The 55,736-nt window shown below is 64.3% G+C and carries 55 protein-coding genes (1 of these 55 running past the window's edge); 34 read left to right on the plus strand and 21 right to left on the minus strand.

Annotated elements, in window-relative coordinates:
• Positions 1-191: 191 nt before the first annotated feature.
• The 5 genes from ABMA46_RS18530 to ABMA46_RS18550 form a co-directional block, all read right to left on the minus strand.
• Positions 192-545, minus strand: a complete 354-nt coding sequence (locus ABMA46_RS18530; RefSeq protein ID WP_349001487.1) for a DUF1428 domain-containing protein — start codon at positions 543-545, stop codon at positions 192-194.
• Between the two features lie 134 nt (positions 546-679).
• Positions 680-1,108, minus strand: coding sequence for a VOC family protein (locus tag ABMA46_RS18535; RefSeq protein WP_349001488.1), 429 nt, complete (start codon positions 1,106-1,108; stop codon positions 680-682).
• 77 nt (positions 1,109-1,185) lie between these two features.
• A complete protein-coding gene (locus ABMA46_RS18540; RefSeq protein WP_349001489.1) occupies positions 1,186-1,839 on the minus strand; it encodes a uracil-DNA glycosylase family protein in 654 nt (217 codons plus the stop codon).
• A 2-nt stretch (positions 1,840-1,841) separates the two neighbouring features.
• Positions 1,842-5,003: an excinuclease ABC subunit UvrB gene (uvrB, locus tag ABMA46_RS18545; protein WP_349001490.1), complete on the minus strand. Its 3,162-nt coding sequence runs from the start codon at positions 5,001-5,003 to the stop codon at positions 1,842-1,844.
• A gap of 297 nt (positions 5,004-5,300) precedes the next feature.
• A complete protein-coding gene (locus ABMA46_RS18550) occupies positions 5,301-6,623 on the minus strand; it encodes a coiled-coil domain-containing protein (protein ID WP_349001491.1) in 1,323 nt (440 codons plus the stop codon).
• Positions 6,624-7,523: 900 nt separating this feature from the next.
• Between ABMA46_RS18550 and ABMA46_RS18555 the strand changes: the two genes are divergently transcribed.
• On the plus strand, positions 7,524-8,462 hold the full coding sequence (locus ABMA46_RS18555) for a diacylglycerol/lipid kinase family protein (protein ID WP_349001492.1): 939 nt from the start codon (positions 7,524-7,526) through the stop codon (positions 8,460-8,462).
• Positions 8,463-8,615: 153 nt separating this feature from the next.
• On the opposite strand, the gene ABMA46_RS18560 is transcribed toward ABMA46_RS18555, so the two are convergent.
• The 3 genes from ABMA46_RS18560 to ABMA46_RS18570 all read right to left on the minus strand — a co-directional run bounded on the left by ABMA46_RS18560 (position 8,616) and on the right by ABMA46_RS18570 (position 12,043).
• A complete protein-coding gene (locus tag ABMA46_RS18560) occupies positions 8,616-9,830 on the minus strand; it encodes a mandelate racemase/muconate lactonizing enzyme family protein (protein WP_349001493.1) in 1,215 nt (404 codons plus the stop codon).
• A 100-nt stretch (positions 9,831-9,930) separates the two neighbouring features.
• A complete protein-coding gene (locus tag ABMA46_RS18565) occupies positions 9,931-10,341 on the minus strand; it encodes an endonuclease domain-containing protein (RefSeq protein ID WP_349001494.1) in 411 nt (136 codons plus the stop codon).
• A gap of 85 nt (positions 10,342-10,426) precedes the next feature.
• Positions 10,427-12,043: a GMC family oxidoreductase gene (locus tag ABMA46_RS18570; protein ID WP_349001495.1), complete on the minus strand. Its 1,617-nt coding sequence runs from the start codon at positions 12,041-12,043 to the stop codon at positions 10,427-10,429.
• 184 nt (positions 12,044-12,227) lie between these two features.
• On the opposite strand from ABMA46_RS18570, the gene ABMA46_RS18575 reads away from it, so the two are divergent.
• Positions 12,228-12,644, plus strand: a complete 417-nt coding sequence (locus ABMA46_RS18575; protein ID WP_349001496.1) for a GFA family protein — start codon at positions 12,228-12,230, stop codon at positions 12,642-12,644.
• Positions 12,645-12,726: 82 nt separating this feature from the next.
• Positions 12,727-13,125: an acyl-CoA thioesterase gene (locus ABMA46_RS18580; protein WP_349001497.1), complete on the plus strand. Its 399-nt coding sequence runs from the start codon at positions 12,727-12,729 to the stop codon at positions 13,123-13,125.
• Between the two features lie 6 nt (positions 13,126-13,131).
• Here the strand turns inward: ABMA46_RS18580 and ABMA46_RS18585 are convergent, their stop codons facing one another.
• Positions 13,132-13,503, minus strand: a complete 372-nt coding sequence (locus tag ABMA46_RS18585; protein WP_349001498.1) for a winged helix-turn-helix transcriptional regulator — start codon at positions 13,501-13,503, stop codon at positions 13,132-13,134.
• Between the two features lie 86 nt (positions 13,504-13,589).
• On the opposite strand from ABMA46_RS18585, the gene ABMA46_RS18590 reads away from it, so the two are divergent.
• Positions 13,590-14,189: an NADPH-dependent FMN reductase gene (locus tag ABMA46_RS18590; protein ID WP_349001499.1), complete on the plus strand. Its 600-nt coding sequence runs from the start codon at positions 13,590-13,592 to the stop codon at positions 14,187-14,189.
• 89 nt (positions 14,190-14,278) lie between these two features.
• Here ABMA46_RS18590 and greA read toward each other — a convergent pair whose 3' ends face one another.
• Positions 14,279-14,752: a transcription elongation factor GreA gene (gene greA / locus ABMA46_RS18595; RefSeq protein ID WP_349001500.1), complete on the minus strand. Its 474-nt coding sequence runs from the start codon at positions 14,750-14,752 to the stop codon at positions 14,279-14,281.
• 279 nt (positions 14,753-15,031) lie between these two features.
• Here greA and ABMA46_RS18600 point away from each other — a divergent pair, with 279 nt between their 5' ends.
• From ABMA46_RS18600 to ABMA46_RS18625, 6 genes are all read left to right on the plus strand, one after another.
• Complete coding sequence (locus ABMA46_RS18600; RefSeq protein WP_349001501.1) at positions 15,032-15,457, plus strand: DUF3775 domain-containing protein; 426 nt, start codon at positions 15,032-15,034, stop codon at positions 15,455-15,457.
• 152 nt (positions 15,458-15,609) lie between these two features.
• Complete coding sequence (locus tag ABMA46_RS18605; protein WP_349001502.1) at positions 15,610-16,512, plus strand: extensin-like domain-containing protein; 903 nt, start codon at positions 15,610-15,612, stop codon at positions 16,510-16,512.
• A gap of 114 nt (positions 16,513-16,626) precedes the next feature.
• Positions 16,627-17,571, plus strand: a complete 945-nt coding sequence (locus tag ABMA46_RS18610) for an extensin-like domain-containing protein (RefSeq protein ID WP_349001503.1) — start codon at positions 16,627-16,629, stop codon at positions 17,569-17,571.
• 39 nt (positions 17,572-17,610) lie between these two features.
• The gene (locus ABMA46_RS18615) at positions 17,611-18,315 is read left to right on the plus strand and encodes an LssY C-terminal domain-containing protein (RefSeq protein WP_349001504.1); all 705 of its coding nucleotides are present in this window, start codon (positions 17,611-17,613) and stop codon (positions 18,313-18,315) included.
• A 170-nt stretch (positions 18,316-18,485) separates the two neighbouring features.
• Positions 18,486-19,793 (plus strand): hemolysin family protein, encoded by a 1,308-nt coding sequence (locus tag ABMA46_RS18620; RefSeq protein ID WP_349001505.1) that lies wholly within the window; start codon positions 18,486-18,488, stop codon positions 19,791-19,793.
• A gap of 19 nt (positions 19,794-19,812) precedes the next feature.
• A complete protein-coding gene (locus ABMA46_RS18625) occupies positions 19,813-20,880 on the plus strand; it encodes a glycosyltransferase family 4 protein (protein ID WP_349001506.1) in 1,068 nt (355 codons plus the stop codon).
• Here ABMA46_RS18625 and ABMA46_RS18630 read toward each other — a convergent pair.
• Positions 20,801-21,694, minus strand: a complete 894-nt coding sequence (locus ABMA46_RS18630; protein WP_349001507.1) for an FkbM family methyltransferase — start codon at positions 21,692-21,694, stop codon at positions 20,801-20,803. The two genes, ABMA46_RS18625 and ABMA46_RS18630, sit on opposite strands and share 80 nt — an antisense overlap.
• Positions 21,695-21,862: 168 nt before the next feature.
• Between ABMA46_RS18630 and ABMA46_RS18635 the strand changes: the two genes are divergently transcribed.
• The 3 genes from ABMA46_RS18635 to ABMA46_RS18645 all read left to right on the plus strand — a co-directional run bounded on the left by ABMA46_RS18635 (position 21,863) and on the right by ABMA46_RS18645 (position 24,857).
• The gene (locus tag ABMA46_RS18635; protein ID WP_349001508.1) at positions 21,863-22,750 is read left to right on the plus strand and encodes a glycosyltransferase family 2 protein; all 888 of its coding nucleotides are present in this window, start codon (positions 21,863-21,865) and stop codon (positions 22,748-22,750) included.
• Positions 22,750-23,769, plus strand: a complete 1,020-nt coding sequence (locus ABMA46_RS18640; RefSeq protein WP_349001509.1) for a glycosyltransferase — start codon at positions 22,750-22,752, stop codon at positions 23,767-23,769. Before ABMA46_RS18635 ends, ABMA46_RS18640 begins: the two co-directional genes overlap by 1 nt.
• Positions 23,770-23,954: 185 nt before the next feature.
• Complete coding sequence (locus ABMA46_RS18645) at positions 23,955-24,857, plus strand: O-fucosyltransferase family protein (RefSeq protein ID WP_349001510.1); 903 nt, start codon at positions 23,955-23,957, stop codon at positions 24,855-24,857.
• Positions 24,858-24,870: 13 nt separating this feature from the next.
• On the opposite strand, the gene ABMA46_RS18650 is transcribed toward ABMA46_RS18645, so the two are convergent.
• Positions 24,871-25,341 carry an Lrp/AsnC family transcriptional regulator gene (locus ABMA46_RS18650; RefSeq protein ID WP_349001511.1) on the minus strand — a complete coding sequence of 157 codons (471 nt, stop codon included), beginning with the start codon at positions 25,339-25,341 and terminating at the stop codon, positions 24,871-24,873.
• Between the two features lie 246 nt (positions 25,342-25,587).
• Here ABMA46_RS18650 and trxB point away from each other — a divergent pair, with 246 nt between their 5' ends.
• Both trxB and ABMA46_RS18660 read left to right on the plus strand, forming a co-directional pair.
• On the plus strand, positions 25,588-26,562 hold the full coding sequence (gene trxB / locus ABMA46_RS18655; RefSeq protein WP_349001512.1) for a thioredoxin-disulfide reductase: 975 nt from the start codon (positions 25,588-25,590) through the stop codon (positions 26,560-26,562).
• An 83-nt stretch (positions 26,563-26,645) separates the two neighbouring features.
• Positions 26,646-27,542, plus strand: a complete 897-nt coding sequence (locus ABMA46_RS18660) for a LysR family transcriptional regulator (RefSeq protein WP_349001513.1) — start codon at positions 26,646-26,648, stop codon at positions 27,540-27,542.
• 992 nt (positions 27,543-28,534) lie between these two features.
• Here ABMA46_RS18660 and ABMA46_RS18665 read toward each other — a convergent pair.
• Positions 28,535-30,595, minus strand: coding sequence for an elongation factor G (locus ABMA46_RS18665; RefSeq protein ID WP_349001514.1), 2,061 nt, complete (start codon positions 30,593-30,595; stop codon positions 28,535-28,537).
• 428 nt (positions 30,596-31,023) lie between these two features.
• Between ABMA46_RS18665 and ABMA46_RS18670 the strand changes: the two genes are divergently transcribed.
• Together ABMA46_RS18670 and ABMA46_RS18675 are read left to right on the plus strand one after the other, a co-directional pair.
• Positions 31,024-32,619: an ABC transporter substrate-binding protein gene (locus ABMA46_RS18670; RefSeq protein ID WP_349001515.1), complete on the plus strand. Its 1,596-nt coding sequence runs from the start codon at positions 31,024-31,026 to the stop codon at positions 32,617-32,619.
• A 101-nt stretch (positions 32,620-32,720) separates the two neighbouring features.
• Complete coding sequence (locus ABMA46_RS18675) at positions 32,721-33,116, plus strand: (R)-mandelonitrile lyase (RefSeq protein WP_349001516.1); 396 nt, start codon at positions 32,721-32,723, stop codon at positions 33,114-33,116.
• A gap of 311 nt (positions 33,117-33,427) precedes the next feature.
• Here ABMA46_RS18675 and ABMA46_RS18680 read toward each other — a convergent pair whose 3' ends face one another.
• Positions 33,428-34,630, minus strand: coding sequence for a pyridoxal phosphate-dependent aminotransferase (locus tag ABMA46_RS18680; protein ID WP_349001517.1), 1,203 nt, complete (start codon positions 34,628-34,630; stop codon positions 33,428-33,430).
• A gap of 196 nt (positions 34,631-34,826) precedes the next feature.
• Between ABMA46_RS18680 and ABMA46_RS18685 the strand changes: the two genes are divergently transcribed.
• The 4 genes from ABMA46_RS18685 to ABMA46_RS18700 all read left to right on the plus strand — a co-directional run bounded on the left by ABMA46_RS18685 (position 34,827) and on the right by ABMA46_RS18700 (position 37,950).
• Positions 34,827-35,729, plus strand: a complete 903-nt coding sequence (locus ABMA46_RS18685; protein ID WP_349001518.1) for an EAL domain-containing protein — start codon at positions 34,827-34,829, stop codon at positions 35,727-35,729.
• Positions 35,726-36,586, plus strand: a complete 861-nt coding sequence (locus tag ABMA46_RS18690) for an EAL domain-containing protein (protein WP_349001519.1) — start codon at positions 35,726-35,728, stop codon at positions 36,584-36,586. Before ABMA46_RS18685 ends, ABMA46_RS18690 begins: the two co-directional genes overlap by 4 nt.
• 92 nt (positions 36,587-36,678) lie before the next feature.
• Complete coding sequence (locus tag ABMA46_RS18695; protein ID WP_349001520.1) at positions 36,679-37,293, plus strand: glutathione S-transferase family protein; 615 nt, start codon at positions 36,679-36,681, stop codon at positions 37,291-37,293.
• A 30-nt stretch (positions 37,294-37,323) separates the two neighbouring features.
• The gene (locus ABMA46_RS18700) at positions 37,324-37,950 is read left to right on the plus strand and encodes a glutathione S-transferase family protein (protein ID WP_349001521.1); all 627 of its coding nucleotides are present in this window, start codon (positions 37,324-37,326) and stop codon (positions 37,948-37,950) included.
• Between the two features lie 227 nt (positions 37,951-38,177).
• Here the strand turns inward: ABMA46_RS18700 and ABMA46_RS18705 are convergent, their stop codons facing one another.
• Positions 38,178-38,390, minus strand: coding sequence for a cold-shock protein (locus ABMA46_RS18705; protein ID WP_349001522.1), 213 nt, complete (start codon positions 38,388-38,390; stop codon positions 38,178-38,180).
• 294 nt (positions 38,391-38,684) lie between these two features.
• Between ABMA46_RS18705 and ABMA46_RS18710 the strand changes: the two genes are divergently transcribed.
• Positions 38,685-39,014 carry a hypothetical protein gene (locus tag ABMA46_RS18710; RefSeq protein ID WP_349001523.1) on the plus strand — a complete coding sequence of 110 codons (330 nt, stop codon included), beginning with the start codon at positions 38,685-38,687 and terminating at the stop codon, positions 39,012-39,014.
• Positions 39,015-39,061: 47 nt separating this feature from the next.
• On the opposite strand, the gene ABMA46_RS18715 is transcribed toward ABMA46_RS18710, so the two are convergent.
• A complete protein-coding gene (locus ABMA46_RS18715; protein ID WP_349001524.1) occupies positions 39,062-39,643 on the minus strand; it encodes a methylated-DNA--[protein]-cysteine S-methyltransferase in 582 nt (193 codons plus the stop codon).
• Between the two features lie 176 nt (positions 39,644-39,819).
• On the opposite strand from ABMA46_RS18715, the gene ABMA46_RS18720 reads away from it, so the two are divergent.
• Positions 39,820-40,830: a transglycosylase SLT domain-containing protein gene (locus ABMA46_RS18720; protein WP_349001525.1), complete on the plus strand. Its 1,011-nt coding sequence runs from the start codon at positions 39,820-39,822 to the stop codon at positions 40,828-40,830.
• Between the two features lie 62 nt (positions 40,831-40,892).
• Here the strand turns inward: ABMA46_RS18720 and ABMA46_RS18725 are convergent, their stop codons facing one another.
• Positions 40,893-41,228: a hypothetical protein gene (locus ABMA46_RS18725; RefSeq protein ID WP_349001526.1), complete on the minus strand. Its 336-nt coding sequence runs from the start codon at positions 41,226-41,228 to the stop codon at positions 40,893-40,895.
• Positions 41,229-41,443: 215 nt separating this feature from the next.
• Here ABMA46_RS18725 and ABMA46_RS18730 point away from each other — a divergent pair, with 215 nt between their 5' ends.
• The 3 genes from ABMA46_RS18730 to ABMA46_RS18740 all read left to right on the plus strand — a co-directional run bounded on the left by ABMA46_RS18730 (position 41,444) and on the right by ABMA46_RS18740 (position 43,265).
• The gene (locus ABMA46_RS18730; RefSeq protein WP_349001527.1) at positions 41,444-41,905 is read left to right on the plus strand and encodes a hypothetical protein; all 462 of its coding nucleotides are present in this window, start codon (positions 41,444-41,446) and stop codon (positions 41,903-41,905) included.
• 116 nt (positions 41,906-42,021) lie between these two features.
• Positions 42,022-42,495, plus strand: a complete 474-nt coding sequence (locus ABMA46_RS18735; protein WP_349001528.1) for a GFA family protein — start codon at positions 42,022-42,024, stop codon at positions 42,493-42,495.
• A gap of 167 nt (positions 42,496-42,662) precedes the next feature.
• Entirely contained in the window at positions 42,663-43,265 is a 603-nt protein-coding gene (locus ABMA46_RS18740) for a DUF4142 domain-containing protein (RefSeq protein ID WP_349001529.1), read from the plus strand.
• Between the two features lie 297 nt (positions 43,266-43,562).
• Here the strand turns inward: ABMA46_RS18740 and ABMA46_RS18745 are convergent, their stop codons facing one another.
• The gene (locus tag ABMA46_RS18745; RefSeq protein ID WP_349001530.1) at positions 43,563-43,946 is read right to left on the minus strand and encodes a hypothetical protein; all 384 of its coding nucleotides are present in this window, start codon (positions 43,944-43,946) and stop codon (positions 43,563-43,565) included.
• 360 nt (positions 43,947-44,306) lie between these two features.
• Here ABMA46_RS18745 and ABMA46_RS18750 point away from each other — a divergent pair, with 360 nt between their 5' ends.
• Positions 44,307-44,594: a GIY-YIG nuclease family protein gene (locus ABMA46_RS18750; RefSeq protein ID WP_349001531.1), complete on the plus strand. Its 288-nt coding sequence runs from the start codon at positions 44,307-44,309 to the stop codon at positions 44,592-44,594.
• 109 nt (positions 44,595-44,703) lie between these two features.
• Here the strand turns inward: ABMA46_RS18750 and carB are convergent, their stop codons facing one another.
• Positions 44,704-48,198, minus strand: a complete 3,495-nt coding sequence (carB, locus tag ABMA46_RS18755; RefSeq protein ID WP_349001532.1) for a carbamoyl-phosphate synthase large subunit — start codon at positions 48,196-48,198, stop codon at positions 44,704-44,706.
• Between the two features lie 307 nt (positions 48,199-48,505).
• On the opposite strand from carB, the gene ABMA46_RS18760 reads away from it, so the two are divergent.
• The 6 genes from ABMA46_RS18760 to ABMA46_RS18785 all read left to right on the plus strand — a co-directional run bounded on the left by ABMA46_RS18760 (position 48,506) and on the right by ABMA46_RS18785 (position 52,585).
• Positions 48,506-48,673: a hypothetical protein gene (locus ABMA46_RS18760; RefSeq protein ID WP_349001533.1), complete on the plus strand. Its 168-nt coding sequence runs from the start codon at positions 48,506-48,508 to the stop codon at positions 48,671-48,673.
• A gap of 98 nt (positions 48,674-48,771) precedes the next feature.
• The gene (locus ABMA46_RS18765) at positions 48,772-50,163 is read left to right on the plus strand and encodes an RNB domain-containing ribonuclease (RefSeq protein WP_349001534.1); all 1,392 of its coding nucleotides are present in this window, start codon (positions 48,772-48,774) and stop codon (positions 50,161-50,163) included.
• Positions 50,164-50,369: 206 nt separating this feature from the next.
• Entirely contained in the window at positions 50,370-51,125 is a 756-nt protein-coding gene (gene minC, locus ABMA46_RS18770) for a septum site-determining protein MinC (protein ID WP_349001583.1), read from the plus strand.
• Positions 51,126-51,172: 47 nt separating this feature from the next.
• The gene (gene minD, locus ABMA46_RS18775) at positions 51,173-51,988 is read left to right on the plus strand and encodes a septum site-determining protein MinD (RefSeq protein WP_349001535.1); all 816 of its coding nucleotides are present in this window, start codon (positions 51,173-51,175) and stop codon (positions 51,986-51,988) included.
• Complete coding sequence (gene minE / locus ABMA46_RS18780; RefSeq protein WP_349001536.1) at positions 51,985-52,266, plus strand: cell division topological specificity factor MinE; 282 nt, start codon at positions 51,985-51,987, stop codon at positions 52,264-52,266. The genes minD and minE overlap by 4 nt, the downstream gene beginning before the upstream one ends.
• 136 nt (positions 52,267-52,402) lie before the next feature.
• Positions 52,403-52,585: a hypothetical protein gene (locus ABMA46_RS18785; protein ID WP_349001537.1), complete on the plus strand. Its 183-nt coding sequence runs from the start codon at positions 52,403-52,405 to the stop codon at positions 52,583-52,585.
• A 53-nt stretch (positions 52,586-52,638) separates the two neighbouring features.
• Here the strand turns inward: ABMA46_RS18785 and ABMA46_RS18790 are convergent, their stop codons facing one another.
• Together ABMA46_RS18790 and ABMA46_RS18795 are read right to left on the minus strand one after the other, a co-directional pair.
• A complete protein-coding gene (locus ABMA46_RS18790; protein ID WP_349001538.1) occupies positions 52,639-53,826 on the minus strand; it encodes an SH3 domain-containing protein in 1,188 nt (395 codons plus the stop codon).
• A 260-nt stretch (positions 53,827-54,086) separates the two neighbouring features.
• Complete coding sequence (locus ABMA46_RS18795) at positions 54,087-54,443, minus strand: ArsR/SmtB family transcription factor (protein WP_349001539.1); 357 nt, start codon at positions 54,441-54,443, stop codon at positions 54,087-54,089.
• Between the two features lie 196 nt (positions 54,444-54,639).
• Here ABMA46_RS18795 and ABMA46_RS18800 point away from each other — a divergent pair, with 196 nt between their 5' ends.
• Positions 54,640-55,736 carry the 5' portion of an MFS transporter gene (locus ABMA46_RS18800; protein WP_349001540.1) on the plus strand. It continues 76 nt past the right edge of the window, so the window shows 1,097 of its 1,173 coding nt (coding positions 1-1,097); it begins with the start codon at positions 54,640-54,642; its stop codon lies off the right edge, out of view.

The following is a 55,736-nucleotide window of genomic DNA, read 5'->3' on the forward strand; positions in this document are numbered from 1 at the left end:
AGCAAGGTTATCACCCCCAGAACGGCCCGGATCGCTGGGCTTGCCGGGCAGCAAATCCCCGATCCGCCGCCATTGCTCAGGTGTCAGTTCGTACCGCTTGGGCTTCGACATCATGGGCCTCCAGATCAATCAACCTGGAAACCCATGAATCACATTCCTCAACAGAACTGAATCCTGAATGTCGATTGAACCTAGAGTTCCACGAACGCCTGAAAGCCGCCGAAGATCATGCGCTTGCCGTCGAACGGCATCCCTGCCGGATCGTTCGGCATGCGCTCGTCTTCCATGACCTTCTTCATCACGGCGTCGCGGCTTTCGCGTGAGGCGTAGGTCACCCATGCGAAGATGACGACCTCATCGTCCCTGGCCTGCACGGCGCGCGGGAACGACGTGAGTTCGCCGTAAGGCACGTCGTCGCCGACGCATTCGACATAGGAAAGCGCGCCATGCTCCATCCAGATGGCGCCGGCCATCTCGGCGAGCGCCTTGTACGCATCCAGTTTGGCTTTCGGCACGGAGAGGATGAATCCGTCGACATAGGACATTGCTTTCTCCTGTGTTGGAAGAGGGGAGCCGCCGGACAGGCTTGGGAAGCGCGCCCGGCGGCTATTGGCCGGCTTTCGTCTCCGCCGGCCTTTGGCTGGATTGGAGGCCTGAATTTCCGGGTCGAATGCCGGCGTCAGCCCTTCTTCACCGGCGCGTTCATGGCCCAGTGCACGCCGAAGGGATCGCGCATGCTGCCCCAGCGATCTCCCCAGAACATGACCTGAAGCGGCATTTCGATTTCGCAGCCCGCGTCGATGGCGCGCTTCCACCATTCGTCGACGTTCTCGTCGGTGAGATGAAGCTGCATCGTGCAGGCCTGCACGGGCTCCCTGGCATGGCCGGATTCGGGGTAGAAGTCGCCCAGCATCAGGCTGGAGCCGTTGACATAGAGATGGATGTGCATGGTCCGACCCTGCTCGTCCGGCGGAACGGCGAACACCTGCTCGGCACCGAATGCCTTCTCATAGAACGCGGCGGCCTTGCTGGCGCCGTCGAGGCTGAGATAGGGCGTCAGGCCGCCGAGAACCTTCGGCATCGGCTGGGTATTGGTCTGGTCGGGCATGGCTTCCTCCTGCGTTCGCTGTTTGTGTCCCAAGGACGGGCAGGCACGGTCGATGCCGACAGGGCGGAGAAAACTTTTTATCGCTGTCGCGAGAGAAAGGGCTCCAATGCCCATCTCACGGCATCGTCGCATCTAGGATGCCCGACGATCTGGAACCGCGAAAGATGCGGAAGCATGGCCAGGTCGAAACGGCCTCCGGCGGCCCGCTTCACCCGCACGGTGCCCCATCCCGATAGCTTCGTTTCAACATCGGATGGCGAAATGCCCGCAATTCCAAGCAGGGCGGCATGGGTATCGCCGCCCATGCCGATGACGAGTTTCGGCCTGGCGGTTGCCAGAAGCCGGGTCCACAGATCGATCCCGAACTCGACGGCGGCTTGCCTGTCGGGCAGAGCGTTGATGTTCGGCGAGCGGAACGGGACGAGATTTCCCGCCAGAACGTCACGGGCCGCCACCCCAAGCGTCTCAAAGAGGCCACGGACCTGTTTCTGGAGGGGAGAGGCGCCCGCCGGATAGCCGGCCCAGGCCTCGATTTCGTAGGCGCTTCCGTTCTCCGTCGAAAGCTCGCCGTGATCGGTTTCGCGGCTGCCGCCGCCGGGATTTATACCGAGAAAGGCGATGTCGGCGCGTTCCGTCGTTTTCCAGGGAGAGGCCAGCAATCGCCAGCCCAGGCGATGGCCGCGCCGGATGTATTCCTGGCCGATAGCACGCCGTATGCTATCGGCATCCATTCCTAATGCCCCGGCCTGCCACTCTTCTTCGGTCGCCTTGTCTGGCGTTTCTGGTCGGCAGGGTCTTCGTAGGAACCGATGCCGGCGCGCTCGCGCCTGATCGGCTTGACGTCCTCGGGTTTTGCCGGCTTGGCGCCTTCGACAGGCTTTTCGGTGCGGCGCACCGTCATCTCGTCCAGCGAGTTCTTGCGGAACAGGGATGGTTTGTTCTCGCCGGGGATGCCGAAGTCGGAGCCGTGCGCTTCCTGCGCCGACTGCTTCTTGAACAGCGACCGCGAGATGGCGCCGGCCGGCGTCGGCATGTCGGTGCCCGGCCCCATGTCGTCCAGCGACGGCTTGCTGAAGCCGGAACCTGCCGGCTTTGAATAGTCGCCTGCGCGGCCCATCTCGTCGAGGGAGGGCTTGGCGAACAGCGACTGGGTGTCGTCCACCGTCCTGTGCCGCTCGCGGCCCTTGTTGTGCTTGCCTTTCTCGCGCCCGGAGACCGGACTTTCGCTCTCGGCGTATTTCGCCAGCGGGTCGTCGGAAATCTGCAATTCCAGTTCGGTGAGCCGCTTGATCTCGTCGCGCAGGCGGGCGGCCTCCTCGAAGTTCAGGTCGGCGGCGGCGTCGCGCATCTTCTTTTGCAGGTGCTCCAGATGCGCCTTGAAATTGTTGCCCATCATCTGGCCGGCATCGTCGGTGAACTGCGAGATGTCGGCGCGGACGTGGTCCTTCTCGTAGACCGATTCCAGAATGTCGGCGATGCGCGACTTCACGCTCTCCGGGGTGATGCCGTTGGCCTCGTTGTATTCGAGCTGTTTTTCACGCCGGCGGTTGGTCTCCGCCATCGCCCGCTCCATCGAGCCGGTGACCTGATCGGCATAAAGGATGACCTTGCCGTCGACGTTGCGTGCTGCGCGGCCGATGGTCTGGATCAGCGAAGTCTCGGAACGGAGAAAACCCTCCTTGTCGGCGTCGAGGATGGCGACGAAGCCGCATTCGGGGATGTCGAGGCCCTCCCGCAGCAAGTTGATGCCGACCAGCACGTCGAAGGCGCCGAGACGAAGGTCTCGCAGGATTTCGATGCGCTCCAGCGTGTCGATGTCGGAGTGCATGTAGCGTACCCGGATACCCTGCTCGTGCAGGTATTCCGTCAGGTCCTCGGCCATGCGCTTGGTCAGCACCGTGCAGAGCGTGCGGTAGCCCTTGGCGGTAGTCTCGCGGATTTCGCCGACGACGTCGTCGACCTGGCTCTTGGCCGGGCGCACCTCGACCGGCGGGTCGATGAGGCCGGTCGGGCGGATGACCTGCTCGGCGAAGACGCCGCCGGACTGCTCCAGTTCCCATGCGCCGGGCGTTGCCGAAACGCCGACGGTGAGCGGGCGCATGGCGTCCCATTCCTCGAAGCGCAGCGGCCGGTTGTCCATGCAGGAGGGCAGGCGGAAGCCGTATTCGGCCAGCGTCGCCTTGCGGCGGAAGTCGCCGCGATACATGCCGCCGATCTGCGGGATGGTGACGTGGCTCTCGTCGACGAAGATCAGCGCGTTGTCGGGCACATATTCGAACAGCGTCGGCGGCGGATCGCCGGGGTTGCGGCCGGTGAGATAGCGCGAATAGTTCTCGATGCCGGCGCAGGAGCCGGTCGCCTCCAGCATTTCCAGGTCGAAGCGCGTGCGCTGTTCCAGCCGCTGCGCCTCCAGCAGACGGCCAGCCTTTTCAAGCTCTTGCAGGCGGTGCTGCAATTCTTCCTTGATGGACTTGATGGCCTGATTCAACGTCGGGCGCGGCGTCACGTAGTGCGAGTTGGCGTAGATCTTGACCGACTTCAGGTCGCCGGTCTTCTGGCCGGTCAGCGGGTCGAACTCGGTGATGGACTCGATCTCGTCGCCGAACAGCGAGATGCGCCAGGCGCGGTCCTCGAGGTGGGCGGGGAATATCTCGATCGTGTCGCCGCGCACCCGGAAGGAGCCGCGCACGAAGTTGATGTCCTGGCGCTTGTACTGCTGGGCGACGAGATCGGCGAGAAGCTGGCGCTGGTCGAGCCGGTCGCCGATCTGCATCTGGAAGGTCATGGCCGTGTAGGTTTCGACCGAGCCGATACCGTAGATGCAGGACACCGAGGCGACGATGATGACGTCGTCGCGCTCCAGCAGCGAGCGCGTCGCCGAGTGGCGCATGCGGTCGATCTGCTCGTTGATGGAGGATTCCTTCTCGATGTAGGTGTCGGTGCGCGGGACGTAGGCTTCCGGCTGGTAGTAGTCGTAATAGGAGACGAAATACTCGACCGCGTTGTCGGGGAAGAACTTCTTGAACTCGGCATAGAGCTGGGCTGCCAGCGTCTTGTTCGGGGCGAGGATCAGGGCAGGGCGCTGCGTCTCCTCGATCACCTTGGCCATGGTGAAGGTTTTGCCCGAGCCGGTGACGCCGAGCAGGACCTGGGTGCGGTCTTCGTTGGCGATGCCTTCGACGAGATCCTTGATCGCCGTCGGCTGGTCGCCGGCCGGCTGGAAATCCGATTCCATTTTGATGGCGATGCCGCCTTCGGATTTCTCCGGGCGCTCGGGGCGATGCGGCGTCCACAGCACGCCGTTCTTGTGCAGCGGGTTGCCGCTCTCGATCAGGTCGGCGAGCGCCTGCACCGTGGCGGTGACGCCGGTGTTGGAAAGCGTCTCGGCGTCTTCCAGCGAGATGTCGAGGCCGGCGACCGGGTTGAGGCCGACCGCCGCGCGTTCCTTGGCCGAAGCCGCGCCGCCCATCGAGGTGCCGCGCGCCGTGCGGGTGGGCGAGGCACTTTTCTCGGGGATTTTCTTCGCCGCCTTCCCCTCCCCCTTGAGGGGAGGGTGGCCCGAAGGGCCGGGAGGGGTTGCCGCGGCAGTGCTCGACTTTCCGGTAGTGCCTTCTGAGGTAACCCCCTCTGTCGGCTTCGCCGACATCTCCCCTTCAAGGGGGGAGACCACCGGGCGCCCCTCATTCTCCGCTTCGCGCGAAATCTGTTCGGCCCAGTCGGAGATGGAACCGGAGAGTGGCGCGCCGGTGAATTCGGTTTGCGGTGCCTCCGCAAAGCCCTTGCGCTCCAGGGGTTCGGAGGCGTCGAGATAGTCGGTGACGGCATTGCCGCGCTTGCGCGGCGGCGAACGGTCATCCTGCGCCGGTCGCGCGTTCTTGTCGGAAGGTCTGGCCATGCGCTGAATATGGGTGGAGTCCGGCAAAATGGAAAGGGCGCATCCGCCCTTGGGCGCTGAAGCGCGGCCCCGCTGCTGACAAGAGGCTGTCAGGAGCCAAGGCACGCCGTCGGCTCACATCGCCGGCGCGCCCACCACGCCACGCAGAAGGCGAAGCGGACCGGTGCGGCCGCCGGAGGGGTCCCCTGGCGCCAGAATCGCCGGAACCTGCTCCCTCACTTTGTTTTGGCCGTATTTGCGAACGCAAAACTGCTTCGTGCTTTTGCCGCAATACTCCGGTCGGCGGCCGGACCGAGGTCAGGCCGAAGCGCGGGTCCGCTTGGTCCGCGTCGAGGCGGCGCGGCGCGGACGTGCCGGCGGTATGTCGGCCTGCTCGGGCTTTCCGGCTGGCGCTGCCTTCTGCTGGCGCAGCGTCGCTGCCGTGCGGGTCAACTCGTCGATCCTGGCACGAAGCTCCTTGACCTGGCGTTCGTGCTGGCTGCCGCGCCAGGCCCGCTCGGCCTCCATCTCGGCGGCTGCGTCCGCCATCTTGCGCTCGGCGAAGGTACGCGCAGCCTCGGCCTCGTTCAGCCGGGCGGTGAGCGCCTCGATTTCGGCGGACGTCTCCGTCTGGTCCGACATGCCGGCCTGGATGCGGGCGATGAGGGTCTGGTTCTCCGAGCGGAGCGTGTGGATTTCGCTCTGGTACAGTTCCTCGTTCTGCTTCGTGTCGCGATTGAAGCCGGCGATCGTTTCGCTCGCCTCCATCAGCTTGCGTTCGAGCGTGTCGGCGAGTTGCTGCAGGCGGGCGGCTTCCTTTTCCTCGCTGGCCAGCTTGGCCGATACCTTGGCGATGCGTCCAGTCTCGCTGGCGTGCAGCGAGGACAGGTCCTCGAACTTGCGGCGCGTCTCGGCCTGCCTCTGCAGCGCCTTGTCGAGATCGAGCGACAGGTTGACGTTCTTCTCCCGCAACAGTTCGTTCTCGCGCATGTAGCGCTCGGCCTCGCTCGTGCGGGCCGACAGCGCCGTGTGCATGTCGCCTTGGGCCAGTTCGGCGCGAGAGGCCGCACTTCTCGCCTCGACCGCTTCCAGCTTGGCGGAAGCCAGTTCCTCGCGCATGCGGTCGGCCTCGGCGAGCAGCCTCGCTTCGCGATGTTTCAACACCTCGATGAGCTGTTCGTAGCGTCCGCGCAGTTTTTCGAGCTTGTCCAACTGGTCGCCGAGCTTGCGGTTTTCAGCCGACAGGTTCGAGACCGCCTGCTCCAGGTCATTGGCGCGCCGGACATCGGCATAGCAATCGTCGAGGAAATCGCGGCCGAGATGGTGAACGGACAGGATCTTGGTCAGCGCGGCGCCGATCGTGTCGAGCTGCTGCTGGACGAGGTTGCGTGTTTCGTCGAAGGCGGCAATGTCGGTGATGCGGCCTTGCGCATGGGCGTTCATGTGATCGACCGGGGCTTCCTCGGCTGTGGCTTCCTCCAGGACGGGGGCGCCGGGCAAGGTTTCGTCCTGAATGTCCTGCAGGAGTTCTTCCGGCTGTACTTCGCCGGTCTCTGCCGCTTCGAGCTCCGGCGGAAGCAGGAATTCCTCCTTGAGCATGTCGTCCATGTCGCTTTCAAGCTCGACGAACGCGCGTTTCATGCTGCCTTTGCGGGAAAGGATGGTGGTCAGATTCATCTGCGCTGCCCTGTCTGGTGCAACCGGGTTCACGCCCGGCGTTCATACTTTGTTAATAAATAATACATGGTTTCAATGGCTTGGAAACGGGGCGCCGGCGCCGATCTCGGCTTATAGTAAACGCGGCTAATATTCGCCGCCCGTCCGGCGCCTTCCCGGGCGTCGGAAGACATATCTTCGAACGACTACTTGAACTCTATATTCTGGATACTTCGGAGTGGTGCCGGAACCGGTTCGCGGCCGCAGGAGGTGCGTTCCGCAGGGGCGTCGCGCGCCGATCCGGGGCGGTGGAAAGGGCTTGCGCGCGGATGAGGTGAAAGCGCGAAAAACAGTCGGCGCCGGGATTTCTCCCAGCGCCTCCCTGTCAGATGGAACCGGTCACGGCGGCGATATCCGAAGAGCATCGCGCCCTGCCGACCTTGATTTTGACGGCCCCGTTCGCCGCACCCGGAGGCGCGTCTGTTCCGGAGCCGCGCCGTTCCATCCCTCGCGGGATTTCAGGCGCGCCATCGAAGGGCCTTACCGGCCTTCATGGCTGCATCGGTCCGCCATCGGCGTTGGCACGCTTTAAGCGGCCCCGTAGGTCCCGGCCTCGTCTTCCGTCAAGCTCGTCTTTCGGCAAGCCTGCCTTTCGTCGTGCCGTACGGGCCTCAAGCGCTCCTCGTGGTCTTCCGCCTTGCGACGGGGCGATCCGTGGCCGCCTGAGATGTTTTGATCCTATGCCGGCAAATCGGCGTTGGAAACCGCCGACGCCCTGTGGATACAGTGGTTATCGGGCATAAGCGGTGGCAAATCCCGCATTTTCGGGTAAACGGAGCGGTTTCGCCGAAAGCCCGCCTGTCGAAAGGCGAAAGGGGAGGCTGCGTGAAGGTCGGGGTGGTCCTCAATCCGGTGGCCGGGGGCGGTCGGCTGAAGCGCGACTGGCCGCGTGCAGCCGCCGCGCTCAGGCGGCATTTCGGCGACTTCGAATTGCGCGAGACGCAGGCGGAAGGCGACGCCGAGCGGCTGGCGCTCGACCTCGCCGCCGCCGGTTTCGATCTGGTCGTCGCGGCAGGCGGCGACGGAACGGCGAGCGAGGTCGCGGACGGCCTTTTGCAGGCGGCCGGTGAACACGGCCGCACTGCGCAACTCGGATTGATGCCTTGCGGCACCGGCATGGACTTTGCCCGCGGGCTCGGCCTGCCGCGCGACGTCGATACGCTGGTGAAACACATGGCCGATGCGCAGGGCAGGGCGGTGGATGCCGGCCGCGTCGCCTATGTCGACGATCACGGGGCGCTCGCCAGCCGGCATTTCATCAACATCGCGAGCCTCGGCCTGTCGGGCGCCGTCGACCGGGCGGTCAATGCCGACAGGCGCAAGGGCCTGGTGTCCGCCAAGGCGCTGTTCTACTGGCGCACGGTATCAGAATTCCTGCGCTACCGTTTCCAGCACGTCCGCATCACTGTGGACGACGGTGCGCCGGTCGAAGCGAGCGTGGCGCTGGTGGCGATCGCCAACGGAAGATTCTTCGGCGGCGGCATGATGGTGGCGCCGGACGCTTCGCTGGACGACGGACAGTTCGACATCGTGATCCTGAAGGCAGCCAGCAAGCTGCGCCTCATCCGGGACCTGCGGCTCGTCTATGGCGGGCGCCACCGCAAGCATCCGGCAATCACCATCCTGCGGGGACGCAAGGTGGTCGTGGAACCGCTCGGGGAGCTTGAGGCGAATGCCGCGCTGGTCGACATCGACGGTGAGTCGCCGGGGCGGATCCCGGCCACGTTCGAGATCCTGCCGGGCGCGCTGGTGCTGAGGTGTTGAGTGACGGTCTGTTGTCTGTGTTGAGGCGTTGAATCAGGCCGCTGCCGCCCTGATTCCGGAAATCTGCGTATCTTCCTGTTTCACTGAAATTTCTTCGGAGAGCGCGCCGGTCAATATGGCCGGGGCGGCCTGTCATGCAGGCTTCGCCTCGCGTTACGGCATCAGCGGCGTCTGCATCATCTGCAGATGCAGGTCCTTGCCGGAGTACGGATGCGCTTCGCAGACGGCCTCGTCCAGTTCGACGCCTAGTCCCGGTTCTTTCGAAGGGATCACCCAGCCGTCCTGCCACTCGATCTTCTTCTTGAGCAGCGTGGCGTGAAAACCGTCCCACTGTTTCAGAGATTCGAGGATCAGGAAGTTGGGAAGCGTCACGGCCAATTGGATGTTGGCCGCGCCGACGATCGGGCCGCAGTAGCAATGCGGCGCGACCTGGATGTGCCAGGCCTCCGCCATGGCGGCGATCTTCTTGGTTTCCAGGATGCCGCCGGAGCGGCCGAGGTCGGGCTGGAGGATGGTGGCGGCGCGGTTTTCGATGACGCGCGCGAATTCGGATTTCGTCGTCAGCCGCTCGCCGGTCGCGATGGGGATCGACGTGCCGCGCCCCACCTCGGCCATCACTTCCGGCATATCGGGCGGCACCGGTTCCTCGAACCAGAGCGGGTCGTAAGGCTCGATGGCGCGGGCCATGCGCAGGGCGCCGGAGGCGGTGAACTGGCCATGCGTGCCGAACAATATGTCGGCGCGGGTGCCGACCGCGTCGCGGATCGCCTTGACCATCGCCGCCGAGGTCTCGATATCGACCAGCCGCGGCTGGTGGCCGTCGAAGGCGGTGTAGGGACCGGCGGGGTCCAGCTTCACTGCATTGAAACCCTGCTCGACATATTCCAGTGCGCAGGCGGCGGCCATTTCGGGATCGTTGTAGACGTTGCGCCCGTCCGGCGCATCCTCGGAATGGACGGAGCCGGTGTGCGGATAGAGATAGGTGTAGGAGCGCAGCTTCTCGTGCACGCGCCCGCCGAGCAACTGGTAGACCGGCTGGCCCGCCTCCTTGCCGATGATGTCCCAGCAGGCCATCTCCAGCGCCGAGAAGCAGCCCATGCCGGAGACGTCGGGGCGTTGCGTGAACCCCGAGGAGTAGCAGCGGCGGAAGAAGTTCTCGACCTCGTGCGGATCATGGCCGACGAAGTAGCGCTCCGCCATGTCTTCGATCATGCGGGCGGTGACTTGGGGGCCGAAGGTGGCGTTATAGGCTTCGCCGTAGCCGGTGACGTTGGCATCGGTCGTCAGCCGCACGAAGATGAAATACTTGCCGCCGATGCCCGGAGGCGGATTGCCGACAACCCAGGTTTTTACGTCGGTGATCTTCATGGGATGGTTCCTTTGCCGGGGAAGCGCCGATCGCTGACGCTGCGCTCCTCGCCCCTGCGGAGCAGGGGAGAGGTGCCGAGCGAAGCGAGGCGGTGAGGGGTCATTTTGCCTTTATGTACCGCATATCGGAGGCGACTACATCCTTCGACAGCCGGTCGCTCAGCGCGGCCAGAATGGTTTCGCAGACCGGTCCCAGATTGCTGAAAACATCAGTGTTCCAGAACCGCAGCACCGAATAACCTTCCTGCTGCATGAACGCGTCACGCGATCGGTCCGATGCGCGATCTACGTGCTGGCTGCCGTCGATTTCAATGACCAGCTTTCGCTCCCGGCAGGTAAAGTCGGCGAAGAACGGCCCGATCGGAAACTGTCGAACAAACTTGAAGCCGCCGAGCTTCCGGTCCTTCAACTCGTTCCATAGCCGGGCTTCGGCAATGTTCCCGCCGCGTCGCAAGGCGCGCGCTCTCAGCGTCGCGGCTGGCCTGCGGCTGCTGTGGCGCGGGCCGGTCATTCCCCCTCACCGTCTCGGGCTTCGCCCGAGCCACCTCTCCCCCACGTTGTGGGGGCGAGGAGCGCAGCCTCGCCGTGCGGCGCTCTCATCCCTGGTCCTCCAGTATCATTTCGGCGCCCTTCCAGCCTACCATGATGGTGGGGGCGTTTGTGTTGCCGGTGATGTTTTCGGGAAAGACCGAGGCGTCGATGACGCGCAGGGCTTCCAGGCCATGTACTCTCAGGCGGGTGTCGACCACGGCGCGCGCGGCGTCCGGCCCCATGCGGCAGGTCGAGACCGGATGGTAGACCGTGCCGGAGCGCTTCCTGAAATCCTGAATCAGATCGGCGTCGGAAGTGATTGACGGGCCAGGCAGAATCTCCTCCACGATAGTGTCGGCCATGGCCGGCATGGAGGCGATCCGGCGCACGAATTTCACGGCGTCGAGCATCTCCTCCACGTCGGAATTGGTGGAGAGCGCGTTGGCCGTGATCTTCGGATAGTCGCGCGGATCGTTCGAGCGGATCATGATCTCGCCGCGGCTCGACGGGCGGCAGTTGGAAAGGCCGATGGAGAAGCCCGGCCACGGGTCGGGCGACAGGATCGGCCGCTCCCCGCCCCTGGGGAGGACGGTCGAGAAGGCCTGGAAGTAGAGCTGCATGTTCGGCCGCGACAGCGCCGGATCGGTGCGGAAGAAGCCGCCGGCATTGTTCATCGACAGCGACAGCGGGCCGGAGCGCAGGAGCAGATACTGCGCGCCCACAAGGGCCTTGCCCCACCAGGGCCGCAGGATCTGGTTCAGCGTCGCGGTGCGCCCCTTGAAGGTGTAGTTGATGCCGATGTGGTCCTGGAGGTTCGCGCCGACATTCGGATTGGCGTGAAGAACGGGAATGTCGAGTTCTTGCAGCAGCGCGCCCGGGCCGACGCCGGAAAGCTGGAGCAGTTGCGGCGTGTTGATCGAGCCGGCCGACAGGATCACCTCGCGGCCGGCGCGCGCCTGTTCAATCCGGCCGTTCCGTTCGTATTCCACGCCGACGGCGCGCCGGCCCTCGAACAGGATTCTGGTCGCCAGCGCACGGGTCTCGACGCGCACGTTGGCGCGCTTCATGGCGGGACGCAGGAAGGCGCGCGCTGCCGACATGCGCCGGCCGTTCCTGGTGTTGATCTGGTAGATGCCGACGCCCTCCTGACTTGCGCCATTGAAGTCCGGGTTGAGCGGCAGGCCTGCCTGTTGCGCGGCGGCCAGATAGAGTTTCGAGAGCGGATGGACTGCGTTCTCGCAGCGCGTGACATGGACCGGCCCGCCGGCGCCGCGCCATTCGTCCGCGCCGGCCTGATTGTCCTCGATCGCCTTGAAGGCCGGCAGCACGTCGCCGTAGCTCCAGCCCGGATTTCCCTGCGCCGCCCAGCCGTCATAGTCTTCCCGCGCGCCGCGGATCCAGACCATTGCGTTGATCGAACTCGATCCGCCGAGCAGCTTGCCGCGCGGCCAATGGTCGGCGTTGCCGGCAAGCCCGGGATCGGGCTCGGCCTTGTAGTTCCAGTTGACGGCGGGATCGAAGAAGGTCTTGCCGTAGCCGAGCGGCATCTGCACGTAGAAACGGCGGTCGGTGCCGCCCGCCTCCAGCACCAGCACCGAATGGCGCCCCGACGCAGACAGGCGCTCCGCGACGACCGAGCCGGCCGAGCCCGAACCGACGACGATGAAATCATATGTCTGCATGGGAAAGCGGCCGGCTGCGGGTCGTGGTGAATAACCGCCAGCCTAGCCATCCGGTGCCCGCGGCGTCAGCGGGGCATCCGGCATGGCTTGTGAAAAATGCGACTGTCGGGGCGCGGGGCGGTTATCCGTCTTGCAATAGACGCAGGTTGCGAGACCCGCGCCGGGATCGCAAAGGAGGGACAGGATGCAACAGAAACAGGCTCGCCGTCTTGCCGGGACCTGCATGTGCGGAACGGTCCGCTACGAAGTGAGCGACGCGTTCGGCTACGCAGCCAATTGCCATTGCTCGAAGTGCAGGCGCACCACCGGGTCGGCGTTCAAGCCCTTCGCCGGGATCGAGGCCCGCGAACTTGCCATCGTGAAAGGCGAAGCCGACATCATGCGGTATGGCGACGAGATCACTCATGACGCACATTGCGGCGTATGCGGTTCGCTGCTCTATTCGCTCGTTCGTGAAGCCATGTACGTTCATGTCGCCATGGGAACGCTTGTCGACGAGCCGACTATCCGGCCGAGCCACCATATATTCGTCGGCTCCAAGGCGCCCTGGTTCACGATCATGGACGACCTGCCTCAGTTCCGGGAGCATTCGAACGGTTGACCATGCGCAGGCACAGCCCTGCGTTGACGCTCGATCGTCGGGCGGATAGGCAAGGTTTCGACGGATGCTTCGGGAGACAGCCATGGTCCAATATGCCGACGGGCTCATGCCGCATGGCGAGCTGACGCTCAGGACGCTGGCGATGCCGTCCGACGCCAATGCCGCCGGCGATATTTTCGGCGGCTGGGTGATGGCGCAGATGGACCTTGCCTGCGGCATCCGCGCCGCCGAGCGGGCCAAAGGCAGAGTGGTGACCGCCGCAGTCAAGGAAATGGCCTTCGCCAAGCCGATGAAGATCGGCGATACGCTGTGCGTCTATTCTCATATCGACCGTGTCGGCCGCACCTCGATGGTGCTCAAGGTCGAGGCCTGGGCGCAGCGCTACCTCACCGACCGGATGGAGCGGGTGACGCATGCCGACTTCATCATGGTGGCGCTGGACGGCGAGGGAAAGCCCACGCCGGTCCCGCCGGAAGATTGAGCGTCCTCAGGCTGCCGCAGACGTATCGAAACGCCGGCGCGCCTCGCTGATGCGCGCCATGTTGGCGATCGCCCATTCGGCGAGTCCCTTGACCGGCACTTCCAGTTCACGCCCGAGTTCCGTCAGCTCATAGTCCACGCGGGGCGGGATGGTCGGGAAAACGGTGCGCGTGACGAAGCCGTCACGCTCCAGCGTGCGCAGCGTCGTGGTCAGCATTTTCTGCGAGATTCCGCCGACGGCGGCCCGCAGTTCGTTGAAGCGCAGCGGCCCGTCGCCTAGGCGACGCACCACCAGCAGCGACCACTTGTCGCCGATGCGCTGCAGGACTTCCGAAACCGCGCGGCAGTCCTCGGTTGCATGCGGGTGACCGGGTTTCAAAAAAGTGCCTCCTTGCGATTTTGCCTCATGGTCTCTCATATAGTGTAGGTATCTATTGGATACCACAGTTTCAAAAGGAGACTACCATGTCCAAACCCAGGATCGGCATCATCGTCGGTTCAGTCCGTCCGAACCGTTTCGCCGACAAGCCGGTCGAATGGATATCCGGGATTGCCAGGGAGCATACCGGCCTCGATTTCGAGGTGGTCGATCTGCGCGATTACCCGATGCCGTTCTTCGACGAACCGGCCTCGCCCGCCTGGGCGCCCTCGCAGAACGAGGTCGCACAGCGCTGGCAGAAGAAGATCGCCGAGCTCGACGGCTTTATCGTGACCGCGGCCGAATACAATCACGCGCCGACCGGCGTGCTGAAGAACGCGCTCGACTATGCCTACAACGAGTGGAAGAACAAGCCGATCGCCTTTGTCGGCTATGGCGGCGTCGGCGGCGCGCGGGCGGTCGAGCAATTGCGCATGATAGCGGTGGAATTGCAGATGGCGCCGATCCGTCATGCCGTGCATGTCCTGCTGCCCGATTTCATGGCGGTGCTGCAGCAGGGCAAATCGCTCGGCGAATTCGACCACCTCAACCAGGCGGCCAACCAGATGATCGACCAGCTTTCCTGGTGGGCGCACGCGCTCAAGACGGCGCGCGACGCGGATGTCCAGGCGGCGCAGGCAGCCTGATCGCTGCTCAATGGAATCGAAAAGGGCGGTCGTTCGGCCGCCCTTTTTTCATGCGCGATCGGTCCGGCCGCGTCCTGCGGCCCGAGGGTTCAGATGAACTGGACCTCGACGATCTCGTAGCCGCGCGCGCCGCCGGGCGCGTTGACTTCCACGGCGTCGCCGACTTCCTTGCCGATCAGGGCGCGCGCGATCGGCGACGAGATCGAGATGCGGCCGGACTTCACGTCCGCCTCCTGGTCGCCGACGATCTGGTAGGTCTTCTTCTCCTCGGTGTCCTCGTCGACGAGAACCACGGTGGCGCCGAACTTGACCTTGTCGCCGGAGAGCTTCGACACGTCGATGACCTCGGCGCGGGCGATGAAGTCCTCGAGCTCGCCGATACGGCCTTCGTTCAGGCTCTGGGCTTCCTTGGCGGCGTGGTACTCGGCGTTTTCCGAAAGGTCCCCATGCGCGCGCGCCTCGGAGATGGCCTCGATGATGCGTGGCCGTTCTTCCTGCTGGCGCCAGCGGAGTTCCTCCTTCAGCGTGGAGAATCCGTTGCCTGTCATCGGCACCTTGTTCATGGCTTCACCTTTCTCCTGGCGGTCCCGCATCCGGGGCCGACCCTGTCGCCGGGCAAAAAGAAAACGGCCCGGCAGCTTGTGGCTGACGGAACCGCCTCACCTCAGATGCCATGAATATAGCAAGCTTCACGCGATTTTCACGCCCAAAAAACTGCCGTTGCGTCCTATTTTCGCAGGAACTGCCGACGTTGCGGGCCTGTCTCGGCTAAAGACCGCTCAAGCAGATGACGGCGGCTGCAAATCGGCTATCATCGAGCCACAGACGCAGGGAGGACGCCGGTGAAACGGCACCGGGACAAGGAATGGGATCTGTCGATCGGGCCGGACACGGTGCGGCTGCTGATCCTCAAGGCGAAAGCCCTGAGCGCGGATATCCATGACGATTACGTCGACGGCGGCGAACACGAGGTCGAGTTCGATGGCGACTGGCACGACACCCATCACCATGACGGACTGGTCGAGGAGGAGGCCGAAAACCTCACCGAAAAGGAGTTTCGCGCTCTGGTCGGCGACCTCAACGTGGACGAAGCCGCCGAACTGGTCGCGCTGGCCTGGCTCGGCCGGGGCGACTACGAGGCTGCCGAATGGGGCACGGCGCTTGTTGCCGCACGCGATCGCGTCAACCGGCGCACGGCCGGCTATCTGCTCGGGATGCCGATGCTGGGCGACTGGCTGGAGGACGGGCTGGAGGCGATCGGCGCATGACATCGGCGCGTGACATCGGTGCGTGACGGGGCCGTAACCGTTTTTGATCGCCGTCGCCGCAGGCCGGCGCAACCCCTGCTTGCTCTGGCCGTTGCGTCTCCATGAAAGCAGTTCGCCTGGGTTGCACGACCGCTCTTTTGGCATCCGCCATCTTGGCAGCGACGGCTGCGCCGCTTTGGGCGAAGTCGCCGAAACTGCCGGTGACGGCACCGGTTCCGGACTTGAACCGCGTCGAGGCTCCGGACGAGGCCGCGCCCGGACAGCCGCCGCAGTCCGGCGATGTTCCCGTCCCCGAAAAGCGCCCGCCCGGCCCCAACGACGCCAAGCCGCCCGAAACGGCCCCGGCGCCGCCGCCAAAACCCGTCGGTGCGGGCAAGGCCGCCGATCAATCCGACGAAACCGAACCCAATCCTGCCGGATCCGACAAAGCCCCGGAAAAGCAAGAACCGGCGAAGACCGAGAAAGTCAGGCCGCCCGACCCGCGGTCGTCGGCGGTTGCCGCCGACGAACTGCCTGCCGAGGAGATCGCTTGCCGCGGCCGCCTGAAGGCGCTGGGCGTCGTGTTCGAGGAGCACGCCGCCGAGCATGACGCGAAGGTGGGATGTTCGATCCCCTATCCTGTCGTCGTCAGCAAGCTCGGTCCATCGATCGATCTCGCGCCCGAGGCCGAACTGAACTGTCCCATGGCCGAAGCGCTCGGCCGCTTCATGAAGGACGTGGTCACGCCGGCCGCAAAGGAAGAGCTGGGGTCACAGGTCAAGGCGATCGCGCAGGCGTCGGCCTATGTATGCCGGCCGCGGCACAATGGCGGCAAGATTTCCGAGCACGCCTTCGGCAATGCGCTCGACATCGCTTCATTTACGCTCGCCGACGACATGCGCGTCGATGTCGGCCCCAGGCCGCCGGAAAAGCAGGGGAAATTCCTCGACAAGGTGAGGGCCGCCGCCTGCGGGCCGTTCAAGACGGTGCTCGGTCCCGGCAGCGACCCCGATCACGAGCTGCATTTCCATCTCGACCTGGAGCCGCGCCGCCACAACGGCACGTTCTGCCAGTAGCATCGCCCGGACGCCGCGAGCCGCCGCAATTGCGCCGCAGCCGTAAATGGCGGCGCTGAGCTTTCCTTTACCGTTACGGCCTAAATTTCCCTTGTGAGGATAGGGAATTGCTCGATGGCCGCATCCCGTTCGGCCCGGTTGCAAGGCAGCCGTTCATTGCACCGGCAACTTGCCCTCGCCGGCGTCGCAGCCGCGCTGGTGGCACTCGCCGCTTGTACGACCGGAAGCGTGCTCACGCTCGAACCGGCGGTCGACGTGGGAACGCAGACGGCCGCCGTGCCGGACTATGCCGCGCAACCGGTCGTGCCCGAAACGGCTGCAGCGGAATTTCCAGCGCCGCAAGTCGCCATGGCGGCAACTTCGATACCGGAAGATCCGATGCCGGAAGCCACGATGCCAAAAGCTTCGATTTCGGGGCCGGGCGCGAGCGCGCCTGCCATGAGCCCGGCGATGGAAAGCAGCCCGGTCATGGAGGCGGCCTATCCGCGCATCGACAATCCGGCTCCTGTCAATGTCATGCCCGCCGACGAGGTCGATTGCCGCAACGACCTGAAGCGGCTCGGCGTCGCCTATGTCGATCTTCCGACGATCCGCAAGGGGCAATGCGGCATCGACTATCCGGTCAAGGTCTCGGCCATCGGCTCGGTGCGGATGCGGCCCGCGGCGACCCTGACCTGCACCATGGCCGCCAGCTTCGCGGCCTGGACGAAGCGCGAACTGGTGCCGGCGGCGCGCCTGCGCTACTGGTCGGGCGTCAAGCAGATCAACCAGGGATCGAGCTTTTCCTGCCGCAACATCGCGGGCGAGGGGGTGCTTTCCGAGCACGGCAAGGGCAACGCGCTCGACGTGATGAGCATCGAGCTCAACAATGGCGATAAGATCGACGTGCGCAAGCCGGGCCTGTTCTCCTTCCGCCAGCGCGGCTTCCTCAATACGGTCCGCGCCGACGGTTGCAGCTATTTCACCACGGTGCTCGGACCCGGCTACAATTACGATCACCGCAACCATTTCCATTTCGACGTCAAGAACCGCCGCAACGGCTATCGCGCCTGCCGCTGAGGCGGCATAGGGTAGGCCGATCATTCGGCAGGGCAGGGCATGGATCGGCGTCGAAGGCTGCGCAAGGCTTCCAACTGGTTCGCTCTCCTGTGCGGCCTCTATCTCGGAACGGCGTATTTCGTGCTGCCGGCGTTCTGGACGTGGCGGGACCGCGGGCTGGGCGCCGGCCATGAGATGGTGACGCGCACGCGGCAGGGCATCTTGGGCGACCCCATCAATGTCGGGCTGGTCGGCAGCCGGACCGACGTGATCCATGCCTTCGAGGTCGCCAAATGGGACCCGGCGGACGCCGTCACCCTGAAGACCGCAATCGAGATCGGCGAAAGCGTGCTTCTCGACCGCTCCTATCCGGACGCGCCGGTCAGTCCGCTGCTGTTCGAGGGGCGGCCTCAGGACCTCGCCTTCGAAAAGCCCGTCGGCGTCAGCGCCGACCGGCGCCACCATGTGCGCCTCTGGCGGACGCAGGAAACCGGGGTCGACGGCCGTCCGCTGTGGCTTGGCTCGGCAAGCTTCGACCGCGGCGTTGGCCTCAGCCACGATACAGGCGCCGTCACCCACGACATCGCGCCCGACATCGATGCCGAGCGCGATTTCCTGATGGACAGCCTCAGGCAGGCCGACGTGCTGGCCTCGACGATGGAGATCGACGGGGTAGGCGCGACGAAGGATGGCCGCAACGGTGAGGGCGATCGCTATTTCACCGACGGCAAGGCGCGTATCGGCGTGCTGCGGCCCTTGCCATGAGAGCGTCGTGCCGCGGTCGTGGATTTGCCTGCTTCCTGCCTGTCGGCGCGGGTGCTGGAGCGGTTCCCGTTCAAACGGAATCGCCGGAACCGCTCTATCTCTCTGATCCGGCGCATTTCCGGACGCAAAACCGTTTCACACTTTTGCTGGAAATGCTCTAAGGAGCGGCGATGCTTTATATCGAAATCGCCATCGTGGTCGCTCTCGTCCTGGTGAACGGCCTTCTGTCGATGTCGGAACTCGCCATCGTCTCGTCGCGGCCGGCGCGGCTGAAGGCCATGATCGACCGTGGCGTCGCCGGCGCGGCCAAGGCGCTGGAACTGGGCGCCGATCCGGGCAGGTTCCTTTCGTCCGTGCAGATCGGAATCACGCTGGTCGGCGTCCTGTCCGGCGCCTTCTCGGGCGCGACGCTGGGCGAGCGGCTGGCAAACACGCTGGCCGGTGCAGGTCTGGCGGAACGTTACGCAGACCCCGCGGGCGTGGGCATCGTCGTCGCGATCATCACCTATGGGTCGTTGATCATCGGCGAACTGGTGCCGAAGCAGATCGCGCTGCGCAATCCGGAGCGTGTGGCGGCGCGCGCCGCGCCGTTCATGGCGGTGCTGGCGAAGATCGCGGCGCCGCTCGTCTTCCTGCTCGACATTTCCGGACGGTTCGTCCTGTGGCTGCTCGGGCAGCGCGCCGAGGGCGAAGAGAAGGTCACGGACGACGAGATCAAGATGCTGGTTGCCGAAGCCGAGCATCATGGCACGATCGAATCGGATGAAAGACGCATGATCGCAGGCGTCATGCGCCTGGGCGACCGCGCCGTCCGGGCGCTGATGACGCCGCGCACCGATGTCGACTGGATCAACCTGAGGTCAGACGACGCCGCCATCCGCAAATTCCTCGTCGAGACCCAGCATTCGCGCCTGCCCGCCGGCGACAGCGTCGACGCCATGATCGGCGTGGTGCAGACGCGCGACCTGCTGGCCGCGCTGCTGGAGGGCAGGGCGCTCGACCTGCGCAAGCACGTGCGGGCCGCGCCCATCGTCCACGACCAGGCCGATGCGCTGGACGTGCTGGCGACCTTGAAGGAATCCGATGTGCCGATGGCGCTTGTCCATGACGAGTACGGCCATTTCGAAGGCGTGGTGACGCCGGCCGACGTCCTCGAGGCGATCACTGGCGTGTTCCGCTCCGATCTCGACGCGGACGAGAGCGAAGGTCCGGTGAAGCGCGAGGACGGCTCGTGGCTGCTGGCCGGCTACATGCCGGCGGACGAGATGGCCGATACGCTTTCCATCGAGCTGCCGGAAAACCGCGACTACGAGACGGTGGCCGGCTACGTGCTGTCCCATCTCGCGCATCTGCCGGCGACGGGCGAGACGGTCGACGCACATGGCTGGCGCTTCGAGGTGATGGACATGGACGGCCGCCGCATCGACAAGGTGCTGGCGTCGCGGCTGTCGGCCGATGCCCGCGAACCGGCGCGATAATCGGGGAGAGACCGGGACCATGGCCGCATCGCGGGTCGATCCGAAGCAGGTGCTCGTCGTCGTGCCCAATTTCAAGAAACGCCTGTCGGGCGTCACCAGCACCATCATCCAACTGGTTCCGCTGCAGGCGCAAAAGATCGGTATCGCCACCCTCGGCCCCGGCCTGCCGGACCATCTGCCGAAGCTCACATGGTGGCAGGTTCCGGCGCTGCTCAAGCGCCCGCAAGGCGCGGCGGCGCGGGTCTGGCATGCGCGCCGCAATCCGGAGATGCTGGCGGGCGTGGTGCTTCGCGACATTCTCCGCGCGCCGCTGAAGCTCGTCTTCACCTCGGCCTCGCAGCGCCGCCACACGCGCTGGACGAAGTTCCTGATCCGCCGGATGGACGCCGTCATCGCCACCAGCCGCAAGACGGCCGCCTATCTGGACGTGCCGAACACGGTCATCATGCACGGCATCGACCTGGAGCGCTTCCACCCGGCCGCGGACCGCGCCGAAGCGGCGAGGGTGCTCGGGCTCGACCCCGGGCAGCTTTATGCCGGCTGCTTCGGGCGCGTGCGCCGCCAGAAAGGCACTGACCTGTTCGTGGACAGCATGATCGACCTCCTGCCCAGCCATCCCGGCTGGTCGGCGATCGTCGCAGGCCGCGCCACGCCCGAGCACAGGGCGTTCGAGGACGACCTGAAGGCCCGCGTGGCGCGTGCCGGCCTTTCGGACAGGATCCTGTTCGTCGGCGAGCACCACGACATCGAACGCTGGTATCGCGCGCTGTCGCTCTACGTCGCGCCGCAGCGCTGGGAAGGTTTCGGCCTGACGCCGCTGGAAGCAATGGCGAGCGGCGTGCCGGTGGTGGCGACGGATGTCGGTGCGTTCTCCGAACTGGTCGAGGACGGCGTGACGGGAACGATCGTGCCGCGCGATGATCTGGCGGCGGTGAAGGCGTCCTTGTCAACATATCTCAAGAAGTTGGATCTTATTGCGTATCAAGGGAAAAATGGTCGTGCGCGCGTCACGTCTCACTTCCAGCTAAGCGGCGAGGCGGAACGCATTGTCTCGATTTATGAGGGATTAATTCGTCCTTGGCCTTGAGTATAGCCAAGTTTTTAAAGAGCACTGTGACCCTGTCCCTGTTCCATGCCACCGCCTCAAACCCCGACTGCATTAGGATGTTTATCACGGGTATGAGGGTGCTATCTTTTGTTTTCCCCCTTTCAAACCCGCAGTCAACAGTTACATATCTCGACAATTTTAATGATTCCCGTGCGCCAGAAAGTATTTCTGGTTCGGCGCCTTCCGCTTCAATCTTTATGATCGCTATCTCTTGAATATTATTTTCAGCTATATAGCTATCCAAAGAACGTACATTTATTGTGTAGCATTCAACATATTCATCGGTTTCGAAAAGAGAGCTGTCAGCACTGTTTGGCTTCGAATAAAAATTTAAGACACCATCCTCCGACCAAAGGCCGACACGATTGGTTAGTGGGACGCCATCGAAATTGTTCAAGTCGCAGCAATCGGCCTCAAGTTTCTCAGGCTCGAAAGCATGGTAATCGAACCCCTTTTTTTTACAGAACGCGCCAAGTTCCCCAACATTTGCACCGCAGTCGATAAACGCTCCAGATAGGGGTTCTGCAATGTGATGGAGGAGGTATGATTCTGATAGCTTAATTATTCTTTTCTCTATTCCTCGTTTGTACAGAGAAGCTCTGTCGCGTCTACAAATGTATATATAATTATATTTATCTGATACCTTAATAAATTTGGATGAAGATTCAGATTTTATTCTTGGATAATATCCATTTATTTTAAATTTTAGGTTTGTGTATAAATCAAACACCGGATGACTCGCATCTGAGAGTATTCGCCTCCTTGCGGTTTTTATTTTTCCAGATAATTTCATGCGGCGTCCCCATACGATGGATTTCACGAAATCAAATGGGGAAATCTTTTTTGCGCCATGTCGGAACCACGTGTTTGGTCGCTTCGTGGTCGTCGCCCGACGATTGCCTTTCCTGCGATGTAATTCTAAAGCTCCCCGCGACTGTACGGCGCTTGTCGCTGTCCCCGGATGCTCTGTAGCGGAAGGATTTCCGGATTGGCAATAGAAGAATCGGCATCAGCGGGCCGTCTCCCGGTCTCGGCCTTCATAATCTGCCAGAACGAGGAAGCCTATCTGGGCAACTGCATCGAAAGTCTGCGCGAGTTCAAGGATATCGTTATCGTGGACTCGGGCTCGACCGACGGAACGCTGGACCTCGTCCGATCGTACATGGCCCACGGGTGGCCAATTCGGCTGTTTTCGGAAAAATGGCGCGGATACGCCGGGCAAAAGCAGTTTGCGCTCGACCAGTGCCGGGAGCAGTGGTGCTTCAATGTGGATTCCGACGAGCGTCTCGATGAGGCCTTGCGGGCGGCGCTTCCAGAACTTCTTGCAACCGGAGATTCCATTGTCGGTTGGCGTATCGCGCGCCGTCCTTATCTGATCGGCTACGGCTACACGCCGGCGAATGTCCACGAACGGCGCAACCTGCGCCTGATCCGGCGAGGTAGAGGCCGCTACGACCTCGACCAGAAGGTGCATGAGGGCATCGTACCCGATGGGCCGGTGGGCAAGGCGGTCAAGGGCAGCCTATTGCATTTCCGGCCGCTTGTGATGGACGAACAAATTCTCAAGGAAAACAAATACTCGACACTCAAGGCCGACCAGAAGATGACGGAAGGCGGACCGGCGCGGCGTCTCAAGCTGGTTCTCAATCCGCCAGTCTATTTCCTGCGTCTCTATTTGCGCAACGGACTATGGCGCTGCGGCCTTCCGGGTTTCATCGAGGCAATGACGGGTGCGGTCTATTCGTTTTTGACGGAGGCGAAAATCTATCAGCGTCACGCACTGCGTACAATGCCGCCGACCGACGATATGGGCGTTCGCGCCGAAGCCCATCGAAACGAGAGCCGCTGATGAAGATCGTTCATTTCCACTTCGGCAAGGATGGTGGGGCCGAACGGTTCTTCGTCCATCTGGTAAACGCGTTCGCCAAACGCGGGGTCGAGCAGCAGGTGGTCATTCGACCAGGGCGCCCTTGGCGGGCGAGTTTCGATCCATCCGTCAGGGTGATCGAAAGCCATTTCAGGACCGCGTCTCTGGACCGCGTTCTGCTGCCGCTGCGCGTTCGCTCGATGATCCGAAAGTGGAAGCCGGATGGCATTCTGGGCTGGATGCCCAAGGGCGCCAAGCTCGTACCCGGTGAGGAGGGGCCGATAAGGCTGGCCCGCCTTGGCGATTATCCGACATCGCTGAAGAAGTTTCGCAACATTGATGTTCTCGTGTGCAACACGCCGGGCATCGCACGCCATGTCCGGGATATGGGATGGTTGCGCAGGGTCGAGGTAATCTCGAATTTCACCGGGACGGCGGTCGTCAAGCCTGTTGCTCGCGGTATCCTGGATACGCCCGAGGACGCCTATGTCGTTTCGTCGATGGGGCGTTTCGTGCCTCGCAAAGGGTTCGACGTGCTTGTCAGAATGCTCGCCAGGAAGCCTGATATTTATCTGTGGCTTGTCGGTGGTGGAGAAGAAGAACAAAATCTGAGGGAACTGGCTGCTGAAACAGGCGTGGCCGATCGGTTGCGTTTTGCCGGATGGCAACAGGATCCGCAGCCCTACATCGCGGCCAGCGACTGCTTCGCCATGGCCTCCAGCCATGAACCCTTGGGCAATGTGATTTTGGAAGCGTGGGCGCAGGACGTGCCGGTTGTTTCCACCCGCTCCGAGGGGCCGACATGGTTCATGCGCGATGGCAACAATGGTTTAATGGTCGCTATCGGTGACCACAACGCTTTCGGCGAGGCGATCGACCGGTTGCAGTCCGATCCGGGACTGGCCCGACATCTGATCGAGGGCGGCCGCAAAACACTAAATAGGATGTTCTCGGAAGATGCAGTTGTCAATGCATATATAAATCTAATATCGGCAGGTTGAGTCCACTGGTCTAATCTCTGTAATCCATCCCCCCGCCCCGATCGCATCAATGGATCGCTCTCGCGTTTCGGTCCCGAATGAGCATCTTCATTTTCTAGAAAAGCACCGTCAAAGTAGCTTCCGATATTTCTCGCAGTTAAAAGAGCCTGATGGCCTGCTGTCTTCGTATCAAGCCTGTGGGGAACATGGGCAACCAGATGTTACAATATATGTGGGCGTTGAACCTTCAACGCCTGACGGATGACACGCATATCTGCGGCCATGATATTCCGTTTTGGGGCATCAAAGCCGATGTGCCGGACGAGTTTGGCAGGCACCCGCTGCGTCTGGGAGGACATTTTCTTAATGTGGATCATGTCGGGAAATTGATTCGAAACGGAACCGTCAAGAACATATTACTAGGTGGTCTTGGATTTCAGATCCAGAATTACGCGTCTCCGGAATTCTACCGAAAAGTATTTCTATCTGATGCTATCGAAGCAGAGGGATACGGAGAGGAGTATGTCGTTTTCAATATACGAGGCGCAGAAATTCTCAAGAATTGTCACGCAGATTATCGACCTGTTCCTTTTTCCTATTTCGATACTGTCATTGCCACCGCAAAGGCTAGGCCTGTATTTCTCGGTCAGATAGGAGATGACGATTATTCGCGAGAGCTACGAAAGCGTTATCCGGACGCCGTTTTCCAGCCAAGTCGTGGGCCTCTTATCGATTTCGAAACGCTAAGGCGCTCTCATCAGATCGCCATCGCGGTAAGCACCTTTTCCTGGCTTGCAGGTTGGCTTTCTTCCGCCAAGGTGATTCACTACCCTATGAGTGGAATGCTCAACCCACTCCAACGCCCAGATATTGATCTTACCCCTTCTGAAGATCCGCGTTATCGCTTCTACCACTTTCCCGTGCAAAAATGGTCTGCGACCGCAGCCGAAATGAATGAACTCTGGGTCCCAGGCGAACATCGTCTTTTGAGTGTCAATGAAGTGTGCGCATTGCGGCAAAGAGCCGCCGAGACGATCCGCTGGCAACGCAGATGGAAACGCTTGAAGATCAGCAGTCACGCGCAATTGCTGCGCTTGTTGCCTGGATGATTGTGGCCGACATCTAAATCTCCACCATCCCCGCGTGCTTCACCTGCCGGATTGTCAGCGCGGTGCGCACGGTGTCGACGTTCGGTGCCGAGGTCAGGTCTTCGATGACGAAGCTCTGGAAGGCGGTGAGGTCGCTCGCCACGCAATGCAGCATGAAGTCGGATTCGCCCGACACCATCCAGGCGTCGCGCACGATCGGCCAGCCGCGGGTGCGTTCGGCGAATATCTTCAGTTCCGCGTCCGCCTGGTGGTGCAGGCCGACCAGGCAGAAGGCGACCACGTCCATGCCGAGCGCCGGCGCGTTGAGGATCGCGCGATAGCCGCGGATGATGCCGGCTTCCTCCAGCCGGCGCACGCGCCGCAGGCAGGGCGGCGCCGATATGCCGACACGCTGCGACAGTTCCACATTGGTGATGCGGCCGTCGTCCTGGAGCTCGCGCAGGATCTTCCAGTCGATGGCGTCGAGATCGGCTTTGAGCGGCATGAAACCTGTTCGCGCAAGAATCTTTCGTTTTTCCGTCATTAAACGAACCAGCGCGGAGCGCCAGTCCCAAAACCGGTCTCAAGCCGCGTCGCACCGGCGGGCAAGGGGAAAAGCGATGCACAATGCAGCTTTCCGGGGACACCGGCGAAGCGTCCTTGCTGGTACGGTCGCCAGCACATACATTACCGACGATCCATTCTGTCCTTGCCGCCGCAGCCGGCGGCCGTTCGTCATCCCGGGGCCACAATGACAACCAAGCACGCACCCGTCCTCATCATCGGCTCCGGTCCGGCCGGCTATACGGCCGCCATCTATGCCGCGCGCGCCATGCTGAAGCCCATGCTCGTCGCCGGCCTGCAGCAGGGCGGGCAACTGATGATCACCACCGATGTCGAGAACTATCCCGGTTTCGCCGATCCGATTCAGGGGCCGTGGCTGATGGGCGAAATGCTCAAGCAGGCCGAGCATGTCGGAACCGAGGTGATCAACGACATCATCACCGAAGTGGACCTCGACGTCCGGCCGTTCGTCGCCAAGGGCGATTCCGGCACCGTCTACACCGCCGACGCGCTGATCATCGCGACCGGCGCGCAGGCCAAATGGCTCGGCATTCCCTCAGAGCAGGCTTTCATGGGCTTCGGCGTTTCGGCCTGCGCCACCTGCGACGGCTTCTTCTACCGCGGCAAGGACGTGGCCGTGATCGGCGGCGGCAACTCGGCGGTGGAGGAGGCGCTCTACCTCGCCAATCTGGCGAAAAGCGTGACGGTCGTTCATCGCCGCAGCGAATTCCGCGCCGAGCGCATCCTGCGCGAGCGGCTGATGGCGAAGGAGAACGTCCGCGTGGTCTGGGACAGCGTGGTGGACGAGATCACCGGCCGCCCCGGCCAGGCCCCGCTGCCGCCGTCGGTGGAGGGCCTGAAACTGCGCAACGTGGCGACGGGCGCGCAAAGCCTGCTCAAGGTCGACGGCGTCTTCGTGGCGATCGGCCACGCGCCGGCCGTCGAGCTTTTCGCGGGCAAGCTGAAGCAGAAGCCGAACGGCTATCTGTGGACCGAGGCCGATTCGACGCGCACCAGCGTGCCCGGCGTCTTTGCCGCCGGCGACGTCACGGACGACGTCTATCGGCAGGCCGTCACCGCGGCCGGTCTCGGCTGCATGGCCGCGCTCGAGGCGGAGAAATATCTGGCTGGCATAGAGCTGCATCGCGAAGCGGCGGAATGACGCGCTCGTCGAAGTATGTGAGAAAGGTCGCTTAAAAGCCTGATTTGATGAACTAAGACGCCAAATCAAAACGAGGGGAACCCATGGCGTTGGATTGGGACAAGTTACGCGTGTTTCACGCCGCGGCGGAGGCCGGGTCGTTCACCCATGCCGCCGAGACGCTTCATCTGTCCCAGTCGGCGATTTCGCGGCAGGTCAGCGCCCTGGAGCACGACGTCGGCGTGCCGCTCTTTCATCGGCACGCGCGCGGCCTCGTGCTGACCGAGCAGGGCGAGATGCTCTATCGCACGGCGCACGACGTGCTGATGAAGCTGGAGACCATCAAGAGCCAGCTCATGGAGACGACGGACCGGCCGAGCGGCGTGCTCAGGGTCAATACGACCGTCGGGCTCGGCACCGGCTGGCTGACGGAGCTGGCGAAGGAGTTCCTGGACCTCTATCCGGAGATCAATCTGCAGTTCGTGCTCGCCAACGAGGAACTGGACCTGACCATGCGCCAGGCGGATTGCGCGGTGCGCCTGCGGCAGCCGCAGCAGCCGGACCTGATCCAGCGCCGGCTGTTCGCCGTCCACCTGCACGTCTTCGCCGCTCAATCCTATCTCGACCGCTTCGGCGTGCCGAAGACCGCCGCCGATCTCGACCAGCACCGCATCGTCACGTTCGGCGAGCCTGTTCCGGCCTATCTTGCCGGCCTGAACGCGCTGGAGACGGTGGGACGGCGCGACGGCGACAAGCGCCCGTCCGTCCTGCAGATCAACGATCTGATGTCGGTGCGGCGGGCGGTACGGCGCGGCGTCGGCATCGCCATGCTGCCGGACTACATGGCCGGCAAGGAATCGGGTCTCGTCCCCATCCTCCCCGAACTGGAAGGGCCGTTCTTCGACACCTTTTTCGTCTATCCGGAAGCGATGAAAAATCAGGCAAGGCTGAAGGCCTTCCGGGATTTCATCTTCGCCAAGGCCCGCAACTGGACTTTCTGAGGCCGGCCCACACGCGCCGCGCCGGCTTTTTCAACATGGGCGGCCAGATTTTGGCCTCGATGCGGCAAGCGCTCGCAGGGACGTTCCGGAGCTTTTCGAATATCAGGCAGTTTGCGTGCCTGTTTTGTGGCCCTATGGCTGCAAAACAGGCGTTGGACCACAGCTCATGTCTTTTTGCATGCGTGCGTTGCAAAATGGATGCTTGTTTCTTGGGCAGGATGCACCAATATATCACTCATCTCCTGGGCGTGTTCTCCTCCCATTTGCGCCCACGAGTGTTCCCCTCTGGAGGTTTAGCCTTAACAGGCACTTCCAACAAACTCAGCCGGATCTTCTTGGATCCGGCTTTTTTGTTGTCTGCAGTACAGGCAATTCGAATGGCATCTTGCTATCGGCTGGATGGGGCAGGTCGTGCAAGGCAGCACCGGACCGATCTACGGCTGGGAAGGTAATGTTTTCGATGCCGGATCGGCAATGCCGTTCGACTGGCGCGCGCTGCACCGATTTCCTGCCAAGCGCAGGGAATTCGCCGGTGTAACCGTGACATGTAACCCCCGTAACGTATTCTGTCGGCGTCGACCGCGATAGGACAGGCTAGGACGCGGCGTGACCGTGCGAGGGATGGGGGCATCACTCGTCGGTCGGGCTCAGGCGGCGGCCGCGTCCAGCCATTTTCCGCGCAGGCGGCATAGCCATGCGGCGGACCTGCCGTTTTCCTCCCTCGGAGACGGTCCGCTACAACGGCGTCCGGATCTCGATCCGGGCGCCGTTTCTCGAGTGGATCGCTGGAGCAGCAGGCGTTCTGGCGAGCGCAGTTCCGCTGTCCCAGCCTGTTTCCTTAACCTCATTTGTGCGGACGCCAGACGATTGCGTCCGGCTGCAAAATGCTTACAGCACGATGCGTTTGATCGGATTCATGTGTTGTGCTGTAAGCTTTTGTTTTTTCGCATGTCGTTGTCCCAAAACCGATGCGCACTTTTGGGCGACATGCTTTAGGCCGCCTTTCCGGCCGCGTTCATCGCATCGTCTGCCAGGCGGCCGCTCAACTCGGCCATATGGTCGAAGGCGGCGGTATAGCTGGCCGCCCCTGCCGTGGCGGATCGCAGCTCTATGATCAGGTCGCCGATCTCGGCCTGCGGCATGGTCGCTTCCACCACGTCCCAGCCTGTCCAGCCCGGCCGCGCGTCATAGCCGAGAATCTGGCCGCGCCGCTGCGGGATCAGGGCGATGATCCTGGCGGTGGCGTCCGAGGGCGTGACGATCTCGACCTTCATGACGGGCTCCAGCAGCACCGGCGAGCATTGCGCCATGCCTTCCTTCATGGCGATCCTCGCCGCCATCTGGAAAGCCATGTCGGACGAATCGACGGAATGGTAGGAGCCGTCCGAGAGATTGACGGCGATGTCGACGACCGGAAAGCCGAGCGGGCCGTTCTTCATATAGTCGCGGACGCCGGCCTCGACCGACTGGATATACTGCTTCGGCACCACGCCGCCGGTGATGGTGTCGGTGAACCGGAAGCCGGAGCCGCGCGGCAGGGGCTTGATCTGCAGTACGACGTCGCCGAACTGGCCGTGCCCGCCCGACTGCTTCTTGTGGCGGCCGCGTTGCTCCGCCGTCTTGCGGATGGTCTCGCGATAGGGGACGGCGGGAGCGTCGCCCTCGACGGCGATCTGGTTCCTGCCTTCCAGCCTTTCGCGGGCGACGCGCAGGTGCATTTCGCCGAGCCCGGACAGGACCGTCTCGGCCGAATCCTGGTTGTGGTGGAGGCTGAGTGCGGGGTCTTCCTCCGCCAGCCGCTGGATCGCGGCTGACATCTTGACGTCGTCCTTGCGCTCGCGCGGGCGCAGGGCGAAGGCGTAGACGGGCTGTGGCGGCGTCAGCGCCACCAGCGGCGCCATGCCGCCCTTGGCGGAGGTCAGCGTGTCGCCGGTGCGGACGGCGTCCAGCTTGCCGAGCGCCACCGTGTCGCCGGCCGTAGCAGACCCTTGCTTGGACTGGTCCCTGCCGAACAAGCGATAGATGCCGGAAACCTTGGCGGTTTCGCCATCCGACAGATAGAGCTCCGAGCCGTCGGCCACCTGGCCCGACAGGATGCGCGAGACGGAGAGCTTGCCGCCATGCGGCGTGTGGACGGTCTTCATCACCTGGACGACGGCGGCGTCGCCGTCCGGTGCGCCAAGCCGCTTGCGGGTGGCGGCGATGTCGGGCGCGTCGTGGCGGATCGCCTTGAGCAGCCGTAGCACGCCGTTGCCCTTCTCGGCCGTGCCGATCAGCACCGGCGTGACCGAACCGTCGCGCAAATCCGCGGCAAGGTCGTCGAACACCGCGTCGCGCGGCGGCTCGATCTCCTCCAGAAGCTGTTCCATCAGCCGGTCGTCATGATCGGCGAGCGTCTCCAGCATGGAGAAGCGGGCCTCGGTCTCACGCGCCTTGTCGTCGCCGGGAATCTCGATCACCTCGCTCTCGGCATATTCGCGATAGACATAGGCGCGCTCGAGCGCGAGATCGATCGAGCCGATGACGACGCCGTCCTTGCGCAAGGGAATCTGGCGCAGCAGCAGCGGCACGGCGCTCGCCGGCTGCAGCATCTTGAGCGTCTCGCGAACGCCGGCCGTGGTCTTGTCCACCTTGTTGAGGAAGAGGATGCGCGGCACGCCGAGATCGTCCAGCCTGCGCAGCAGAAGCTGCAGGGCCGGAACCTTCTTGTCGTCGGCTTCCGCCACCACGACCGCGACGTCGCAGGCGGCCAGCGCCGGTTCTGCCTCGAAGGCGAATTCGACGGAGCCGGGACAGTCGATGAAGGTCAGCGTGTCGCCCATGAAATCGGTCGTGGCGACAGTAGCCTCGACGCTCATGGCGTGGGCGCGCGCCTCAGGCGAATGATCGGAGACCGTATTGCCGGACGAAACCGTGTTTTGTCGGGAAATCGCGCCCGTTCGGGCGAGAATGGCTTCGAGAAGTGTGGTCTTGCCGCTTGCGAAGGGACCGACGATGGCAATGCATTTCGGTCCCGTGCGTCGTCCTCCGGCGCGATTGTCCCTTTCACCCATGACTGACCTCCACTCGCGTTTCCTTGGCGGGGCGGTCAGCAAAAACGGATAGCGGTTTCGCCGACCGTACGCTCGTTGAGCGGCGGCCGGCCTGCGGCCGTCGCGGCCAGGCGGGTTCGTGGCGCTTGGCCGAAATCATCGTCACACGGGTTTGGGGCAAGGGCAAGGAAAATAGCGGCAAGGCGATGGGCATCTGGGCGGCATCCCGTTTGCGCCGGAAACGTCGCATGACACATGACAGCAGAGGACTGCCGTAGAATGGCGGGCGTTCCGACGAACGCAGTTCCGCTGCTCCAGTCTGTCTTTCCTGGCCGCATTTGTGCGGATGCGAGACGATTCCGTCCGGCTGCAAAATGCTCTAGCCTAGCCCAGGTATCGCCGGATGGCGCAAACCAGGCGGTAAAACGCTACAGAGGAGATCATCAACCATGTCCACCGAAACGAACGAACTGGAACATCTGGGACGGATGGTGACGAGCGGGCGGCTGTCGCGCCGTGATTTCCTCGGCCGGGCGGCGGCGCTCGGCGTTTCGGCCGTCGCGGCCAATACGCTGCTTTCAGGCGGCGCGCGGGCCGAGACGCCGGTGAAGGGCGGCACGCTCAAGGCCGGCATGGTCGGCGGCGGCGCGACCGACAGCCTCGATCCCGGAAGCTGGACCAACCAGGTTCCCTATACCTATGGCCGCTGCTGGGGCGAACAGCTCCTCGACGTCACGCCCGCAGGCGAGATCGAACCGAAGCTGGCGGAGGAATACAGCTCCACGCCGGACGCCAGGACGTGGACCTTCAAGATCCGCAAGGGCGTCACCTTCCACAACGGCAAGGACATGACCCCGCAGGACGTGGTGGCGACGATCGAACGCCACGGCGACGCCAATTCGAAATCCGCGGCGCTGCCCTTCGTCTCCTCGTTCGAGAGCGTCAAGGCGGACGGCGATACCGTTGTCGTCACGCTGAAGGAGGCCAACGCCGACCTTCCCTACGTGATCGGCGACTATCACCTGATGATCCAGCCGAACGGCGGCAAGGACGATCCCACCGCCGGCATCGGCACCGGGCCGTACAAGGTGGCGGAGAACCAGCCGGGCGTGCGCCATGTCGGCGAGAAGTACGACGGCTACTGGCGCAGCGAGCGCGGCCATGCCGACCACATCGAGATCATCGTCATCAACGACGGGACGGCGCGCACGGCCGCTCTGCGCGGCGGGCAGGTCGACATGATCAACGGCGTCGAGCCCAAGATCGTCGATCTCATCAAGCGCGTGCCCAATGTCACGGTGCACAATGTCCCCGGCAAGGGCCATTACGTCTTCATCATGCACTGCGACACCGCGCCGTTCGACAACAACGACCTGCGGCTGGCGCTGAAATACGCGATCGACCGCGAGGAGATGCTGCAGAAGATCCTCAGCGGCTACGGCTCGATCGGCAACGACATGCCGGTGACGGCGGCCTATCCGTTCTTTTCCGACGACATCGAGAAGCACAGCTTCGATCCGGACAAGGCGAAGTTCCACTTCAAGAAATCGGGGCACGATGGGTCCGTGCTGCTGCGCACCTCGGAAGTCGCCTTCCCCGGCGCTGTCGACGCCGCGCAGCTTTTCCAGCAGAGCGCGGCGAAGTGCGGCATCACGCTCGATATCAGGCGCGAGCCCGGCGACGGCTACTGGACGAGCGTGTGGAACAAGCAGCCCTTCTGCGCGTCCTACTGGACCGGCCGCCCGACGCAGGACCAGGTCTATTCGCTCGCTTATCTCAAGAGCGCCGAGTGGAACGACACGCGTTTCTTCAACGACGATTTCGACAAGGCGGTCCTGGCCGCGCGCGGCGAGCTCGATGCGGCAAAGCGCAAGGCGCTCTATCGCCAGGCCGGGGTGATCCTGCACGACCAGGGCGGCGTCATCGTGCCGATGTTCAACAACTATCTCGACGCGACGGGACCGAAGGTCGGCGGCTGGATCGACGATCCGAACGGCGAGCTGATGGGCAGCCATGCGCTGACCAAATGCTGGGTCAAGGCTTAGGCCGACTTGCATCCATCGCCCGGACGGGAAACACTTCGTCGCCACGGCGAAGAGGCGTATCCTTTGCCATTGCTCTTGTCGTTCCCAGTTGGAGGCCCGCGATGAAAGTCATTCCCGTCGGCAGCGTTCCCAGCCGATACCCGCCGGATGCCTATTTCACCGGCAGGGTGGTGCAGACGCCGATCATCGAGGCCGAGGAGCCGGCGCGGCTGCGCGCCGTCGTCGTCGCCTTCGAGCCGGGCGCGCGCACGGCATGGCACACGCATCCGCTCGGCCAGACGCTGCATGTGACGTTCGGCTCGGGCCTGGCACAGGTCTGGGGCGAGCCTGTGCAGACGATCCGCGCCGGCGACACGGTATGGATACCGCCCGGCGAAAAGCACTGGCACGGCGCCGGGCCGGATACGGCCATGACCCACATCGCCATGCAGGAAGCGCTCGACGGCAAGGCGGTCGAGTGGCTGGAGAAGGTCGGCGACGAGCAGTATGGCGGGTGACGGTTAGCCTTCTTTGTGTGGAAGGATAATCGTGCAGCACCCCCACCCCTAACCCCTCCCCGCAAGGGGGAGGGGACGCAGACATCGCCGCGCGCACGAAATCGCTTGCTCTGGCTTAGGGTGGCGCAACCGCAAAGTCCCCCTCCCCCTTGAGGGGAGGGATTAGGGGTGGGGGTACCTGCGCCCGGCTGACAGGTAAAATAGAGCCTAAAGCGCGTCGCGATCTTTCAGATTCGCCGGCCGCGCTTTAAGCCTTTGTTTTTATGCATGTCGTTATCCCGAAACCGGGTCCCACTTTCGGGCGACATGCATTAGCTCAGGCTTGCCGTGAAGCGCTGGATGCGCGTGCAGGCTTCCTCCAGCAGCGCCTCCGACGTGGCGTAGGAAATGCGGAAGTTGGGACCAAGGCCGAAGGCCGACCCGAACACCACCGCCACGCCTTCGGCCTCCAGAAGCTCTGAGGCGAAGGTCTCGTCATTGTCGATCACCTTGCCGTCCCCCGTCTTCTTGCCGATCAGCGCCGCGCAGGACGGATAGACGTAGAACGCACCCTCCGGCGACGGGCAGGTGATGCCGCGCGCCTGGTTGAGCATGGAGACCACGAGATCGCGACGGGCCTGGAAGATCGCCTTGTTCTTCTTCACGAAATCCTGCGGCCCGTTCAGCGCCTCGACCGACGCCCATTGAGCGATGGTGCAGGCGCCGGACGTCTGCTGGCCCTGGATCATGTCCATCGCCTTGATGAGCGGCAGCGGGCCGGCGGCGTAGCCGATGCGCCAGCCGGTCATGGCATAGGCCTTGGAGACGCCGTTCATGGTCAGCGTGCGTTCGTACAGCTTCGGCTCGACCTCGGCGATGGTGCGGAAGACGAAGTCGCCATAGGTCAGGTGCTCGTACATGTCGTCCGTCAGCACCCAGACGTTCGGGTGCTTCAGAAGCACGTCGGCCAGCGCCTTGAGTTCGGCCTCGGTGTAGGCGGCGCCCGACGGGTTGGACGGCGAGTTCATCAACAGCCACTTGGTCTTCGGCGTGATCGCCTTTTCCAGCGTCTCGGCGGTGAGCTTGAAGCCGTTATCGATAGAGGTGTCGGCGAAGACCGAGGTGCCGCCGCAGATCGCCACCATCTCCGGATAGCTGACCCAGTACGGGCGGGGGATGATGACCTCGTCGCCGGGATTGAGGGTCGCCATGAAGGCGTTGAACAGGATCTGCTTGCCGCCGGTGCCGACGATGGTTTGGGCGGGCGTGTAGTCGAGATTGTTCTCGCGCTTGAACTTTTTCGCGATCGCCTCGCGTAGCGGTGCGATGCCGGAGACCGGCGGATACTTGGTCTCGCCGCGCCGGATCGCCTCGATCGCCGCGTTCTTGACGTTGTCGGGCGTGTCGAAATCGGGCTCGCCCGCGCCGAGGCCGATCACGTCGCGGCCCGCGTTTTTCAGCTCGCGCGCCTTCTGCGTCACCGCGATGGTCGCGGAGGGCTTTACGCGCGAAAGGGCGTCGGCGAGGAAGGCCATGACTTGTCGTCTCCTTGGATGAGCGGCATTGCTTGCCGCGGCGCCTCTATTGTCGCATCGCGCGGCCGAGCGCAAGCATTGTCGACTGAGCCAACCATGCCGGAAAAGGTCGCAGGCGAGCCGATTCATTAACGTGCGGTAAAACGTTGGACGTCTAGACTCGTGTCGTTTTGAGATCATCGCGAGCGAGGCTTCCTTGTCGCGCAGCATCGGGCTTGCCCACATCATCCGCCATGACGACGGCACCTCGAGCGGGGTGTGGGGCATATATGAGATCAGGAGCGCCTTCCAACCGATCTTCGCTTTTCATGACGGCAAGCTGTCGGTCACGGCGTTCGAAGGGTTGGTGCGGCCGTTCCGCGACGGGGGGCCGCAATCGCCCGGCAGTTTCTTCTCCACCTGCCCGGCCGCTGATCGTCTTCATATCGAGACGCTGACACGCACGCTGCACCTGCTCAATGCCGGTGCCTGCCTGCCCGCCCATGCCTCCATCTTCGTCAATTTCGATCCTTCCGTCTTCGTCGACCGCACGATCGCGGAGACGGCGCTGCGCGAGATGCGCCTTGTGCTGCACGAAGCCGGTATCGATCCGCGCCGCGTGGTGTGCGAGGTGACCGAGCAGCGCTCCGCGTCGGAGGAAACCCTCTACCAGTTCATCGAGGCCTTGCGCGCCAGCGGTTTCCGGATCGCGGTGGACGACTACGGCGCCGACGATTCCGACATCAACCGCATCAAGGATTTCCGGCCCGACATCGTCAAGTTCGACGCGCACTGGATCACGCAACTGATGGATTCCACGGCGGGATTCGCGCTGCTGACGACCATGGTGCGCAGCTTCGAGGAGCAAGGCATCCGCACCGTCTTCGAGGGCATCGAAGAGAGCTGGCAGCTCGAACTCGCCGAAAAGGCAGGCGCTTCGATGGTGCAGGGCTTCGTGCTGGCACGTCCCGAACTGGCGCCGACCAGCTTCCGGATGTTCGATCAGGCAGCCGCAGCGCCGATGGCCGATCCTGCGGCCGTGTCCTCTGCCGCGCCGACGCCGGTCGCTCCCTCCGGTTCTCGTCCTGTCCGGGTCTTCGGGCGCAGGGGTGCGGCATGAGCAGTCACCAACAGGAGCGTCGCAGGGACGTCCGCCAGGCGATCTTCGCCGACGAGATCGGTCTCGAATACGGCGTCTATGGCGATTTCCGGCTGCGCAGCGCCTGCCAGCCGATCTACGAGGTGCGGGACGACCGACTGGTCCCGGTCGCGGTGGAAGCGCTCGTCCAGCCGCAGATCCTCGGTGAGTCCGCATCCGCACAGGACTTCCACGACCACATACCGGCCCGGGACCGGTTGTTCGTCGAGGGCCTCTCGCGTGCGCTGCATATCCGCAACTATCCTTTTGTCGGCCTCGAAGGGGTCGATCTGTTCTTCAACTTCAATCCGCTGATCAACGACCATCTCGGGCGCGCCCTGGTCGAGATACGCGATCTCGTCCGGCATCTGTCCGATTATGGCCTCGATCCGTCGAAACTGGTCTGCGAAATCACCGAGCAGGCGTCGGCGGACGACGAGACGTTGCTGGCGATCGTGCGCGAGATGCGTCGCAACGGCCTGCGCATCGCCGTCGACGATTTCGGTGCAGGCCATTCGACCGATCTGCGCGTGCATCTGCTGGAGCCGGACATCGTCAAGATCGACGGCGGCTGGTTCGCGGAACTGTGCCGCCACGCCGCGGCCGAGAAACTGTTCAGGCCGCTGCTTTGCCTGCTTCACGACCAGGGCGCGAAGGTTCTGGTCGAGGGCATAGAGCGGCCGGAGCAACTGCGGGTCGCGCTCGACGCCGGAGCGGACCTGCTGCAGGGCTATCTTCTGGCGCGGCCGGTACTGACCGGCACGCTGCTTCCGGAAACGCCGCTGTCCATCGACGGGCTGATCAGGCCGCCGGCCAAAATCATTCCCCTGTTCGGCTGAACGATCATTGAAATCGATACGATCCGTACAAAAGATCTGACTGGATCGGAGCGTCCGGGCGGGTAATGCTCGCGCCACAACGGAGTGAGCGCATGACCATTCTCTACGGCATGGCCGACAGCGGCAATTGCTACAAGCCGAGGCTGCTGATGGCCAAGCTCGGCATTCCCTTCCGCAATATCGAGGTCAGCTCGCATTCCGGCGACACGCGCAAGGCCGACTATCTCGCCAAGAATCCCAATGCGATGGTGCCGTTGCTCGAACTCGACGATGGAAGGCGGCTGGCCGAATCCAACGCCATCCTGCTCTATCTGGCCGAAGGGACGCGCTATCTGCCGCAGGATCGTTTCGAGCGGGCGCTCTGCCATCAGTGGCTGTTCTTCGAACAATACAGCCATGAGCCTTACGTCGCCGTGCGCCGCGCGCTCCTGACCTTCCCCGAACGCGCGGCCGATGCGACGCCGGAACGGCTGGCCTCGACGCTGGAGCGCGGCAACAAGGCGCTCGGCGTCATGAACCGACGGCTGGCGGAAACGCCCTTCTTCGCCGGTTCCGCCTATAGCGTCGCCGACATCGCGCTCTACGCCTATACGCATACGGCGGAAGAGGGTGGCTTCCAGATCGACGCCTATCCGGCCGTGGCCGACTGGCTGAAGCGCGTGGAGGCGGACCCCGGCCATGTGCCGATGGACTGGCTGCCGAACTGACGCCGTCAAAGAGATTCAGCGAGAAGCCCCATGATCCTGATCGGCCAGTATGATTCCCCGTTCGTGCGACGAGTCGGCATCGCGCTGACACTCTACGGCCTGCCGTTCGAGCATCGGCCCTGGTCGACCTTCGGCGAGGCCGACAGGATCAGGCCGTACAACCCGCTGGCGCGCGTGCCGACGCTGGTGCTCGACGACGGCGACGTCCTCATCGAGAGCCATCTCATCCTCGATTACATCGACAGCCTGGTGCCGGCAGCGCGGGCGATGGCGCCACGCGCCGAGCCGGAGCGCCATCGGGTGCTGAAGGTCTGCGCGCTGGCGACCGGCCTCTCGGACAAGGCAGTGGCGCTGTTCTACGAACTCAACTTCCACAAGCAGACATCCGATCTGTGGGTGCAGCGTTGCCGCACGCAGATTGGGGACGTGCTCTCCGTTCTGGAAGGAGACCGTGCGGGGCGGGCGGGCGATTTCTGGTTCGGCGACCGGATCGGCCATGCCGACGTGGCCGTCGCCGTCATGCTGCGACACCTCGGTGAGGCCCATCCCGACTTCGTGTCGATGGACGCCTATCCGGCGCTCAAGGCACATGCGGCCCGCTGCGAGGCGCTGCCGTTGTTCCAGGCCGTGTCGCAGCCCTTCATTGCACCTTCATAGCTGTCGGCTGCGGTTCGCAGGCCTGATCGAGGCAACAAAAAAGGCGGGCAAAGCCCGCCTTCCATGCTCGGTAGCCTGACCGGGAGCGTTGGGGCCGGGCCGGCGGGCAATCTGCCGCTTCGGCTTGTCGGATCCTTTCCGCTCCGGCGCGCTCATCGCGCGACCGCCAGTACATCCGTGACTTGTCGTGCGCCGCGATCTAAAGATCGCTGCGCGCCATCGCCAAATCAGGCTGCCTTGCTCAGAGACCCAGCGGACGACTTGCCGGTGCGGCGGTCCTGCTCGATCTCGAAGTTGATCTTCTGGCCCTCGACCAGGCTGGTCATGCCAGCGCGCTCGACGGCGGAGATGTGGACGAAAACGTCCGCGCCGCCATTGTCGGGGGCGATGAAGCCGTAACCCTTGGTGGCGTTGAACCACTTGACGGTTCCAGTTGCCATGATTGTCTTCCTTCGTTTGCTTGCGTTCTAATGACCGAAATCACTCCGGTCGATGGTATCGAGATTTTGGAGATAGACGTCTGCAAACGCGTGGAAGCGTGGTGCGGGTCGATCGGCCCGAAATATCAACAGCACCCAATATAGTTGCAGCGTGCGGCGAAAACAAGGCCTTGGGCGCCGGCGTCGCGAAGCATATCATGCAAGGCGGTGGAACCGCACGTTGCCGCAGGCGTTGCTGGCAAGCCCGTTCCTGAAACGCCCTCGCGGAGGATCGATCATGGGGGATATCGCATCATGAAGGCCATTCTCATCGCCGTAAGCCTGTGCCTGATCGCCGGAGAGGCGCAAGCCATCTCCCGCTACGACCCGACGCGCATGAGTTGCGAGCGGGTGAAGTCGACGGTGGCCGCGAACGGCGCCGTGATCCTGCGCTACCGGTCGCAGCACAATCGCAGCCTCACGCTCTACGACCGGTATGTCGCGTCCGGGCGGTTCTGCAATCCCGGCGAGGTGAGGACGCGCGCCTATGTGCCCAGTGCCGATCTCAATTCCTGTCCCGTTTACAATTGCAAGCGGCTGGATCTGGACAGCAGGCACCGCCGCTTTGTCTTTCCGATGAACTAGGACGGGGGCGGGCGGCCAGTCGAGGCTGCCTGTCTTCGCAAAAGCGATCAGAACCCGAAGGAGCTTTGCGTGGAGGGCGGCGGTCCGACCTGCACGCCTTCCAGGCCGAGCATCTTTTCCTTCGTCGCCGAGCCGCCGGGCGCGGAAAAGCCGCCGATCTTGCCGCCGGCCGCCATGATGCGGTGGCAAGGGATCACCAGCGGCACCGGATTGGCGCCGAGTGCGGCTCCCGTCTCGCGCGCCAGGCCCGCATGGCCGGCGCGTTTGGCCAGTTCGCCATAGGTGGTGACCTCGCCGAAACCCAGCTTGCGCGCCGCGTCATAGATGGCGAGGCGGAAATCATCGACGCCGCTCAAATCCACCGGGACCGTGTCGAACGCGACCGTTTCTCCGGCCGCATAGGCCCTGATGGCATCGACCAGCCCATCTACCCATTGCGGCCTTTCTCTATCAGGAATCGTGCCGTTAAGCCGCAGAAGCCGCCTTTCGACACTCTCCCGGCTCTTCTGCGGCAGGCAAAGCCGCGTCAGCCCTTTGGCGCTCCAGGCAAGGCCCATGAAGCCCAGGGCGGTTTCGAACACCGTATGGCCGATCGCCTCGGGTCCCGTTTCATCAAAGGTCGCGGTCATTTCCGTGCTCCTTTTCCTTCCCTGTGCCCGTGACGTTGGACCGGCACAAATCAGGAACAATATGGCATTTCCCAAGTATGTCAGCCACCCGAAAAGCGTTACCGATCCGCCGATTGCCGATGCGGGACGGCTCGTGTAAGGAAATCTCAACCTTAATCATCGGACCTCGTAGCGGCTTGCCGGCGAAATTTCTTTTTTCCCTGACCGGTATCGCCGTTTCGGCGGCGGCGCTTTGCGGCTGCACGTCGACGAGCGGGACGACGCATCCGCAGAACTTCACCAAGACGTCCGCGGCGGCCGGCGCCGATGCCGGCTTCCAGCTTGACCTGCCCGAGACGGTGGCGGTTGTGCCGGAACCGTCGGGCAGGGCGCCCGTCGCAGCCTCGACGCAGGTCGCCGAAACGCAAGGAGCCGCACCGGCGGCCGCGTTCGCCGGGCCGACGCCCGGTGCTTCCAGTTCCGCGGTCGCCGCCGTGGCGGCGCAGGGCCAGCCCTCTGTTGAAAGCCGACCGGCGGTGGCTACGGCCGCATCCGATAAGGCGTCCGGGGCAGCGATCCCGATGGAGACGGCGAAGGATCTGAGCAAAATGTTCCCGGCCGCGCCGACGATGCCGGCGCATGATGCGACGGTCGTCGCGTCGATCGAGCCGGTCTCCTACAGCGGCCCGGTGCCGCTCTACCTCGCACCGGCGCCTTTGCCGTCGCGCAATGCCTTCGCCCATACCGAAGCCCCGAAGGACAGGGGCGAGGTCGAGAAGCTGGTGGAGAAATACGCGCGGCTCTACCAGGTGCCGGTGGAACTGGTGCGCCATGTGGTGAACCGCGAGAGCACCTTCAACCCGAAGGCCTACAATCACGGTCACTGGGGGCTGATGCAGATCAAGCACCAGACCGCGCGCGGCATGGGCTATGACGGTCCGGCGAGCGGCCTGTTCGATGCCGAGACCAATCTGAAGTACGCGGTGAAATACCTGCGCGGGGCGTGGCTCGTGGCCGGGCGCGACCAGAAGCGGGCCGACTGGCTCTACCAGACCGGCTACTACTACGAAGCCAAGCGCAAGGGCATGTTGGAACTGACGGGCCTCGGCATCGACCGCAAGCGCCGTCGCGCGGCGCAGGAAGACGTGCGGCTCGACCCCGAGCGGCTGGTGCGCCCGCCGGTGCTGCCGGTCGGCGCGCCGGGCTGACGGCGGGAGGCGATCCGGGCACCGTGGCAACGTGTCCGCTTACCGGTCAGATATAGGGCCGGTCAGATATCGGGGGCGTTGCCTGTCTTTTCCTTCATCGCGATCGCCCAGGCCCGGCCTTCGTCGCCGCCCCACAGCAGCCAGGCGACGTAGCCTGCCGAAGGGTTCTCCTCGTTGCCGAAGTTTTTCGCCCGCTTGTCGACCTCGTGGCGGGCGAAGAACGAGACCATGCGCTTGATGGTGCCGGGCGAGAGGTGGACGCGGTTCTTCAGGTCGCGCGCCCGCGCCACGCCGATCTCGGTGCTGCCGCGCCCGAACCTGCGGCGCAACTCCAGACCATGTGCGGCGTTGTTCGCCACGACTTCCGGGCACCGCAAATCTATCTCGTCGTCGCTCATGGCCGCCTCTTCTTTTGCTGCATCGTCTTGCAGGTGGATAATGGTCCCGTATGCGCCGTTGTTCCCGCTCCGGTTGAAGGCGGCGCGCGCGAAAATTTACCATGCCTTGCCTGCCTGCCGAATGATTGGCGGATGATGCAAATGCGAACGATCGAAATTACCGGCGCTTAACAGGCGCGGTGATTGAAGGCTGCGTGAACAAGAAAAAGACGACCATGCAAACTGCCTCCGCCGCCGCCCGCCCGCCCGCCAGACGTTCCCGCCTCCGTTTAGCCCTGCTTGCGCTGACGCCATTGGCATTGGCCGGCGGGGGCTTTGCCGGCTGGACCGTCTATGCCGCCCGGGCCGAGCACGAGCCCGAGCCGGATGCCACGGTGGTCGCCGCGATCCCGCCGGAAGTGGCGGCCGAATCCTCCTTTACCCATTCCTTCGCGCTTTCGGTTCTGGTCGCGCCCAAATGCGGCGTGGCGCGGATGCCGGCGCTGATGGCCGCCAGCGAGGAGGAGGCGCGGGCCGACGGCAACCTCGTCAACCTCTCCTGGCTCGCAGCCGCCCGCCGCGCCGCCGCGACCACTGCGATCTCGTGCGATTACCTGCGTGCCGAAGTGCGGCAGGCCGAGCATCGCGCGGTCAAGCTGGCGCAGGAGAAGGGCGAGGCGCCGCAAGCCGAGCACTGAGCGGCGGCGGGATGTGCGGGACGCCGGACATGCTTCGGCCCCGAATGCTGCGAAACCGGGTGCCGTTCGTGGCGCGCATGGTCTAGGCTCGCCTGTCAGAAGTCAGGAGCCCTCCCATGCCGTCCAATCCGCCTCCCGCCATCAAGCTGCCGCTCAAAGGCTCGTGCCGCTGCGGCCAGGTCGAGGTCGCGGTGACGAAGCCGCCGCTCGCCACCAGCGCCTGCCATTGTCGCGGCTGCCAGAAGATGTCGTCGTCGGCCTATTCGCTTACCGCCATCATTCCATCGGACGGGTTCGCGGTGACGAAGGGCGAGCCGGTGCTCGGCGGCCTGCACGGACCGGACAGCCACCATTATTTCTGCCCGCACTGCATGACGTGGATGTTCACCAGGGCCGAGGGCATGGACTGGTTCGTCAATGTGCGGCCGACCCTGTTCGACGACACGGACTGGTTCCGCCCCTTCATGGAGACCTATACCTCGACGCGCCTGCCGTTCGCCGAGACGGGCGCCGTGCATTCCTTCCGCGAATTCCCGCCGATGGAGGCGTATGAGGGGCTGGTGAAGGAATACCAGGCCTGGACCGGCTGACCCACGGTCCAGCGCGACGACCAGTCCGCGCGCCACAGATCCGAGCGGCAGCCGCTTCGCGTCGGCAATGCGCGGGGGATGGTCGCGGTTCCCTTCACATTTCGCAACCGGCGGGGCCTGGCCGCGTTGGCGGGCTGAGGGATCACACGAACCCGGGAGTCACTTCCATGAAAACCATGCTCACGCTCACCACCGCCGCGTTGCTCGCCACCACGTCGCTTGCCCTTGCGCAGACCTCGAACGGCATGAACACGCAGGATTCCGGCCAGGCGGCGCCGATGCAGCAGGCGCCGGCCAGCGATGCGGCCGCGACCGAGACCAAGGTCGACACCGCCACCTTCATCAAGACGGTGCCCGGCGCCAATGCCTTCGAGATCGAGTCCTCCAAGCTCGCGCTCACCAAGGCGTCGTCCGACGACGTGAAGGCTTTTGCGCAGATGATGGTCGACGACCACACCAAGGCCGGCGAGGACTTTAAGGCGGCGCTGGAGAAGGTCCAGACCACTTCTGCCACCGAGCCGTCCGGCAAGCCCATGGACGCCAAGCAGCAGGCCATGATGGACGAACTGAAGGCGGCCGATGGCGACGCGTTCGAGGCCAAGTACATCTCCATGCAGACCGAGGCGCACAGGCAGGCGGTGGCGCTGTTTTCGGCCTACGCCAATTCGGGCGACGACCCGGCCCTGAAGGAATTCGCCAAGGCGACGCTGCCGACGCTCAAGATGCACGAGAAGAAGGTGAAGGAACTCTCGGCGAAGCATCAGGGCTGAGGGGTTCCTGCGCCCACGCTTCATCGTCGCCACGCTGCGGAAATCCCGCCCTGGCCATTGATTAAATAAGGCTCGCTTCGCGCCCGAAGGACGAAAAGGCCCGGACGTAAAACACCATCGTCATCCCGGAATTCGCTTTCGAGCACAGCGAGAAAGGAATATCCGGGATCCATTCCGCAACATTGGCAAGGTCACGGAATGGGTCCCGGCTCTCGCCTTACGTTTTGCAGACGCGCGGCAGCGACCGGGATGACGCCGGGTTTGATCGCCGGAGAACTTGCCTTATCGCCTTCGGCCTCAGGACGTGTCTGGCGCGGCCAACCTTGCCAGAAGGTTCTTCACCCGAGCAGTCCTCTCCCGATCGACGCATAGAGTGACCGCGCCTAGCAGCTCGAACCGCTGCGCCAGCATGACGATGAGCAGCATCGCCAGCGCCCGCAGACGCGCAGCCATTCGCAAGGCGTCTTCGGCCGTGTCCTGCCCGCCGGCCGAGACCGGCGTGCCGGGGCCGATGAGAAAATCATGCGCCGCTGCCTCAGCGACACTCAGAACACCGAGCAGATACCGGCGGCGAGAAGCGGGAAGGCCGGCGGCGATGTCGGCCAGATCGGCGAGGGAAAACAGCAGCGCCACGATGCGCTCCAGCACATCGCAACTCCAGTCTGTTCCCCAGTCCTCCATTCCGGCCTCCTGTTCGGCGGACCAAGTATGGAAGAGGCAGGAGAGGTGTGGAGAGATTTTTTGGCGAAGGCCCCAACCTTCGTCATCCTCGGGCAAGCCCGAGCGCAGCGAGGGGCGCGACCCGGGGATCCATGCCTGACCCTTGGTGAGGGCCAGCGCGGTGCAGAAGAACATGCGTTCTGCACCGCCTCATTTCGCAAAACCGTTCCGGCATGGATCCTCGGGTCAGGCCCGAGGATGACGAGGCTGATAGGGCATCGCCCTAGGATGACGATGACGATGATTGAGGTGGCATCGCTCGACCTGCCTCAACGCGGAAAGCGATTGGTCTCTCGGCGAACTCTCGTCTAACCTTTCCTCATGACCGGCTATGTCTACATGACCGCCAGCCAGAAACGCGGCACCATCTATATCGGCGTGACCAACGATCTGGCGCGCCGCATCCACGAGCACAAATCTGGAGAGGGCTCCGGCTTTACCGCTCGTTACGGCGTGCAGCGTCTCGTCTGGTACGAGGAGCATTTCGACATGCGCGACGCCATCCAACGCGAAAAATCGTTGAAACGCTGGCTCCGTCAATGGAAGATCGACCTGATCGAAAAGGCCAATCCCGACTGGAACGAGTTATTCGTTGGAATGGGATGGTAGGACAGCTTCCTGCCGCCTCGTCATCCTCAAGCAAGTGGAACGCAGGCCTTTCTTCTTCGTCATCCTCGGGCTCGACCCGAGGATGACGAGGTGCCTCATATGACCGGAGCTAAAAATACTCCTGCAGCGGCCGCACTTCCAAGCTCCCCGCCTTCAGGGCCGCAATGGCTTCCGCCACCGCCGCCGCACCCGCCAGTGTTGTATAGTACGGCACCTTCTGCATCAGGGTGGCGCGGCGGAGCGATTTGGAGTCGGACAGGGCCTTCTGGCCGTCCGTGGTGTTGAAGACGAGCTGCACCTGGCGGTTGCGGATGGCGTCCTCGATGTGGGGGCGGCCTTCCAGAACCTTGTTGATCTTCTCCGCCTCGACGCCGTTTTCCTTGAGGAAGCGCGCGGTGCCGGAGGTGGCCAGCACCTTGAAGCCGAGGCTGGTGAGCCGCTTCACGGCGGGCAGGATGCCCTTCTTGTCCTCGTCGCGCACCGAGACGAACAGCGTGCCCGAGCGCGGCAGGTCGACGCCGGCGCCGAGCTGGCTTTTGGCGAAGGCGAGGGGGAAATCGCGGTCCAGCCCCATCACTTCGCCGGTCGATTTCATCTCCGGGCCGAGCAATATGTCGACGCCGGGGAAGCGGGCGAAGGGGAACACGGCTTCCTTCACCGCGATGTGGCCTGGCGTGCGCGGGTCGGGTTTTTCGCCGTAGTGGGCGAAGGCGCCGTCCAGCGCCTCGCCGGCCATGATGCGGGCGGCGATTTTCGCTATCGGCTTGCCGACGGTCTTGGCCACGAACGGCACGGTGCGGCTGGCGCGCGGATTGACTTCGAGGACGTAGATGGTGCCGTCCTTGATGGCGTATTGCACGTTCATCAGGCCGCCGACCTTCAGCGCCCTGGCGAGCGCAGCGGTCTGGCGTTCCAGTTCGTCGACCGTCTCCTTCGACAGCGAATGAACGGGGAGCGAGCAGGCCGAGTCGCCCGAATGGATGCCGGCCTCCTCGATGTGCTCCATGATGCCGGAGACGAACACTTGCCTGCCGCCTCCCGCCGCATCGCACAGGCAGTCGACGTCGACCTCGATGGCGCCGGAGAGATAGGTGTCGAACAGAAGCGGGTTCTTGCCCAGCAGCGTGTTGATCTGGCCGGTCTTGTCGTTGGGGTACTTCTGCTTGATGTCTTCCGGCACCAGGCCGGGCACGGTGTCGAGCAGGTAGGCTTGAAGCATGCCTTCGTCGTGGATGATCTGCATGGCGCGGCCGCCCAGCACGTAGGAGGGGCGCACCACCAGCGGGAAGCCGAGCTCGGAGGCGACGGTGCGCGCCTGCTCGACCGAATAGGCGATGCCGTTCTTCGGCTGGGTGAGGTCGAGCTTCTGCAACAGTTTCTGGAAGCGGTCGCGGTCTTCCGCCAGGTCGATGGCGTCGGGCGAGGTGCCGAGGATCGGGATGCCGTTCTTCTCCAGCGCCTCGGCGAGCTTCAGCGGCGTCTGGCCGCCGAACTGGACGATGACGCCGACCAGTTCGCCGCGCGTCTGCTCCATCTTGAGGATCTCGATGACGTCCTCGGCCGTCAGCGGCTCGAAATAGAGCCGGTCGGAGGTGTCGTAGTCGGTCGAGACCGTCTCCGGGTTGCAGTTGATCATGATCGATTCGTAGCCGGCCTCGGCGAGCGCGAAGCAGGCATGGCAGCAGCAATAATCGAATTCGATGCCCTGGCCGATTCGGTTGGGGCCGCCGCCGAGGATCACCACCTTCTTCCGATCCGAGACGCCAGCCTCGTTGGCGGTCTGCCCGGCGAAGGGCGTCTCGTAGGTGGAATACATGTAGGCGGTGGGAGAGGCGAACTCGGCGGCGCAGGTGTCGATGCGCTTGTAGACCGGCCGCACGTCCAGCGCGTTGCGCAGATGCGCGACTTCCTTGGCGGTCCTGTCCGTCAGCGAGGCAAGGCGGGCGTCGGAGAAGCCCATGGCCTTGAGCATGCGCAGGTTCTGCGCGTCCTCGGGCAGGCCGTGCTCGCGGATGCGCGCCTCCATGGCGAGGATGCCGGCGATCTGCTCCAGGAACCAAGGGTCGATCTTGCACATCGAATGCACGTCTTCCAGCGAAGTGCCCATGCGGATCGCCTGCGCCACCATCCTGAGCCGGTCCGGCGTCGGCGTGCCGAGTGCTGCGCGGATGGCATTCTTGTCGTCCGGGCCGTCATTGCCGGAAAGGCCGGGGATCTCGATCTCGTCGAGGCCGGTGAGGCCGGTTTCCAGACCGCGCAGCGCCTTCTGCAGGCTCTCCTGGAAGGTGCGGCCTATGGCCATCACCTCGCCGACCGACTTCATCGCCGTGGTCAGCACCGGCTCGGCGCCGGGGAATTTCTCGAAGGCGAAGCGCGGGATCTTGGTCACAACGTAGTCGATCGACGGCTCGAAGGAGGCCGGCGTGGCGCCGCCGGTGATGTCGTTCTCCAGCTCGTCCAGCGTGTAGCCGACGGCGAGCTTGGCCGCGATCTTGGCGATGGGGAAGCCGGTCGCCTTGGAGGCCAGAGCGGAGGAGCGCGACACGCGCGGGTTCATCTCGATCACCACCAGCCGGCCGTCCGCCGGGTTGACGGCGAACTGCACGTTGGAGCCGCCGGTTTCCACACCGATCTCGCGCAGCACCGCGATCGAGGCGTTGCGCATCATCTGGTATTCCTTGTCGGTCAAGGTCAGCGCCGGCGCCACGGTGATAGAATCGCCGGTGTGCACGCCCATCGGGTCGATGTTCTCGATGGAGCAGACGATGATGCAGTTGTCCGCCTTGTCGCGGACGACCTCCATTTCGTATTCCTTCCAGCCGAGCACGCTTTCCTCGATCAGCACCTCGGTCGTCGGCGAGGCGTCGAGGCCCGACTGCACGATGGCGAAGAATTCCTCGCGGTTGAAGGCGATGCCGCCGCCGGTGCCGCCGAGCGTGAAGGAGGGGCGGATGATCGCCGGCAGGCCGACATGGTCGAGCGCCTGCGCCGCGACGCCCATGGCGTGCCCCATATAGCGCTGCTTGCGGTCGCCTTCGCCGAGGTTCCAGCGGGTTTCAAGCGCGTCGAGTTCGGTGTCGGAGGCGTTCGCCTCCTTCAGCGCGGCGCGTTCGGCTTCGTGCTTCTTGCGGTCCTCGTCCTTCACCGAGGTCGCGTTGGCGAGCATCGACTTCGGCGTCTCCAGGCCGATCTTCTTCATCGCCTCGCGGAACAGGGCGCGGTCCTCGGCCTTGTCGATGGCCTGCGCATCGGCGCCGATCATCTCGACGCCGTAGCGCTCCAGCACGCCCATGCGGCGCAGCGACAGCGCGGTGTTGAGCGCCGTCTGGCCGCCCATGGTGGGCAGAAGCGCGTCAGGGCGCTCCCTGGCGATGATCTTGGCGACGACTTCCGGCGTGATCGGCTCGATATAGGTGGCATCGGCCAGTTCCGGGTCGGTCATGATGGTGGCCGGGTTGGAATTGACCAGGATGACGCGGAAGCCTTCCTGTCGGAGCGCCTTGCAGGCCTGGGTGCCGGAATAGTCGAACTCGCAGGCCTGGCCGATGACGATGGGGCCGGCCCCGATGATCAGGATCGACTGGATATCGGTTCTTTTGGGCATTCGGTCCGTCCGGCTGGCTGCTTGCGCGAAAAGGCCGGGGCGGGTTGGGAACCCGGCCGGCTGCACAACGATTCTGGTGTCAGGCTAGGCCGGCCTTATAGGGGAGGATCAAGGGCAGGGGAACCCCGGAAATGGACTCGAACAACCGCGCTGACGGGTCTCCACGGGATGCGCGACGATTCCGGCGGATCGGGCCGGTCATCGACGAAATCGCGGATGAAGAAGCTGGCCGCGGGGCGGCTGCCGTGCCGAAACGTTGCGCGCCGCGATCGCGCCGACGGCCCGAAGGAAATGGATCACTGTCTGGGTGGCCTTCCTGCTGTCATTCGGATTCGTCAACATGCTTCTCGCGCCGGTCGGCGTGCTGATCGAAACGCGGTCCATGTCGGGAGGGCAAGGCGTGATCCGCCTGCTGCCGATGATCGCCGCGGCCGTGGTCGTCGCCCGTGTCGTGTTCGTCCGCATGAGCCGATGACGAATATCCCGCGTGTTTGAAGGGATGACGGCGCGTCGTTGCGGGCATCGCGTATCCAAAAGCTTTCCCATCGAAAGCGCGCCGTGTAACACAGCCGCATGAAATCCCTTGTCGATCCGTCACAGGTGCTTGGCGCCGGTCTTCAATCCATCCGCACCGAGTTCCATGTTCCCGAGGCTTTCCCGCCCGAGGTCCTGGCGGCCGCGGAAGCGGCGGCGAAGCGCGTTCCCGACAGCCATGTCGACCGTACGGCCATGCCGTTCGTCACGCTCGACCCAGCCAGTTCGACCGATCTCGACCAGGCGTTCTCGATCGAGACGAGCGGCGACGACATCCTGCTGCATTACGCCATCGCCGACGTGGCCTGGTTCGTCGCAGACGGCGATCCGATCGATGGCGAGGCCTGGAATCGCGGCGAGACATTCTACCTGCCGGACGGCCGGGCCGGGCTTTACCCGCCGGTTCTCTCCGAGGGAGCGGCGAGCCTGCTGCCGGAAGGGCCAAGGCCTGCGATCATCTTCACCGTGCGGGTCGGCGGGGACGGAGCGGTCAAGCTGGACGGCGCCGAGCGAGCGTTGATCCGCAGCCGAGCAAAGCTCGCCTATGACAGCGTGCAGCCGAAGGACCTGCCTGACGGCTTCGACGAACTGGCGCGGCGCATGGCGGAAAACGAAAAGCGGCGCGGCGCTTCGCGCGTCGATCCGCCGGAGCAGCAGGTGGAACGGCTCGCCAACGGCCGCTACCGGCTCGCCTTCAGGCCGAGGTTGAAATCCGAGGCGGACAACGCCGCGCTTTCGCTGGCCGCCAACATGGCCATCGCCGACGCCATGCTCGCGCATCATACGGGCCTGTTCCGGGTGATGTCGGAGCCGGACGAAGCACGGGTGAAGGGGCTGCGCAACGCGGCGCGCGCGCTCGGGTTGGACTGGCCGGAGACGGTGAGCCTGCGGGACTATCAGCGCACGCTCGATCCGGCCGATCCGCAGCAGGCCGCGCTGATGCTGGACATCCGCCACGCCGGCAACGGCGCCTCCTACCAGCCTTATCGCGAGGGCGAGACCCCTTGGCACGAGGCGATGGCCGCGACCTATGCCCACGCCACCGCGCCGCTCAGGCGGCTCGCCGACCGCTATGTCGTGCGTTGCACGCTGGCGATCGCCAACGGCCAACCGGTGCCGCAGGCCGTCACCGATGCTTTCGCCAGGCTGTCGAAAGTGATGGGCCGCGCCGACGGCCGCGCCTCGCAGATCGACCATGCGGTGATCGACCTTGCCGAAGCGGTGATGCTGACGGGACGCGAGGGCGAGACGTTCCGGGCGATCGTCACCGATTTCGTCGACAACGGGGTGCGCGTGCAGCTTGCCGGGATGCCTGTGGTGGCCAATATCAAGGCCAACGGTTTCCGGCAGGGAGACAGGCTCAGCGTCAAGCTGGTTTCGGCCGATCCGAATCAGCGCAGGGTCGTTTTCGACCCCGTTCCGGCGCCTTGAGCCGACCGGCGTTTCGGAGAAAAAATTTTATCGGTGCAAACACTCCCAGCTTGCCGGTCCGGTAGGCAGGACAGGCCGGTTTTCCCCACAGTTCTGCGTGTCGCCCGGTCCCTGCCGGAAGCGCGACGACGTTTGTCCGAACGGCTCGCGTTAACCTTTCGTTAACCAAATCACCCCTACTTCTTGGAAACCGAAAATTTACCAAGATCACCACCGTGTTAACAAAACCCCGGCCCATCCGCCTCAAGGGGCGGTCCTTCCTTGCGCTCGCGCTGACGCCTGAACTTCCACTGGAAGACTGGCTGGCGGGCCTCGACGATCTCGCCGCCCGCTCCGCGGGCTTCTTCCTGCGCAGGCCCGTGGTGCTCGATGTCGGCGACCTCGATGTCGACAAGGCGGAACTCCACGATCTCGTGGAGAAACTCGGCCAGCGCAACGTTCGCGTCATGGGCATAGAGGGCGCGCGGCCTTCCATGCTCGGCCCTGACATGCCGCCGCCGATGAGCGACGGACGGCCCGCTTCCGATTTCGAGGAGCCGCAGGCCGGCGAGGATGCGGAAGGCGCTGCGCCTGAGGCCGTCGGCAAGGCGCCCGGCCAGACGGTGCAGGACGGCCCGGTCGTCGGCGCTGCGCTGCAGTCGGTCGTCATTACCGAACCGGTGCGCTCGGGCCAGTCGCTGTTCTTTCCCGAAAGCGATGTCACCATCGTCGGATCGGTGGCGTCGGGCGCGGAGATCGTCGCCGGCGGGTCGATCCATGTCTACGGCACGCTGCGGGGACGCGCTCTGGCCGGCACGGCGGGCAATGACGGCGCGCGCATCTTCTGCCGCAAGCTCGAAGCGGAACTGATCGCGATCAACGGCTTCTACCAGACGGCGGAGGACATGGAGCCCGACCTGCGGGGACGGGCGGTGCAGGCATGGCTGGAGGGCCATGCGCTGAAGACGGGAATACTCGGCTAGGCCCGCGGGCAGGTTCGGCCGAACAGAGGTCCATAAAGGAGAGGCCAATGGGCAAAGTTATCGTGGTGACATCCGGCAAGGGAGGCGTGGGCAAGACCACGTCCACCGCCGCACTCGGCGCGGCGCTGGCGCAGAACGGCGACAAGGTCGTGGTCGTCGATTTCGACGTCGGCCTGCGCAATCTCGATCTCGTCATGGGCGCGGAGCGCAGGGTCGTCTACGACCTCGTCAACGTCATCCAGGGCGAGGCCAAGCTGCCCCAGGCGCTGATCCGCGACAAGCGGGTGGAGACGCTCTATCTGCTGCCCGCCTCGCAGACGCGCGACAAGGATAACCTCACGCCCGAAGGCGTCGAGAAGGTCGTCGCCGCGCTGAAGAAGGCGTTCGACTGGGTGATCTGCGACAGCCCGGCCGGCATCGAGCGCGGCGCGACACTGGCCATGCGCCACGCGGACGTGGCGATCGTGGTGACCAACCCGGAAGTCTCGTCGGTGCGCGATTCGGACCGCATCATCGGCCTGCTCGATTCCAAGACGCTGAAGGCCGAGAACGGTGAGCGCATGGAAAAGCACCTCCTGCTCACCCGCTACGATCCGACGCGCGCGGAGCGCGGCGACATGTTGAAGGTGGACGACGTGCTGGAGATCCTGTCGATCCCGCTGCTCGGCATCATTCCCGAGAGCATGGATGTGCTGAAGGCCTCCAACCTCGGTTCGCCGGTGACGCTGGCCGACGACAGCAGCGCGCCGGCGCGCGCCTATTTCGACGCGGTGCGGCGCCTCAAGGGCGAGGCCGTGCCGGTCACGGTTCCCGGCGAGAAGCGCGGTTTCTTCGGCAAGTTCTTCGGAAGGAAAGCGGCATGAACCTGTTTCGCCTCTTTTCCAAGCCACAGTCGGCGCCGGCGGCGCGCGAACGGTTGCAGGTTCTGCTCGCGCATGAGCGCGCCGGCACGGCGGGCGCCGATCTGGTGTCCAAGCTGCGCGACGAGATCCTGAAGGTCATCTCCCGACACATGCAGATCGACCAGGACAAGGTGAACGTGAAGATGGAGCGCGGTGAGAATATGTCGACGCTTGCCGTCGACGTCGAGCTTCCGTTCGACGCCGCCAAGGCGGCCATTGCGAAGAAGAAGGCGGCCTGAGGGCCGTTTCGGGCAGGGGTTGGATCAAAGGCCGGCGAGACGCCTGCGCGCCGATGCGGCCCGGAGAAATCCGGACGTTCGGCGGCGATGGTCCCGCGGGCCGGCGCTGACAGAACACAACAAAAGGAGCGATACCATGACCCGCATCTCCCTTCTGGAAAGACTCAAGGAAATCCAGCAGATGCCGCGTTACAAGGGACGTGACATCACCACCATCAGCGCGGTCCTGTCCAACCAGGCGCTGGCCAAGCATATCGAGGTGTGCGAGCAGGCGGCGGGACTGTCACCGCGTCCATCCGACCAGGCCGACGCGGCGTAGAGCGCCGGTCGGCACCGGGACGGTTTACGGGCCTTTGGAGGCGACCTTGCGGTTCAGTCTCCGAAGGCCAGCGAGTCGGTGATCTCGAAGCGTTCGGAGACGCCGACGCGGATCATGTTCAGCGCGCCTTCGCGGGTGAAGCGGAATTCAGCGCGCGAATCCGCGCCAGCCGGCTTGCCGTCATAGAAGCCGATGACACGCGTTCCGCCGTCCGGCCAGGTAACGGTGACGTCGGCCTTGCCGCCGCCTTCGCGCTTTATCCCCACCCTGCAGCGCGTCATCGGCTGGCCGACATAGCGCGCGCAGGGAATCTCGCCTGTCGCATCCCAGGCCTGTGTGGCCGTCTTCGGTTCGGGCAGCGCGGCGATCTGCGCGGGCTGGTCCGCCAGCTCTGACTCAGGCACGGCGGAGGCAATCTGTGTCGAAGCGCCTTCGGCCCGGTTCGCGGCGGGCGAATTGGCGGTGGTCGGGGCCGTTGTGGCGACCGGCGTTTCGCCCGGCAATTGCGGCCGCGGAGTCGGGATGGGCACGCCTGTCGCCGACCCCGTGACCGGCGGCGGTTCTCCATCCTCCACCATGACGCCCGCGCTCGGGGCGACGGTCTCATCGGACGCGGCGTCGGCTTCCGGCGCATCCTGTCCGGCGGCTGCGGCGGCCTCCGCCCGCGCGGCGAAGGCCAGGCGATAGGCATCGGCTTCCGCCGAGGTCATTCCCGACGATGGCGTCGGCTGTGCCTGTGCTGCGGCGCTGGGTACACCGGGAGCGGGCGCGGGGTCACCGAAGCGCGCCGCGAGATTCGGCGCGGCGTTCGCGTGAGCGGCGTTCTCTTGCTGCGTCGCCGGGACGGCGGCAGGCTGAGCGTCCGTATCGCCCTGCTGCACGGTGCCGGCGGCAGCGGCCGCGTCGGCGGACGCATCCTCGGTATCGGCGGCGGTCGCCGTGCCTTCCGGATCGACCGGCAGCAGATAGCGCGCAGGCACCCAGCCGGTGACGTCGGGCCGGTCGACGACCTGCACCTTGCACCACTGGTAGCCGTTGACATCGCTGCATTCGAACTTGCGCAGGGCCTCGCCGTTGCCGAGCCGCGTTTCCACATGGCCGATCGGGGAGGCGTCGGCGCGCACATTGAGCAGGTCGCCGGCGGCGATGCCGTTGACGATCGCCAGCGCCTCGTCAGCCGCCTGCGCGGGAACGGCAAAAGGCAAAACTGCCAGCAGAACGGAAACCAGATGACGAACCATGCAGCGTTTTGACGAACCTCACTGCCGACTGGACCAGCGGCCGTCGCGGCCTTGCGGAACCGCTCCAACGCAACAGCCCTGTTGGCGCATCTCGTGAAACAGGTACCTTTCGCGAGAGACGCGGTTGAGAGATTGCATATATGGGCACCGGAACGGAAGCCCGTCCGGGCCGTCCTGCGCAACAAGCTGTGCAGCCGTGCGCCACCTGTTGCAGGAAAGGTTCAGATTCGCCGCAGCGGCGGCCCGTCCGAACATGGCGGCTATGCGCCTGCCGTCTCGACCCGCCCGCCCGCATCCTGAGGCGGCAAGGTCTCCTTTGCCGCCGCCAGAACGCTGTCGAGCAGGCCCGGAAAGCGCTGTTCCAGATCGCTACGGCGCAGCGTGGTGAAGCGGCTGGTGCCGGAAACCTCGGTGCGGGTGACGCCGGCCTCGCGCAGCTTCGCCAGATGATAGCTGAGGTTTGTCTTCGAGGCGAACATCAGGAAATGGCTGCAGGCCACCGGACCGTCCTGCTGGCGCGCCAGTTCGGCGGCGATGGCGAGACGGGTCGAATCGCCCAGCGCGGTGAGCACGTTGGCGAGTTCGATCTGGTCCGTCGTCGGATGGGCAAGCTGCATGGCCAGAACCTAGGTTGGTTTTCTCCCGCATTCAATCTTTGCCGCCACGAACCGCGCTGCGCTTTCCGCGCCGGTGGAAGGAACCCGCCTGCGCGCGATCATGACAACAGGCTGGCAGGAGGCTCATGGCATGACATTGACAATGTAAAGACCTATGTCCAATTGTTCAATGAATTTTGAACTAAAGGACATCGTCATGGACAAGCGACTTATCTGGCTGGCTGTCGGGTCATTCACCATCTCGACCGAGGGCTTCGTCATTTCCAGCCTGTTGCCGGACATCGCGTCCGACGCCGGCATTTCGGTGCCGCTGGCCGGGTGCCTGATCACCGCCTTCGCGCTTGCCTATGCGCTTGGCACGCCGGTCCTCGCCACGCTGACCGGAGATTGGGACCGCCGCCGCGTCATCCTGTCGACGTTGGCGGCCTTCGTGGTCGGCAATGTCGTCGCCGCGCTGTCCTCCTCGTTCGAGGTGCTGCTCGGCGCGCGCATCCTGATGGCGCTGTCGTCCGGGCTGTTCGCCGCAACGGCGCAGGCGACGGCCGTTGCGCTGGTCGACGAGCATCACCGCGCGCGGGCGATCTCGGTGGTCGTCGGCGGCACGACGGTGGCGGTCGCCGTCGGCGCGCCGCTCGGCGCCGTGGTTGCGGCGTTCGCGGGCTGGCGCGGTACGTTCTTCGCGATTGCCGGGCTGGGTGCGCTGGCCGGGGCCATCCTTACGTGGCGGCTGCCGCGCGGCCTGTTCGGTGTAAGGCTGCCGCTGAAGGCCCGCCTTGCCGCAGCGCTGACGCCCGGCGTGCGGCCGATCCTGATCTCCACGGTTCTGGCGCTGACGGGCGCCTTCGCGGTGTTCTCCTACGTTGCGCCGCTGGCGTTCTCGGTGGGCCTGGGCGAAGCGGCCCTGCCGCTCGTCCTGCTCGGCTTCGGTCTGGGCGCCGTGATCGGCAACATCATGGGCGGCCAGATGGCGGACCGCTTCGGCGCGACGCGCACCGTGGTGTGGTCGCAGCTCGCCTGCGTCGTGCTGCTGGTCGGCTTTTCCGCCATTCCGGTCCTGCTGCCGCATTTCCTTGCCGGTCCGTCGCTGGTCGCGCTCACCGTGCCGTGGGGCATTGTCGGCTGGGCCTTCGCGCCGGCGCAGGCCAGCCGCATCGTCAAGCTGGCGCCGCAGGCGGCCTCGCTGGTGCTGTCGCTCAACGCCTCGGCGCTTTATCTCGGCGTCGCCCTCGGCGCGGCGGTCGGCGGCCTGACGCTGCGCTACGGCACACCAGCGGACCTCGGCGTGGTCGCAGC

The organism is Mesorhizobium hunchu (genome assembly GCF_040081975.1).
GTDB classification, from domain to species: Bacteria; Pseudomonadota; Alphaproteobacteria; order Rhizobiales; family Rhizobiaceae; genus Mesorhizobium; species Mesorhizobium hunchu.

Coding starts and splice junctions, on each gene's coding strand:
- ABMA46_RS18530 (WP_349001487.1), bottom strand. CDS start 545: ATGTCCTATGTCGACGGATTCATCCTCTCCGTGCCGAAAGCCAAACTG.
- ABMA46_RS18535 (WP_349001488.1), bottom strand. CDS start 1,108: ATGCCCGACCAGACCAATACCCAGCCGATGCCGAAGGTTCTCGGCGGC.
- ABMA46_RS18540 (WP_349001489.1), bottom strand. CDS start 1,839: ATGGATGCCGATAGCATACGGCGTGCTATCGGCCAGGAATACATCCGG.
- uvrB (WP_349001490.1), bottom strand. CDS start 5,003: ATGGCCAGACCTTCCGACAAGAACGCGCGACCGGCGCAGGATGACCGT.
- ABMA46_RS18550 (WP_349001491.1), bottom strand. CDS start 6,623: ATGAAACGCGCGTTCGTCGAGCTTGAAAGCGACATGGACGACATGCTC.
- ABMA46_RS18560 (WP_349001493.1), bottom strand. CDS start 9,830: ATGAAGATCACCGACGTAAAAACCTGGGTTGTCGGCAATCCGCCTCCG.
- ABMA46_RS18565 (WP_349001494.1), bottom strand. CDS start 10,341: ATGACCGGCCCGCGCCACAGCAGCCGCAGGCCAGCCGCGACGCTGAGA.
- ABMA46_RS18570 (WP_349001495.1), bottom strand. CDS start 12,043: ATGCAGACATATGATTTCATCGTCGTCGGTTCGGGCTCGGCCGGCTCG.
- ABMA46_RS18575 (WP_349001496.1), top strand. CDS start 12,228: ATGCAACAGAAACAGGCTCGCCGTCTTGCCGGGACCTGCATGTGCGGA.
- ABMA46_RS18580 (WP_349001497.1), top strand. CDS start 12,727: ATGGTCCAATATGCCGACGGGCTCATGCCGCATGGCGAGCTGACGCTC.
- ABMA46_RS18590 (WP_349001499.1), top strand. CDS start 13,590: ATGTCCAAACCCAGGATCGGCATCATCGTCGGTTCAGTCCGTCCGAAC.
- greA (WP_349001500.1), bottom strand. CDS start 14,752: ATGAACAAGGTGCCGATGACAGGCAACGGATTCTCCACGCTGAAGGAG.
- ABMA46_RS18610 (WP_349001503.1), top strand. CDS start 16,627: ATGGCCGCATCCCGTTCGGCCCGGTTGCAAGGCAGCCGTTCATTGCAC.
- ABMA46_RS18615 (WP_349001504.1), top strand. CDS start 17,611: ATGGATCGGCGTCGAAGGCTGCGCAAGGCTTCCAACTGGTTCGCTCTC.
- ABMA46_RS18620 (WP_349001505.1), top strand. CDS start 18,486: ATGCTTTATATCGAAATCGCCATCGTGGTCGCTCTCGTCCTGGTGAAC.
- ABMA46_RS18625 (WP_349001506.1), top strand. CDS start 19,813: ATGGCCGCATCGCGGGTCGATCCGAAGCAGGTGCTCGTCGTCGTGCCC.
- ABMA46_RS18630 (WP_349001507.1), bottom strand. CDS start 21,694: ATGAAATTATCTGGAAAAATAAAAACCGCAAGGAGGCGAATACTCTCA.
- ABMA46_RS18635 (WP_349001508.1), top strand. CDS start 21,863: ATGCTCTGTAGCGGAAGGATTTCCGGATTGGCAATAGAAGAATCGGCA.
- ABMA46_RS18640 (WP_349001509.1), top strand. CDS start 22,750: ATGAAGATCGTTCATTTCCACTTCGGCAAGGATGGTGGGGCCGAACGG.
- ABMA46_RS18645 (WP_349001510.1), top strand. CDS start 23,955: ATGGGCAACCAGATGTTACAATATATGTGGGCGTTGAACCTTCAACGC.
- ABMA46_RS18650 (WP_349001511.1), bottom strand. CDS start 25,341: ATGCCGCTCAAAGCCGATCTCGACGCCATCGACTGGAAGATCCTGCGC.
- trxB (WP_349001512.1), top strand. CDS start 25,588: ATGACAACCAAGCACGCACCCGTCCTCATCATCGGCTCCGGTCCGGCC.
- ABMA46_RS18660 (WP_349001513.1), top strand. CDS start 26,646: ATGGCGTTGGATTGGGACAAGTTACGCGTGTTTCACGCCGCGGCGGAG.
- ABMA46_RS18665 (WP_349001514.1), bottom strand. CDS start 30,595: ATGGGTGAAAGGGACAATCGCGCCGGAGGACGACGCACGGGACCGAAA.
- ABMA46_RS18670 (WP_349001515.1), top strand. CDS start 31,024: ATGTCCACCGAAACGAACGAACTGGAACATCTGGGACGGATGGTGACG.
- ABMA46_RS18675 (WP_349001516.1), top strand. CDS start 32,721: ATGAAAGTCATTCCCGTCGGCAGCGTTCCCAGCCGATACCCGCCGGAT.
- ABMA46_RS18680 (WP_349001517.1), bottom strand. CDS start 34,630: ATGGCCTTCCTCGCCGACGCCCTTTCGCGCGTAAAGCCCTCCGCGACC.
- ABMA46_RS18690 (WP_349001519.1), top strand. CDS start 35,726: ATGAGCAGTCACCAACAGGAGCGTCGCAGGGACGTCCGCCAGGCGATC.
- ABMA46_RS18695 (WP_349001520.1), top strand. CDS start 36,679: ATGACCATTCTCTACGGCATGGCCGACAGCGGCAATTGCTACAAGCCG.
- ABMA46_RS18700 (WP_349001521.1), top strand. CDS start 37,324: ATGATCCTGATCGGCCAGTATGATTCCCCGTTCGTGCGACGAGTCGGC.
- ABMA46_RS18705 (WP_349001522.1), bottom strand. CDS start 38,390: ATGGCAACTGGAACCGTCAAGTGGTTCAACGCCACCAAGGGTTACGGC.
- ABMA46_RS18710 (WP_349001523.1), top strand. CDS start 38,685: ATGAAGGCCATTCTCATCGCCGTAAGCCTGTGCCTGATCGCCGGAGAG.
- ABMA46_RS18715 (WP_349001524.1), bottom strand. CDS start 39,643: ATGACCGCGACCTTTGATGAAACGGGACCCGAGGCGATCGGCCATACG.
- ABMA46_RS18725 (WP_349001526.1), bottom strand. CDS start 41,228: ATGAGCGACGACGAGATAGATTTGCGGTGCCCGGAAGTCGTGGCGAAC.
- ABMA46_RS18730 (WP_349001527.1), top strand. CDS start 41,444: ATGCAAACTGCCTCCGCCGCCGCCCGCCCGCCCGCCAGACGTTCCCGC.
- ABMA46_RS18735 (WP_349001528.1), top strand. CDS start 42,022: ATGCCGTCCAATCCGCCTCCCGCCATCAAGCTGCCGCTCAAAGGCTCG.
- ABMA46_RS18740 (WP_349001529.1), top strand. CDS start 42,663: ATGAAAACCATGCTCACGCTCACCACCGCCGCGTTGCTCGCCACCACG.
- ABMA46_RS18745 (WP_349001530.1), bottom strand. CDS start 43,946: ATGGAGGACTGGGGAACAGACTGGAGTTGCGATGTGCTGGAGCGCATC.
- ABMA46_RS18750 (WP_349001531.1), top strand. CDS start 44,307: ATGACCGGCTATGTCTACATGACCGCCAGCCAGAAACGCGGCACCATC.
- carB (WP_349001532.1), bottom strand. CDS start 48,198: ATGCCCAAAAGAACCGATATCCAGTCGATCCTGATCATCGGGGCCGGC.
- ABMA46_RS18765 (WP_349001534.1), top strand. CDS start 48,772: ATGAAATCCCTTGTCGATCCGTCACAGGTGCTTGGCGCCGGTCTTCAA.
- minD (WP_349001535.1), top strand. CDS start 51,173: ATGGGCAAAGTTATCGTGGTGACATCCGGCAAGGGAGGCGTGGGCAAG.
- minE (WP_349001536.1), top strand. CDS start 51,985: ATGAACCTGTTTCGCCTCTTTTCCAAGCCACAGTCGGCGCCGGCGGCG.
- ABMA46_RS18785 (WP_349001537.1), top strand. CDS start 52,403: ATGACCCGCATCTCCCTTCTGGAAAGACTCAAGGAAATCCAGCAGATG.
- ABMA46_RS18790 (WP_349001538.1), bottom strand. CDS start 53,826: ATGGTTCGTCATCTGGTTTCCGTTCTGCTGGCAGTTTTGCCTTTTGCC.
- ABMA46_RS18795 (WP_349001539.1), bottom strand. CDS start 54,443: ATGCAGCTTGCCCATCCGACGACGGACCAGATCGAACTCGCCAACGTG.